Source organism: Hydrogeniiclostridium mannosilyticum (assembly GCF_003268275.1).
Lineage (GTDB): Bacteria > Bacillota > Clostridia > Oscillospirales > Acutalibacteraceae > Hydrogeniiclostridium > Hydrogeniiclostridium mannosilyticum.
The window spans coordinates 57,672-115,342 of the sequence record NZ_QLYR01000004.1; the positions used below are offsets into that span (position 1 = coordinate 57,672).

Sequence of the window (57,671 nt, forward strand, 5' to 3'; positions counted from 1 at the left end):
TTTCTGCCTGTTCCCCGCGCCGGGGCGGGCATTTTGCCCGGGTTTAGGCGGCGAAATAAAGAAGCAGGCCCGCCTTCAGGCCTGCTTCTTGCAATTAACCCCTGCCGCGCAGGATTTTTCTGCTTATTCCGCCTCGTTCTTAGCCTCTTCAATCACCTTCTGCGCAACATTGGAGGGCGCCTCCTCATAGCGGGCAAAGGTGAAGGTAAAGCTGCCCCGCCCCTGGGTCACCTGGCGGATAAACGTGGTAAAATCGTGCATTTCCGCCATGGGCACGTCGGCCTCGACCACCTGCTGGCCGTCTCCCGCCGGCTCCATGCCGAGCACGCGCCCCCGGCGCTTGTTGACCTCGCCCATTATGTCGCCCATATTCGCGTCAGGAACCGTGGCCTTCAGCGTGCCGATCGGCTCCAGCAGCACGGGGGCGGCCTGCGGCATACCGGCCTTATAGGCCAGTGAGGCCGCGGTCTTAAACGCCATTTCGGAGGAATCCACCGGGTGGTAGGAACCGTCGTAGAGGGTGGCGCGCAGGCCGACGACCGGGTACCCCGCCAGCGGGCCCCTGGCGATGCTGTCGCGCAGGCCCTTTTCAACAGCCGGGAAGAAGCCCTTGGGCACCGATCCGCCGACTACGCGCTCCCCGAACTCCAGGCCCTCGCTGTCACAGGGCTCAAATTCAATCCATACGTCGCCGAACTGGCCGTGGCCGCCGGTCTGCTTTTTATGGCGGCCCTGTACCTGGACCTTTTTGCGGATGGTCTCACGGTAGGCGACCCGCGGCTTCTCCAGCGTAACATCCACGCCGAATTTACTCTTGAGCTTGGAGACGACAACGTCCAGATGCTGCTCGCCCAGGCCGGAGATCACCATCTGATGCGTCTCGACATTATTGGTAAATTTAATGGTGGGGTCCTCCTCCGCCAGGCGCAGGATTCCCTGCGCCACCTTATCCTCATCGCCTTTATTTTTCGGCGCCACGGCCATGGAAAGCGTCGGGACAGGGTAGTCGATGCCGTCCAGGACCACCTTTCTGGCCGGCGAGCAGAGCGTGTCGCCCGTATTCACCCCGGTGAGCTTCAGCACCGCGCCGATGTCGCCCGCCGGAATACAGCCGGCATCCTCCTGCTTCTTGCCGCGCATCACCACCACCTTGCCTATGCGCTCCGTGTTGCCCGTGCGCATGTCGGCAAGCTGGGCATCCTGCGAAACCTTACCCGCAATCACCTTCAGGAAGGAAATCTTGCCTACAAAGGGGTCGGCAATGGTCTTGAACACAATGGCCGCCGCCGCGCCGTCCTCATTGACGGAGAGCTCCACCGGGTTTCCGTCCACATCCGCGCCGATCTCGGCGGATTTGTCCGCGGCGCAGGGGGCCAGCCAGGTCAGGCCGTCCAGCAGCTGCTCCATGCCGCGCATCAGCATGGCGTCGCCGCAGAACACCGGGGTAATGGTGCCCGCGCGCACGCCGCTGCTCACCCCCACAATCACCTCCTCCGGTGTAAACGCCTCGCCGGAAAATATTTTTCAAACATCTCATCGCTGGTTTCAGCCACCGCCTCATAAATTGCGGTGCGCAGGCCCTCCAGACGGTCGCCCATGTCGGGCATCTTGACCTCAACCGGCGCGCCGCCGGAGTAATCATAGGCCTTGTATTCCAGGATATTGACATAGATGTTCGCCTGTCCGTCCACGATAAAGGGCACTACCACCGGGCAGATGGAGGGGCCGAACTTCGCCTTCAGGTCCTCGAACACCCGGTAGAAGCGGGCGCTTTCATCGCAGAGGCCGTTGACGAAAAACATCTTCGCCAGCCCCCGCGCCGAAGCGGCGGCGAACGCCTTTTCTGTTCCCACCGCGGCGCCGTCCTTCCCGGAAACCGCGATCAGCACGGAGTCCGCCGCGCGGACGGCCTCCCGCAGGCCGCCCTCAAAGTCGAAGAGGCCGGGGGCATCGATTAAATTGATTTTACGGTTTTTCCACTCGAGAGGAGCTACCGCCGCCGACACGCTGGCCTGGCGCCTGATTTCTTCCGCATCGTAGTCGCACACGGTGTTTCCTTCCGCAATTTTGCCTCTCCGCTCCGAGGCGCCGGAAAGATACAGCATGGCCTCTGCAATGGAGGTTTTCCCCGCGCCGCTGTGGCCTGCGAGGGCAATGTTCAAGATATTTTTCGCGCTGAACTGTTTCATCTGATAAAGCTCCTTTCAGGGAATAATGAGTAGCATAACTTAAACAATTGTTGCAAACGAATTTTCTTAATTATATCCCATGTATACAATCTTCGCAATCCCCATTTGAAAAATAGTACCAGTTGACTCCCAATAATTTTTGAAATATTTTGGTTAATATGCTGATTGATTTTTCTGATTTTTCAAAAACACGCCCTCTCTTCTGTAACGATTGACAGTTCCCCGCCCTATTACGCTCCACGGCCAGCCGTACAGGCCGCCGGATCGCCAGGCCGGACCGGACAAAAAACACACGCTGCCCAACCGGCTAAATATATGCGGGCCGGCGGCAAAAAAGCACAGGGCGCCCACACCGGCGCGAAGCTTACCACACACCGGATTTTAAAAAAAGACGAGGATCGGCACGCAAAATTTGTCTTTACCTCGGCGGCATTGTTCGCTATAATGTAGACAGCTTGCCGCCCCCCTTTTTCACCGGCCTGCCGGGCGGGCGGGAGCGGCATCCGGCGGGTGCGCACAGCCTGCGCCTACCGCATGGATTACCAGCATGAAAAAATAAAAACAACGTTGAAACGGAGGACTGGGTATATGATTGGAATCATCGGCGCCATGCCTGTAGAGGTGGACGGCCTGACCGCTATTTTGAATGAAAAGCAGGGCGAAGCCGTCAGCGGCATTGTCTTTTACCAGGGGAAAATCAGCGGCGTTTCCTGTGTGGTGGCCTGCTGTGGGCCCGGAAAGGTAAACGCGGCGGTCTGCACGCAGGCCATGCTGATGCGCTATCCGGTTTCACTGGTCATCAATACCGGCGTGGCCGGCGGCATCGGCCCCGGCGTCCGCATCGGCGACCTGGTCGTGGCCGAGGGCGTGGTCCAGCATGACTTCGACACCTCCCCGCTCGACGGCGTCAAGGGGCTTTTGCCGGTGCTGAACGAGGTGGTTGTCCCCACGGACCAGGCGGCCTCCGACACGCTCCTGCAATGCGCCCGCCGCGTTTATGACGGCAACGTCACCCGGGGCATCGTCGCCACCGGCGATCAGTTTATCTCCGGCGGGGAGCAGGCCGCCAAAATCCGCGGCGACTTCGGCGCGGATGCCTGTGAGATGGAGGGCGGCAGCATCGGGCAGGTCTGCGCGCTGAACAAGATCCCCTTCGCGGTCATACGCGCCATCTCCGACCACGGCGACGACGAGGCCTCCGTGGACTTTCCCGCCTTTGCCAGCCAGGCGGCCCAGAAGAGCATCGAGCTGCTGAAAACCGCGCTTCCGCTGCTGTAAACGGGCAGCGGCAAGGCAATCCGCGCAGTTTTCAGCTATGCCCTCTATTACGAAAGGAGAAGCCGGCCGTTATGCAGATCATCGACATCAGCCGTGAGCTTTTTTCCACGCCCGCCTACCCGGGCGACCCCGCCCCCTACCGGGAGGCCATCCGCCGCATGGAGCTGGGCGACGGCTACAACCTCACCGCCTTTTTTTCGGGCTGCCACAGCGCAACCCACATCGATGCCCCGCGGCATTTTCTCCGCGACGGCAAAACGCTTGATCAGCTGCCGCTGGCCCCCTTCTACGGCCCCTGCACCGTCGTCCCTGCCGAGGGCCTGATTACCGGGGCGGACATTGACCGCCTCGCCATTCCCAAGGGCAGCCGCCTGCTGATTAAAGGGGAGGGCCGGGCCTTTTTCACCCAGAGCGGAGCCTTTGCGCTGGCACAGGCCGGGATCTGTCTGGTGGGCACCGACGCGCTCAGCATCGCGCCGCCCGGTGACGAAGCCGCCCCGCATGAGGAGCTGCTCAGCGCGGAAATTCCCATCTTAGAGGGGCTGGACCTTTCCCGGGTAGAACCGGGGGCCTATTTTCTCTGCGCTTTTCCGCTGTTTTTGCGGGGAACCGAGGCCGCGCCCGCGCGGGCGGTCCTGCTGACCGGTTAAAAGACGGCTATGCCGCCAATTCAGGAGGGAAACCATGAAAAAACGAATAATCGGGCTCTCCACCTGCGGAGAAAAGGATTTAAGCCTGAAGGGCTTCCAGCTCTATGCAGACAATGGCATCGGCGCTATGGAAATCTCCGTCTCCGCCGATGCCCATAAACAATTGGATTGCGCCGCGCTCCGGCATAACGCCGCAGAAACCGGCGTACAGCTCTGGTCCTATCACTTACCGTTCGAGCCCTTTGAAGCAAACGATATTTCCTCTTTAAACGAGCGGATTCGCCGCATATCGATCGACCTGCAAAAAGGGCTGCTTGAAAAAGCGGCCGCACTCGGCTGCCGCAAGGCCGTCATCCACCCCAGCGGGGAACCGTTGGACGAGGCGGAACGCGCCGCCCGTTTGGAGCAGGCGAAGAAATCGCTCTCTGTCCTCGCGGCCTTTGCCGCCGGGGCCGGGCTTCAGCTGGCAGTGGAAAATCTGCCGCGAACCTGTCTTGGCAGGAACGCCGGGGAGATTCTATCATTACTTCAGGCCGATGAGCGGCTCGGTCTCTGCTTTGACACCAATCATCTGCTGGGCGAGAGTACGGAGTTTTTTTTACATCGATGTGCCAGCCGGATCGTCACCATTCATGTCTCGGACTATGATTACCGCAATGAGCGCCACTGGCTGCCCGGCGAAGGTAAGATTGACTGGCCGCTTGTCGCCTGTATGCTGGAGACCGCCGGGTACCGGGGTCCTTGGCTCTATGAGGTCGGCTTTGAAACGCCGCCCACCATTGCCCGCGACCGAGCCTTGACCTACGCTGATTTTCTGCGCAATGCCGGGGAGATCTTCCGCGGAGAGGCGCCGGCCCCCCTAGGGACGCCGCTGCCAAATCTGCCGCACTGGTCCGGCGCGTAAACCGGCCGCACGCCGTTCCACAGCAGCCGGACAAAACAGCGCGGCCCCCTGCCGCCGGTGGATTTACCAGCCGCAGCCGCGGAACCCGCCGGGCCAATCATTTTTTATTGGGAGGAATTACAGATGAATTATGTAGAAGGATATCAGGACCATGGAATTATCATCCGCCCCGACAAGGAGGGCGAGCCCTTTTTCAGTGTTGACGGCGGCGGCATTCGCGAGGCCATCATCAACCGGGAGAACGGAAAATACTACCTTTTTTACGACGGGGCCATCCCCGGCGCACGGCCGGACAGCTACTGGATGGCCTGCCTCGCTGAAAGCGAGGACCTCGTCCACTGGAAAAAGCTGGGCCGCGTCCTGAACGTCTCGCCGGACGGCAGCGGCGCACTCGACACCCGCACCGCTACCTCCCCCTGGGTCTACTTCGACGGGGAGCGTTGGCACATGTACTACATCGGCTCTCCCGCCTGCAGCGAGGAGGGCGTCCCCGCCTGCCCCTACTACACGCTTTATGCATCCGCCGGGCAGCTCACCGGCCCCTGGAAGAAGCGGATCGACGAGCCCGGCAAGGAAAAGCACGTCTGCTTTATGACCAAGCCCAACAGCTGGATGGACTTTACCGCCTCCGCCGGCCATGTGCTGGAAAACCCCAACTGGCAGGGCCCGGGCGACCGGGAAAACGACCGCTATATCATGTATTTCAGCGGCTCCTGCCTGCCGCCCATGGAGCGCTCGCTCGGCATTGCCACCACCAATGACCTGGCGCGTACGGACGACTACGACGCACCGGACCCCAACCACTGGCATATCCAGCCGGAGCCCATCCTGCCGCCTGAAATAGACCTGGAAAATTCCTCCGTCTACTATGAGGAGGCCAACGGCACCTACTTCCTCTTTACCAACCACATCAAGGACAACAGCTACACAGACGCCGTCTATGTCTACAGCTCCAAGGACCCCTTCCACTGGGATCCGGCCTGCGGGCGCATTTTAGTCGACGCAAGCAACAGCACCTGGGCGCATGGGGCCATCGGCATGCCGACGGTCATTAAGACCGCCCCGAATACGCTCTCCATTGTCTACGACGGCGTGGAGGGCAGCGGCTGCGGCCACCTGAACCGCTGCATCGGCCTGGGGACGCTTCCCCTCCCCCTAAAGCCCTTTGAAAAAATTCCCCTTGAAAGGGATTGACCGGGCCGCGCCGGCCCGAACCACAGCTTTGAAAGGAAGCCGACATGGACACCATCGACACATTTGACAACCGTCTGAAATATTACCATTTCCTGCTCTGCCGGGATAACCTGGACAATCTTCCGGATTATCCGCTGCCTGCGGGCTATCGCTTCGTCTTTTACCGCGACGGCGATAAAAAGGATTGGATCGAAATTGAAAAATCCGCCGGGGAATTTATTGATGAGGCTGGCGGCCTAGCGGCCTGGCAGCACTATTACGGCGGCAGGGAGCATCTGCTTGGGGAGCGCATGCTCTTCATTACCGGCCCGGACGGCCGCAAGATCGCCACCGCCACCGCCTTTTTCGACGATAGCGACTCCGCAGGCTGGCTGCACTGGGTCTCTGTCCGCCGGGACTGCCAGGGCGCGGGGCTGTCAAGGCCATTGATCGCCAAGGCGCTTCGCGTTCTGCGCGGGCTCGGTTACCGCGACGCCAAGATTCCCACGCAGACCACCTCCTGGGTTGCCGTCAAGCTCTACCTGGACTTTGGTTTCCGGCCGGAGGCCGAAAATGCCTTGAAGAGCCGGGAAGGCTACCGCATCGTCCGCACACTGACGAACCACCCCGCGCTGCGCGATTTTCCGCCGCTGCCGCGCGAAGCCCTCTGGGACCCGCTGATGCGGCGGGTACACGCCGCGCTGCTCAGCCGCTGCCCGGATTTAGAGGCCTTCTGCCTGCAGGAAAAGGACGGCCTAAGGCTCGTTCGTTACCGGACCGGATCCGGCTGTTTCTCCACCCCTTGCGGGGAGCTGCTTGGCAATGAGCAGGGCTTCTGACCAGGACGGACAAGGACGGTGAATCTATTTTGAAAGGCATACTTTTTGATATTCAGCCCTTCTCCGTGCACGACGGGCCAGGCATCCGCACCACCGTATTTCTGAAGGGCTGCAACCTGCGCTGCTACTGGTGTCACAACCCGGAATCCCAGCGGATGGAGCCGGAGCTCTGCTTTAAAAGCAGCCTTTGCATCGGCTGCGGCGCCTGTGCCCAGGCCTGTCCAAAGGGCGGCGCGCGTTTTACCGAACACTGCGATGCCTGCGGGCGCTGTGCCGGCGAGTGCTACGCCGGCGCGCTGAGCGTGACCGGCTATGCGCTGGAGGCCGCCGGGCTGGTGGAACGCCTGCTGCGCGACCGGGCGCTGTTTGAACGCTCCGGCGGCGGCGTGACCTTCTCGGGCGGCGAGCCGCTTTTGCAGCCCGAGTTTTTACAAGAGGCCCTAACCCTGTGCAGGCAAAACGGCCTGCACACCGCGGTGGAGACCGCCGCCAATGTACCCTGGGCCCGGATCGAGCCCTTGCTCGGCCTGCTGGACACCGTTTTCTGCGATCTTAAGGCGCTGGACCCGGAGCTGCACCGCCGGGCAACCGGCTGCGGCAACCGTACCATTCTGGACAACATCCGCCGGCTGGGCGAGGGCCGGGCAGCCGGGCGGCAGGTAATCCTGCGCATCCCGGTCATTCCGGGCTTCAATGACAATGAACAGGAGCTTTCGCGGATGGCGGATTTCATCCGCGCGCTGCCCTACAGCCCGCAGGTGGAGCTGCTGCCCTTTCACGGCCTGTGCAGCGCAAAATATGCCATGTACGGCCGCACTTACGCGGCTGAGGGGCTGAAGAGCCCCGGCACGGAAGAGCTCCGGCGATTCAGCAGGCTCTTTTCCGGAATACAGATATCCTTCAAGGGGATGGAGGCGTTTACATGAGTATCACACAAAAAATGATTGACGACGCGTTCGCGCGCTCCGAGGACCGGCGCAACGGCCTGGAGCGGGACTACCTGCAAAAAATTGGCCACCTGCGCAGCAAAAGCGAGGATTTCCACAACCTCAAATGCGCGAGGGTTACCGCCTTTATTCTGGAAAATTATTCGGTGGAGATCGATGAAGGCGAGCTGCTTTTCGGCCGCTATACCACCGCGTTCCGCCCAACCCCGGCGATGGAGGACGAATACCGGCAGGCCTGCCTGGTGTGGGACGGCGCGGGCGCGCTGAAGGGCAGCGACGTCGGCAGCACCGGGCACCGGGCCGTCGACCTGAAAAAGCTGCTGAAAACCGGCGTGAAGGGCATCCTGCGCGAGATTGCCGAGGAAAAGCAGAAGCTCTCCGCCTACGACGGCGCAGATGTAGGCAAGCGGGTTTTCTATGAAGCCTGCGAGACGGCGCTGCAGGCCCTTTGCAGCTACGGCAGGCGGGTGCGCAGCACCCTGGCGGCCCTCGCCGCGGCTGAGCAGAACCCCGCGCGCCGGGCGAAGCTGGAGGCCATGGCACAGAATTTCAGCGCCGCCCCCTATGAGCCCTGCAAACACTTTTACGAGGCGCTGCAATGCGCCTGGTTTGCCACCTTCTGCATGGCGCTGACAGGCGATATTACCCTGATGGGGCATATTGACGATTATTTATTTGAATATTACGAAAAAGATATACGTGATGGAATTATAACAAAAGATTTTGCCTTTACCCTATTAGAACACCTTTACCTGAAGCACAATGAGGTGTTCAACTCCTGGCCGGCCTCCATCATGGTGGGCGGCGTAGACGAAAGCGGCCGCACCATCTGCAACGACCTCACCTACATGGCGGTGGAGGCCATCCGCACCACCAAGCTGGTCAACCCCTCTGTGGCGGTCTGCTACACAGACGGCCTGCCCGAGGACCTGCTGCGCAGCTGTGTGGACTGCATCAGCGAGGGCTACACCCGCCCTTCCCTGTTCAATGACAGCCTCATCCGCAAGGGCCTGCGGGATGCCGGCGTACAGGAGGCTGACGCCTGCCGCTATATCCACAGCACCTGCGTGGAAATAACGCCCGTGGCGGCATCCAATATTTTTGTCGCCACCCCTTACCTCAATTTGAACCGTATTTTCGAGCATCTCTTTGCCGGTAAGCCCTACAAGGTAGGCCGGATGAACCACATCGCCATGAGCTACGCCGACGACGGCGACGACTTCATCCTTGCCCGGGACGTGCCCGGCGGCCTCGGCGGCATCACCAGCTTCGACGCGTTTTTCAGCCTGGTGAAGGAATTTATTGCCGCCCATATTGATGCCGCGGCGCTGCGGATTCTGGAAATTGTGGAATACCGCAGGCGCTATTATGCCTCCCCGCTTGTTTCCGCCTTCATGGGCTGCTGCATTAAGAGCGGGCTCGACAGCTCCGCCGGCGGCGCGAAATACAATTTTGTCTACCCCGCCTTTCCCGGCGTCATTAATTTCATCGACTCGCTGGCAGCCGTCAAGAAGGCCTGCTTCGACGAAAAGCTGCTGACGCTGGAGGAGCTCGCGCTGGCCTGTAAGGCCAATTTCAAGGGCTACGAGCGTATCCGCCAGTATTTGGCCAACCGCTGCCCGAAATTCGGCAACGACATCGACGAGGTTGACTCAATTGCCCGCGAGGTCCACGAAACCCTCTATGCCTGCATGCAGAAATATACCACCGCCCTGGGCGGCAAATGCTACCCCAGCTATTTTGCCTGGATCATGCACGGCGTTCTGGGCAAGATGACCGAGGCCACGCCGGACGGGCGGCCGGCAGCCACCGCCCTCTCCGAGCACCTGGGGCCTGTGCGCGGCATGGATAAAAACGGGCTGGGCGCCGTGGTGCGCTCCATCGCAAAGCTCGACCAGAGCAAGGGCATCGGCGGCATTGCCACCAATGTGCGCTTCACCAAGGATTTTGTCTCCGACGGCAAGGACCGCCGCGCCGTGTGCGATTTCATCCGCTACTTTATGGCAAGCGGATGCTTTGAGGTACAGTTCAATGTTGTAGACGGCAAGGAGCTGGTTGAGGCTAAAAAGCATCCCGAGCAATACCGCACCCTGATGGTGCGCGTCGCCGGCTACAGCGATTATTTCAACAACCTGGCCGATAACGTCAAGGACGAGGTCATCGCCCGCTATGAATACGGCGCGGTATAACCCATCGTATAGAAGTGTATAAAATACGCCCTCCAACCGTAAAGCGGCTGGGGGCGTATTTATTTTAAGGGGGACACTACCGATGGAACAGCCCTTGCTCACCGCGCCTGGTTTGCGGCCGCATTTTTCAGCCTTGCGCGGCCTATTCTGCGGCAGCCGCCGCGGCTCCTCATTTTTCTCCGTTCATCTGCGCTACAAACGCCGCGCTCTTCGCCGTCAGCTCCACCCAAGCCGGACGGAAGCCGCTGCGGACGGCGTTGCGCACCGACCGCAGGTTCGACCATGCCGCACAATAAAACGGCGCCTTCCCCCGCCGCAGGATCTCAAGCGCCAGGCGGCTTGTCAGCGCCGAGGCAATGCCCTGCCTCCGGTACTCGGGCAGCACGTCGATGCCAATCTGCCACATGGCGCCGCAGTCCGCCGAGCAGCCCGCCAGGCCTACCAGCCGGCCCCGGTCCAGCGCGGCAGCCGCCAGCACATCCAGCTCCCGGCGCTTTTCGCACAGAGCGTTGCTCCACTGGGGGAGGTACAGCCCCCCAAAGCGCTCCGGCCCCCAAAGCTCCACCTCATAGGCACAGGGCCTTTCCTCCAGCGCCGTCAGGTCCGGCAGAAAATATTCCGCCATAAAGCAAAGCCGATGCCCATGCTGCTGCAGCGCATCATTGAGCACATGCAGGTTGGGCGTCTCAAAGCAGTGCTCCGCCGCAAAGCGCCTGATGTAATCCCGCACGGCGGGCTCGATCTCCGGGTTGACCGATGCGACGATGTGATTGCCGTATGAAACCAGATTGCAGTAAAACGGCAGCTCCAGATACCGCCGGGCCTGCGGGTGGGCACAGGAATGCACGACCACGCTTTCCTCCCTTAAAAAATCCTCCGGCGCGCAGTTCAAATCCAACGCGGACTGCTGCATAGCAACCGCTAAAAGCTCCTTATTTGTCATTATAATTTCCTCCATATTCCACCTAAAAGCCGCCTCCCCCTCCCGCCCGGCGGCGAAACCAGGCCGCTCAAAACAAGCTTAGCTGCCCGGCCTGATAGCCCAGCCGGTAGCCGCGGATAATCTCCGGCATGCGGTAAAGCAGGCCATGGCGCGCGCACTCCTGCTGAAAAACGCCCCATAGCTGCCGTGCGCGCGGGCTGGCGCACTGGTAGCGCTCCCCATACCTTTTTTCATAGCGTTCCCGCAGCCCAGGAAACAGCTCGTCGAGCCGGTCATAATAATAGATCCGCTGATTAGCGCGCAGGGTCATGCCGAAAGCGGGGTAAACAAAGCGCGCGCCGCAATCCGCCGCCCGGCCCACAAGCGTGCGGACATTCTCTTCCGTATCCTCTAAAAAGGGAAGCACCGGCATCAGCAGCACCCCGGCAAACAGGCCCGCGCCGGTAAGCCTGCGCAGGGCCTCGAAGCGCTGGGAGGAGGGCGGCGCGTACGGCTCCACCTTCCGGCTGAGGCGGTCGTCCGCGGCGGTAATGGTCAGCTTGCAGAGGACCGGGGCATGCGCGGCAATTTCCTGAAGCACGTCCAGGTCCCGTGTAATCAGCGTGCTTTTTGTCGTAATCCCAGCGCCGAAACCAAATGCGGAGATCAGCTCCAGCGCATGCCGGGTCAGCTCATACTCTTTTTCAAAGGGGTTATAGGGGTCGCTCATTGCGCCCATGCCCACCACGCCGGGATGACGCTTACTGCGCAGGCCGTCGCGGATGAGCCGCAGGGCATCCGCCTTCACCCGCACCCGGTCAAAATCCAGCGTTCCATAGCAGCCGCTGCGGCTGTCACAGTAAATACAGCCATGGCAACACCCCCGGTAAATGTTCATGTTGTAATCATACCCAAACCAATATTTCCCATTTTTTACACGATTCACGATGTTTTTTGCCGGAATTTCCTCTAATATCACAGTTTCATCCCCCATCGGCCCCCAGCGGCAGGGTTATTTCACCCAGTACACGGCCCCGTCTTTTGTGCGGTCCATAAAGCCGTATTCAATCAAATAACGCCGGAGCGTCACATAGTCCGTGTAAATTTCAGCGAGCGCCTCGTTGACCTGCGCCTCTGTATAACGGCGCCCGGCCTGGAACTCCTCGATAATACGCATCAGCACGGCAAGCTTGCGCTTTTCCTTAACGGGAAAATGCTCCAGCCTTAAGGGCTCTAGGCTTTTAAAGGCGTTTTTCAGGTAGCGCTCGTACTCCTCCTGCGTCATCAGGTAACGGTCGTCCACCATTTTAGCGCCGTCATGTACCGGGCGCAGCTCCGCCCCCGGCCGCTCCCCACTGCCGGACGCCGCTTCCGCCAGCTGCCCGGCACATTCATACAGCGCCAAGTAAACGCGCGCCTGCTTGGCTTTTTCGCGGAATACAAATTTTTGATGGCGGACGGTTGAGACACTGACGCCTGCTTCCTTGGCAATCGCCTGGTCCGGCCAGCCTTGCGCCAAACGGCTGAGCAGCTTTTTCTGGTTTTGTGTCAGCGTGTTATAACGGCTTTCCATGTTTAAAAAGGCCTGAAACCATCCGCCGTGATCCCGCTCCAGGTGCTCCCGCACCGCACGGCCCGCCGTAAAAAAGCGTCCCGCCAGCGCATAGATCTCCTCCTCCTCAAACTGCTTGCCGCAAAGCAGGCAGGCATAGCTTTTTCTCCCCGCATCATATAAAAATCCATCCTTGAGCGTATTGAGATCATAATCCCCTAAATTCATTTTCTGACTCCTATCCATTCTTGAGCTGCCATCCCCTCCCCTTGTGAGCGGGGAAATCCAGCCGGTTTTTTAATTATTATAAATTTAATATAAATTAATTTACTAAATAAGTCAATATCATTTATTTATATTTTCTATCACTTCAAAATACAAGCTATTTTCTTCACCCGCAGCCGCCCGCATTGCAAGCATGCGCTGCATCTATCGTTTGGCCCAAATACAGCCTATACCGGCGAACAAGCCCCGCTTTTAGGCTGGAGCCCTCCGCGCAGAATATCCAGCTGCAAAAATTCCCCGGTCCTTTTATGCATTTATAATTGCTTCTTTTAAATCCGTGGATTATAATGAAGGCAATTTCCCGGGTCAGGCCGCCTGACCCGGCCCAAAACAGGGAGGAGTGTACCATGGATAAAGCTTATAAAATTGTCTGGCGGGGCTGCGGCGACTACACCGACCGCGCTTATTTTGAGTCCTTTCTGCAAAGCGTTACCCAGGGCGGACGGGTTTTAGAGGAGCTGAATCTACCCATCTGCGAACCGGCGACACACCCTTATTTTCCCCTTGATGCGCTTCGCAGTGCCTGCGGCGGCTTCCAGGAGGCCGCCGCACTGGCCCGCCGGTACGGCATGCGCGTGGGCATCAACCAGTGGCCCGCCTTTGGCGCGGAGGAGGTCTATGCCGCCGACGACGGGCACGAGATGCCCTTCGGCCCCATGGTGGGCTACGACGGGCGCATCGCCCGCCGGCTGGCCTGCCCCACCTCGCCCGAATTTCTCGCCTATACGCGGGAGAAGTTCAAGATATATGCCGGGGCAGGCCCGGATTTCATCTGGATTGACGACGATTGCCGTTTTACCCACCTGGGTACGGTTCAGTACCCGTGCTTCTGCCCGCGCTGCGTGGCAGGCTTTGAGGGAGGCCGCTTTGCCAGCCGCGAGGCGCTGGTGGACGCGCTGAACCAACCGGAAAACAGCGCCTTGCGCCGCAAGTGGAGCGAATACGGCGCACAGCGGCTGGCTGAATACTGTAAGACGGCCCGCGAGGCTGTGGAGGAGATCAACCCCGCCATCGACGTCAACCTAATGACCGTGGGCTACTCGCACACCACCTTCTCCGGCGACTACATCGAAAAATGCATGGCGGCGGCAAAATCCCGGGCCGGGCGTCCGGGCCACGGCTTTTACTGGGATGAGGAGCCCCGTAAGATGATTGACAAGATCATGGAGGTTGCCCGCCAGGTGCAGCGCTACCCCGCCCAGGTTCTGCCGGACGTCCAGCTTGAGGAAGACAGCTGCCCCCGCACGCCTCTCAACATGGCCGCAAACATCCGCGTTGTTCTGGCGGCGCTCTCTATTTGGGCCGGGTGCAACGGCATCGCCATGAACCACCTGCCCGGGGCGGGCGGTTCCCGCCCGCTGGCCTACAGCCACTATGAATTCGACCTGTGGCGTCATCGCCGCGCCTTTATGGACCAATATCTCTCGTTCAGCGAGGGGCTGCCCGCGCTGGGCATCTGGGTGGCGGACAATGAATTTATGGCCGCCGGTATGGATACAAAGGAAAAGGGCTGGTTCCATGAGGACGACCCGGATTACAGCGTGGAAAAGGTAAACAAGGAATGGCCCTGCTTTGGCTCCGCTATTTCCGCGGACCCCGCGCATGCTTACGCCACCCTTTTACAGGGCAAGGTCGTTGACACCTATTCCGACGAACAGATTGATGAAATTTTTCAAAAGCCCGTCCTGCTGGACGGCATGGCCCTAGAGGCGCTGGAAAAACGCGGCTTTGGCGGCAGAACCGGCGTGCGGCTGGCGGGCCGCCGGCTGGGCCTGGTCGAAAAGATGGCCAATGCCGCTGTAAATGAGGATTTTTCCGGCGTTACCCGTACAGGCATCTTCCACCCCACTTACCTGCTTGAGCCTCTGAACAGCCGCGTTGAAATCCTCTGTACCAGTCCGATCCCCGGAGCGGCGGAGGAACGGCCCTGTGTAACACGCTATGGGCATGTGACCGTGCTCGGCTATTCCCCCTACCAGTTTACCGGCACCGTTGCCAAGCAGACGCAGCTGCGCAATCTGTTGCGCGCAGACGGCGCGCCGGTGCTGCTGGAGCCGGTGGACCCCTATGAGATCAGCCGGGTTTCGCCCTGGGTGCGCGGCAACGGCAACCGGGTCTCCGTCCTGCTTGTCAACACCGGCTTTGACCCGGCGCTCCCCTTTGAGGTCTGCATCCGCGGCAGCTGGACGCAGGCCAGCCTGCTTCTTCCCACAGGCGAGCGGCGGCCCGTCGCGCCGGTCTATGACGGCTCCTTTACCCGCGTGCGGGTGGAGGGCCTCGCTCCCTGGGATTTCCTCGCCGTCCTTGCTGGGGAATAGCCGGCCGCCTTCCGTCATAATCCTCATGATCCCCGATAATAAAAAATAGTCATAAAGAGCCCGCGCCTGTAACCATTCGGGCGCCGCTGCCTGCCGCGATCCGGCGAAGCGGCGCTCTTTTTCTGTCCGCGGCTTCGCCTCGGTCCGGCAGCTCCCTACACGAAACACCCGGGAGGCTTCACCACACCTTTAAAAGCCGGGCGGCACCTGCTCTGCCGGAAGCACGGCGTGCATACCTATAAAGAAAGCCTGTTGAAAACCGCTTTGGCAGGTGGAAAATGTGGTGGAAAAGTTAAATTCTCCGGTGGAAACCGGCTTAAATCCATATTCCCCGACCTTTCCTGCGCCCGGGAGTTCTTTTTGAACGCATTGACACATAAATTTTCTTAAGGAAACCCCCGGTAAAAGTAATCAATGAAAGGAAGGCGGAAAGATTATGTTTGTCCTTTCTGTCAAAGCTGAAAAAAAGCGTCTGTTAATCGGGCTGGCGGCAGCGCTGCTTGCCATTACCCTGCTGGCCGTGGCCTTTAGCTTGCAGGGCGGCGGCGTGCCCGACATTCCCGGCGAAACCAATGACCAGCGCGTTGTATTTTTGCAGCAATACGGCTGGGAGGTTGAGGAAGAGCCCATTGACGTGCAGGAGGTCATCCTGCCAGAGGAATTTAACGACGTCTATACCAATTACAATGCCGTACAAAAAACGCAAAACATGGACCTGGAGCCCTTCGCCGGAAAAACCTGCAAGCAGTGGGTCTACCATGTCACAAATTACCCCGGGGAGGAAAACGTGCGCGCTACCCTGCTGGTCTATGAGGGCAACATCATCGGCGGGGACCTGAGCAGCGCGGCGCTGGACGGCTTCCTCTGCAACTTCTACGGCGACCTGGAAAGCGGCATGCTCAGCAGCCGGGCCGGCGGGGCTGAAAGTACCGGCGCGGCAGAGTCCGGCGCACCGCAGAGCGCCGCCCCAGGCGGTGAACAGGCAAGCGCGCCCGCGGATTCATCCGGCGGTGAGGCCGGTTCCACGCTGCCGGATGAAAGCGCCGCAGCGGAGGCCGCCTCCGCTGCGCCCACGGATGCGGACGCCATTCCCGAGGATGCCTGGCCTACAGACTAAGCCGGGCGGCGTTCTGTAAACAGTTCCCCCTCTTCCGCGGCGGGATTGAAAACGGCAGCCAGTTCTGCTATAATTGTCAGCGTTGACCATTCGCCCCCGGCGGCAATGGGGCGCACCCCTGCCGATCCGCCGGGCTGGGTAAAAAATTCCTCACCCGCCGCATTTTTCCCGCGGCACCGGTCCATAATAAAAAGGAGCCTTCAAGCAATGGAACGTCTCGACAAGCTGCTTTCCCTGCACAATATTTGCAGCCGCAGACAGGCCGCGGCGCTTACCCGCGCCGGGCAAGTCCGCCTCAACGGTGTTGCCGTCCGCAGGGCGGACATCCACGTGGACACTGCCCGCGACACCCTGGAGGTAAACGGAAAACCGCTGCTTTTACAGCAGCACCTCTATATTATGATGCATAAGCCCGCGGGCGTTTTATCGGCCTCCCGGGATCCGCACGGCAAAACCGTCGTCGACCTGCTGCCCCCGGAGCTGCAGCGCCGGGGGCTGTTTCCCGCCGGAAGACTGGACAAGGACACCGAGGGCCTGCTCATCCTCACCGACGACGGCGACTTTGCCCACCGTATGCTGGCGCCGAAAAAGCACGTGGCAAAATGGTATGAGGCACGGCTGGACCTGCCCGTCACCCCGCAGGATGCGGACGCCTTCGCCCGGGGCCTTGAGCTTGAGGACCTGCATTGCCTGCCCGCCCTTTTGCAGGCGCTTCCCCCGTACGGCGACGGCACGCCCCGCGCGCGGGTCGCTGTACGGGAGGGCAAATTTCACCAGGTAAAGCGTATGTTTTTAAGCGTTGGCAAGCAGGTTCTTTACCTGAAACGCATAAAAATAGGCCTGCTTGAGCTGGACCCCGCCCTTTGCCCCGGTGAATGCCGCCTTTTGCAGGAAAGCGAGCTGGAAACTATTTTTCTGCCCGATCCGCTTGCGGAACCGCGGCGGCCCTGACGATTTTGCTATTTCCAGCCGCTCATCTCTTGTTATTTTTACTGAAAATAACGGAATTTTTTTGGATTTTATCAGATTTACCTAAACTGGGCCCCGAAAATTTGGACAGAAAACACCTTGTTATGAGCCGCACAAATCTGTTATGATAGAGAAACAAGAAAAGGCCGGACTCCATGACGGCCTTTAAACCTAATTTTTCAGGAGGATTATTATGGCAAGTGTGACACTTAAAAACGTCTATAAGGTCTATGATGGCGGCGTTACCGCTGTTACAGATTTTAACCTCGAAATTGCCGACAAGGAGTTTATTATTCTGGTTGGGCCCTCCGGCTGTGGTAAATCTACTACGCTGAGAATGATCGCCGGCCTGGAAGAAATCAGCAAGGGCGAGCTGTACATCGGCGACAAGCTCTCCAACGATGTCGCTCCGAAGGACCGCGACATCGCCATGGTGTTCCAGAGCTACGCGCTGTACCCGCACATGACGGTTTACGACAACATGGCGTTCGGCCTGAAGCTGCGCAAAACTCCGAAGGATGAGATTAAGAGACGCGTGGAAGAGGCTGCCAGAATCCTCGACATCTCCCACCTGCTTGACCGTAAGCCGAAGGCATTGTCCGGCGGCCAGCGCCAGCGTGTTGCCTTGGGCCGCGCCATTGTCCGTGACCCGAAGGTCTTCCTGCTGGACGAACCGCTCTCCAACCTGGACGCAAAGCTGCGTGCACAGATGAGAACCGAGATTGCAAAACTACATAAGAACCTGGGTACCACCTTCATTTACGTTACCCATGACCAGACGGAAGCTATGACCATGGGCGACCGTATCGTCGTTATGAAGGATGGCTTTATTCAGCAGGTCGACACCCCGCAAAACCTGTATGAATTCCCCTGCAACGAGTTTGTTGCCGGATTTATGGGTTCACCGCAGATGAACTTCATCGACGCGGTAATTGAGAAGAAGGGCGACGGCTATGCGCTGAAATTCGGTCAGTATTCCATCAATATCCCGAAGGAGAAGAACGCGAACGACGTGCTGAAGGATTATGTCGGCAAAGACGTGGTCTTTGGCATTCGTCCTGAGGACGTTCATGACGAGCCCGACTTCATCGCCAAGGCTTCGGAAGACAGCATCGTAGAGGCCGACGTTGAGGTTACCGAGCTGATGGGCGCCGAGACCTACCTGTACCTGAACTGCGAAGGCAATGCCATCACCGCTAGAGTTGAGCCGACCTCTACTGCTAAGGGCGGCGACCGCTCTAAGATTGCCTTTGACCTGAAGAAGATGCACCTGTTCGACAAGGAGACAGAGAAGACCATCCTCAACTAATAGGTCAAAATTTTTAGCGATATAAAATTAACCGGCAGAGGAAGATTTATATAAATCTTCCTCTGTTTTTTATTGTGCTGGGGCAAATACCGGCCCCGTGGGCACATGGGCACAATCCAGGCATTATAGACGTATAGACGGAACCGCCCTGTAAGATATTTTATATTGTCTTATATCTTTAAAACAAGAAATTTTATGTCTCAATTGAGCTTAAAACATCATTTTAGAATATTATTCTATTTCTATGATTATTTTATAAAATTTATTTTTAAATATTGCTTGTATCTTCCCCCTGCTGTGTTATATAATGGTTTGCGGAAATTTGAACAGCCGGTTTGCGTCTTAACCATTTTCCGGCTTTATAACCAGGTGGGAGGAGTCAAAACGTGTCCTATTTTCTAATTTTACTGTCAGTTGCCGGCATCGCCGCTCAATTTTGCATCACCAAGGTTTACCAGCGCAGAACGCTGGCCCCCGGTGAGCGGGCTCTAGCCGCCCTGGAAAAATCAGTTTTTTTCTCCATGGGCTCCGGCCTGGCCGCCGGGGTATTCTTTTTCTGCATGGCTGGCTTTCAGGTGGAATTTTCCAGCTTTTCACTGCTAATGGCGGTCTGCCTCAATGTAATTAGCATCACAAACCTGCTGCTGGGCATGCTGGTCATGTCCATGGGGGAGGTTTCCGTCTACACCCTGTTCATGATGCTGGGCGGCATGGTGCTCCCCTTTCTCTTCGGCGCCTTTTTCTGGCAGGAGCAAATCTCCGCGGCACGAATCATCGGGCTGGTTCTGCTCATCGGCTCCCTGCTGCTGCCGGTATTCGGCGGGGCAAAAAAGGAAGGAAAACAAGCAAGCAAGGGCTTTTTCATCCTGTGCGCGCTGGTGTTCTGCCTCAACGGCGCCACCAGCATCCTCTCAAAGCTGCACCAGATTACGCCCGGCGCAGCGCCAACCAACAGCTTCCTTGTCCTCAACAACGGAATTGGGTTTGTCATGGCAGCACTGCTCTTTCTCGTGCTGAAGTGCATCGGGAAAAGACGGGCCCAGGCTGCCCCGGCGGTTCCGCAGGCGCGGAAGGCCTTTATCATAAACTGCGGCCTGGTTGTGCTTTACGCTGTCGTCAGCGGCTGCGCCTACATGTTTCAGCTTTTGGGCGCTGTCACGCTGGACGCATCGCTGCTGTACCCCATGGTGACGGGCGGCACCATTGTGCTGGGCACTATTTTTGGCTGGCTGTTCTTTAAGGAAAAGCCCGGCCTGAGCACCTGGCTGAGTACAGGAATTACGTTGTTTGCCACCTTCCTGTTTTTGTTTTAAACAGCTGCAATTAAAAAGGCGCCATCCTGCCGCACGCTGCCCAAGGGAGGGCTTTTCCCAAAGCGCAGGCCGCCTGGATGGCTAACCGTGAATCTGACTAAATCAAGGGGGAAAACCATGACGGCTGTTATTTTTGATTTCAATGGGACGATGTTCTTTGATTCCGATAAGCACGAGCAGGCCTGGCGCCGCTATTTGGAGCAGGAGCTGGGCAAACGGATCAGCCGGCAGACATACCAGCGCGAGGTACACGGCAAGGATAACGCCGATATTGTGCGTTATTTCTGGGGCGCGCAGGTCTCCGCGGAGGAAATCAGCCGCCGCTCAGAAGAAAAGGAAAGCCTTTACCGGGAGCTTTGCCTGGCGGACAAGGCCGCCTTTCACCTGGCCGGCGGGTTACCGGAATTTCTGGATGCCCTTCAGGAGCAGCAAACGCCCGTTGCCATTGCCACCACGGCGGAGCTTGCCAATGTTCGTTTTTATTTTGAGCATTTCGGGTTGGGGCGCTGGTTCCAGCCCGGCCGCGTCGTCTACCAGGACGGTTCCTTTCCCGGCAAGCCCAACCCGGCCATCTACCGGCGGGCAGCCGCCGCGTTGGACAAACGCCCTGAGGAATGCCTGGTGTTTGAGGACTCCGGCGCCGGCATAACAGCAGCCCGGCAAGCCGGCTGCGGTGCGATTGCCTGCGTCGCACCGGCGGACAGCAGCCGCTGTTTAGCCGCTTTCCCGTTTTTGAAGGCGTCGATTCCAGACTTTCGCCAAAGGGATTTTTTACTGTCGCTGCTGCAAGCTCCGGCGCTAACAGCCGCTGATTAAGCCCGTCTGTTCTCCTCCAGCAGCCGCAGCAGCTCCGCTGCCGCCTCGCTCAGCGGCACACTCCGCAACCAACAGGCGCCAATGGCGCGGGGCGGAATCGCCGGAGACAGATCCACAGGGAAAACCGTCTCCTCTTTCAGTGCCTTCTGGCAAAATTCCTGTACCACACAGGCCAGGCCAAAGCCAATGGCGGCGAAGCTGGAAAGCAGCTCATGAGCGCCGAGCTCAATCTCGGGCGCCAACGCCACCCCTTGCCCGGCAAAAAAGCGGTCAACATAGCGCCGGCTGTTGGCGGCATTCTCCAGCATAATCAGCGGGTAGCCTGCCAGCTCCCCGGGGGTAACCGTTTTTTGTTTCAGCTGCGGAAATGCATGGCCCGCCACAAAAATATCGTGTACTGTCCGAATAGGGCGGGTGGAAAGCGCCTCGTCCTCAATAGGCAGGTTGACAATGGCAAGGTCCAGCTGCCCGGCCTTCAGGCATTCGACCAGCTGCAAGGAGGTGCGGTTGGTCACCATGAGCTGTACGCCGGGGTGCAGCTGGTGAAAGGCACTGATATAGGGAAGCAGCAGCTCCTTGGTCGTGGTATCGGCCGCGCCGAGCTTTAGCTGGCCCGCCTCTAGGTTCTGCACACGCCGCAGCTTCTGCTCGCCCGAAGCCAGCAGCCGCATCGCGGCAGAGGCATGCTGATAAAGCAGCTCCCCCTCCGCGGTCAGCACGGCCCCCCGGCGTCCCCGGACAAACAGCCGCGCTCCCAGCTGCGCCTCCAGCCGCCGAACGGCCTGAGAAACAGCCGGCTGCGTAATGAACAGCCGCGCGGCCCCCTGGCTGAAGCTGCCTGCTTCTGCCACGGCGGAAAAAATACGATAAAGCTCTAAATCGGTTGCCATAAGCCCTCCTATCATTATTTATTATATTACTTATAAAAAATAATAATTTTACTTATAGGTTTGTTTTCATTATAATAGGGTTGGCCCCTTTACGCAAGGGCCGTCCAATGATAAAACGAAAAATTAGAATAGGAGTTTTGATATGAGAACTGTTGGAACGGTATCGCGCGGCGTGCGCTGCCCAGTCATCCGCGAGGGGGACGATCTGGTCCAGATTGTAACCCAATCCATCCTGGAATGCGCGGAAGAACAGGGCATCGCTTTTCAGGACCGGGACATCGTCGCGGTAACGGAAGCCGTGGTGGCCCGCGCGCAGGGCAATTATGCCACGACGGATGAAATTGCACAGGATTGCCGGGAAAAATTCGGCGCAGATGAAATTGCCATTACCTTCCCGATCATGAGCCGGAATCGCATTGCCATTTGCCTGAAGGGGATCGCCAAGGCCTTCAAAAAGGTCTATATCCTGATGAGCTACCCCTCCGACGAGGTCGGCAACCACCTGTTTGAAGAAGATCTGTTGGACGAAAAGGGCGTTAACCCCTGGAGCGACGTTCTGGATGAAAAGCAATACCGCGATTTGTTTGGCTATGAAAAGCACCCCTTCACCGGCGTGGACTATGTGGAGTATTTTGGCGGCCTCTTCCGTTCCGAGGGCTGCGAGCCGGTTTTTATTTTCGGCAACGACGTGCGCGCCGTGCTGCGGCACACAAAAAATGTACTCTGCTGCGACATTCACACCCGTGAGCGCTCCCGCCGCCGGCTGCTGGCTGCCGGCGCGGAAAAGGTCCTGCTGCTCAGCGACCTGATGAACCGCCCGGTAACCGGCTCCGGCTACAATGAGCAGTTTGGCCTGCTGGGTTCCAACAAGGCAACCGAGGACCGCGTAAAGCTGTTCCCGCGCGACTGCCGCCAGTTTGTCGAGTCCTTACAGCAGAGCCTGCAGCAGGCTACCGGAAAACGCATGGAAGCGCTGATTTACGGCGACGGCGCCTTTAAGGACCCGGTGGGGAAAATCTGGGAGCTTGCAGACCCGGTGGTCAGCCCCGCTTACACAGCGGGATTGGAAGGCCAGCCAAACGAGCTAAAGCTCAAATACCTGGCGGACAACGACTTTGCAAACCTCTCCGGCGATGAGCTGACCGCGGCTATTAAGGACAGCATCTCCCACAAGGAGGCCGACCTCAAGGGCGCCATGGCCAGCCAGGGGACCACTCCGCGGCGGCTGACCGACCTCATCGGCAGCCTCTGCGACCTCACCTCCGGCTCAGGAGATAAGGGGACGCCCATCATCTGGATTCAGGGCTACTTTGATAATTTCGCGAAATAAGCCCACGATACAATTCAAACAAAAAGCAGAGGCGTGGCCTACGGCCGTGCCTCTGCTTTTTCTGTTTTTATCCGTATGGCTTCGCCCTTTTGTGAGAGCGGAGCGCCCGCTAGAGTCCTTGCGGGCTGCTTTTGCCCGCATAGCTCCGAGCAGGCTTCATCCTGCATTCTGACCTTGATGGGTGCGTAATCATTCATTTGCTCATAGCCAAGCGTCTCCCTCATCCTTGGCGAGGTTAAAATATTCCCCATCTTAGGGCGCTTTCATCACGCATAAAACCGCTTTTTCCATAAAAGCATTCACTCTATCCATGGCCGCGACATCCGTCTGCCGGTCAATACCGGCATCAAGGCTCCAGGCCCCTCTTCACCTGCCCCGGCGTTTTATATCCGGGTCCTATGGCCCGGTTAACGTCAGCCGGCCCTGCGCAGCAGGTAGCAGCCGCTCCCTGCCGGGCAGCTGGAAGAGCCGTCCTCAAAGACCCAGCCGTCTGAAAGGATGAAGTCGCCCTGCATCTCCTGCGGCGCCTTCAGGTCAAAGCGAATATGCCTGCCATCCTCCGTCTTTTCCCAGCGGACCTCAATTTTACCCAGCGGGCCCTCATGGTAGCCCTCGGCAAAGCTGAGCGCCTGCGGGAAATGCGGCTGAATCGCAAACGTATCCACGCCCTTAAACGCCGGGTTGAGCCGGATGCCGCACAGCGCCTTGATAAACCAGGCGCTGATGTCGCCGAAGAAGTGATGGTTGCGCGAATTGACGCCCTGCTCCTCGGTATAGAAGTCCTCCGCCAGCGCGGTCTCGCCGCGGGCAACCCAGTTGCCGTACGAGGGCGCGTCCGGCTGAGTCATCACCCGGTAGGCCAGGTCAACCTCGCCAAAGTCTGACAGCACATGGAACAGCACGCGCGCGCCGAGCACGCCGCAGTCAATATGCTCCCGATGCTCCTCGATCTTCTCCAGCAGCACCTGGAAAGCCTGCGGTTTCTCCTCCTCGTCGAGGACATCGTAATAGATCCCCATCGCCTGGGAGGTCTGGCAGCCGCCAATGAACGTCATGGTTTCACGGTCCAGCAGATGGGTGCGCACCGCCTCACGCAGTGACGCGGCGATATTTTCGCAAAATTCCTTTTGCGGCTGCATATCCATGGCGTCGAACAAAACCGCCATCTTGCGGCAGATGTCCATAGCCGTCACACTGTCGGTAAAGACCAGCGGGGAATGCGGCGGGTCGCTCGGCGCGCACCAATCCCCCAGGCCAAAGGCGATCAGTCCCTTTTCGTCACGCCGGGTGGTCAGGTAATGTGCATAGCGCAGGAAAGCCGCCGCCGACTCCCGCGCCACGCTCAGGTCACCGCGCAGCTGGTAAAGGAAATACGGCAGCACCACCAGCACGCAGTCCCAGGCCGGGCCGTTGCCCCAAAGCGTGCCCCATCCGCCCGTGGGCACAATGCCGGGCACTGACCCGTTGTCGCCCATGGCCTTGCGGATATTGCGCATCCATTCCGCGTAATTGACATCGGGGTCCAGGTTCAGCAGGGCATGCTCTGCCGACAGTGCCGCGTCGGCCGTCCAGCCGTTTTTTTCGCGGTGCGGGCAGTCGGTTGGGAAGTGGTAAAAGTTCGCCAGTGTCGCCACGCGCGTCATGGATTGCAGCTGATTGAGCACCTCGTCGGAGCAGCGGAAGCTGCCGCGCTCATGCAGCTCCGTGTTCATTACCACATAGGTCAGCAGCTCCGGCTTGGCCTGCGCCTCCGTAATACCCGTCACCTTGACGTAACGGAACCCGTGGTAGGTAAAGCGCGGCAGGTAGGTCTCTTTCCCGCCGCCCTTGCAGGTATATTGATCCATTTGGATATAGAGCGGCATGTTCTCATATTCCGGGCGCACAAAGCGGATATTATCAAAGTAGAATTTTCCGTCCTTGATATACTCGCCGAACACCATTTGAACCGTCTGGCCCGCCTCGCCGTTAATGTCCAGGCGGCAAAGGCCCGCGGCATTCTCGCCAAAATCATAAATGTAGGCATCGTCCTCCTGCCAAACGGCAATGGGCTTCAGCTCCTTCCAGGCCTTGATGGGGCGGGCCTCACAGAGTCGGGCCTCCCCGCGGGGCGCCTCAGAGAAGAAGGCGCGTTCCCAGCCGCTGTCGTCAAAGCCGGGCAGGTTCCAGCCCGGAATTTCCGCCCGGGCGTCATAGCGCTCGCCCATGCGCAGGTCGTCATAATAGATCGGCGAGGGCGCGCAGCGGAAGGATTCGTCCGCCTCAAACTCCGCCTCTGTACCGTCCACACCCGTAATCTCCATGCAGAGCGCGACCTTGGGCGCGGAGCGCCAGGCCGCCTTTTCAAAGTCCCACACATAGCCGCCGAAAGCGTTCTGCATACCGTTGCCCAGCTGCAGGCCAATGACGTTCTCCCCCACCTGAAGATATGGCGCCAGGTCGTAGGAGTCGTAGTAGAGGAGATCGTCGGGGTTGCTGATATAGGGCGATAAAAGCCCCTTGGTAACCTGCTCCCCGTTGATGTACAGCTCATAGAAGCCCAGCCCGCAGATGGTCAGCTCCGCCTTTTTGGGCAGCTGGGCCAGCGCAAAGGACCGGCGCAGGTACGGCGCGGCTACAAAATGGTACAGCCCGCACATCTCCTTGGTCGCGGAAATAAATTGTTTAGAAAATTTCATAAATAACTGTCCTCTCCTTTACTTACAAATTGGTCACAGGGCGCAGCGTCAGGGTGTAATGAAATTCCGCCGGCTGAAAGCGGTACTGCTCCAGCAGCTGGGGACCGCAGCTATTGGAGCCGATTCCGCTGACTGCCCAGTCCAGGCATAAAACCGTATCGGGGCATTCCTCCAGCTCATAATTATGGGCCTTGGCGCTCAGCTCCTCCTGGGTATAGGGCGAGATGTTGAAGCTGAAGGGCTGCCCGGCCTCTGCCAGCCAACCGCCGTCAGGCCCCTCTACACGCACGTAATTGCAGCCGTAGTGCGATCCGTTTTCCTGCGGCTTGATGTAATCCTCGTGATTGCCGCGGGCAGTGGTTTCAAATTTCCCCTTATAAGAGGCGCGGCGCTTATCGATATAGCTTTCATAGGGGCCGTAGCCAAAGTAAGAGGCACGGTCCATCTGCTTGGGCAGGAACAGCCGCAGGCCCAGGCGCGGCAGGTAGGGCAGCGCCGTGTCCCGAGTCCCGCTGAGCTCTACCGCCACCGCGCCGTCCCCGCCAATTTCATAGCGGACAGTCGCCGTCAGCGCCCGCTGTACAACCACCGCGGCAAGCGACAGCTCACAGGCCACGACGGCGCGTCCGTCCTCCAGCACGGCCTCGGTACGGTATACCCGCGGCTGGACGCGGTCATAACCGGCGGCCTCCCATTGGGCGCGGACATTGCGGTCGTTATCCGTCGGCGCACGCCAGATGTTCAGCTCTACCGGGCGGCGAATCAACGCCCGGTTACCGGCACAGAGCTCGCTGAACATGCCCGTTCGTTTGTCAAGCACATAGCGGAAGCGCGCGCCCGCCACGACAACAGCGGTTGCGGTCTCCGTCAGATGCAGGGAGGCATCGGCGGCCGGGCGGGCCGGTACCTTTGCCTCCGCCCGCAGCAGCAGCTGGTCACGGCCCACCGGCATCCCCGCCGGTGTCAGCGGGCTTTCCTTCTTTCGGTAATAGGTAATGTTCAAATAGCATTCGCCCGCAGCCGGACGCATATAGCCAATGCGTGCCGCCGCGCTGCCGTGGGGCGGCAGCACAGGCAGTTCAAAGGAGCCCTGCTCCACCACGTCGCCGTCGCAGGTGACCTCATAACAGGCCGCGAGCTCTTCGTTGGCGTGCAGGAAATCATAACGGCTGGTAAAGCGGACGGAGCCGTCCGCCTCCAGGGCGGCATAGACCGGCCGGATTACATTCTTATATTCTGCAAAGCCGGTGTGCGGGGTGCGGTCCGGATAAACCAGGCCATCCATACAGAAGTTTCCGTCGTGCGGATATTCGCCGAAATCGCCGCCATAGCCGTACTTCTTTTTCCCCTCCGGCGTCGTGCCGGTATACACGGCATGGTCGCAAAACTCCCAGACAAAGCCGCCCGTCAGGCCGGGGTAGCGGTCGATCAGCTCCTGGTAATCCTGCGCGTCGCCGGGGCCGTTGCCCATGGCGTGGATATACTCGCACAGAATATAAGGCTTGGGGCTTTTTTCCGCGGCGAAATATTCATGGATCTCATGAACCGGCGGATACATGCGGCTGTATACGTCCAGCACCTCCGTCGTCGTGCCCTCATCCGGCTCCTGATAGATGGAGCTCTCATAGTGTACCAGGCGAGAGGGGTCATAGGTACGGGCCCAGCGGGCAGCCTCCTCAAAGCCCTTGCCGTAGCCGGACTCGTTGCCCAGGCTCCACAGCAAAATGGCGGGCACGTTTTTGTTTTGCAGCACATTGCGCTGCACACGGTCGAGCACCGGGGCATCATAGCGCCGGTCGCGTGAGCCGGCGCTGAAGGGCGGCCCCGCGTTAAAAACCGTCGTTGTCCCGTGGCTTTCGATGTCGGACTCATTGATCAGATAAAAGCCGTATTCGGCGCACAGGCGCGGGAACCAGGGCGCGTTGGGGTAGTGGCTGGTGCGGATGGCGTTGACGTTGTGCTCCTTCATTACGCGCAGGTCGCGCACCGCCTGCTCCGGGCTGATAGCCGCGCCGGTGACCGGGTCGCTGTCGTGCCGGTTGACCCCGCGGAATTTAACCGGCATCCCATTGAGCAGAAGAACGCCGTCCGCCACCCGCACCTCGCGCAAGCCGACGCGTTCAGCCACCGCCTCGCCGCCCGCCTCCAGCAGCAGCGTATAGAGCCGCGGGGCCTCGGCATTCCAGAGCTCCGGCGCATCGACATGCAAGCAGAGCCTTTCCGCCCCGGCGGCAGCCTCGGTACAGCAGAGCTTCTGACCGTCCGGGCTGAACAGGGCTGCCTTTACCGGCAGGGCCTCCCCGGAGAAGGAAAGCTCCACCTCTATATCCGCCGAACGGTAATCCGCGGAAAGCGGCGTGTGTACAAAATAATCGCGCAGATGGCTTGGCGCGCGGTACAGCAGGTATACGTCGCGGAAGATGCCCGACATGCGCAGCTTATCCTGGTCCTCCAGGTACGTGCCGTCACACCACTTCAACACCGCAACCGTGATGTAATTTTCCCCCGCTACAAGAAAATCCGTTACCTCGAACTCGCTGGTGGAGTGGGAAACCTGGCTGTAGCCCACCAATCTGCCGTTCAGCCACACATAGAAGCAGGAATCCACCCCTTCAAAATTCAGATATACGCGGCGGCCGTCCGGCTGCGCCGTGAAGCTGCGGCGGTAGACCCCGCACGGGTTCTGCGCGGGCACATAGGGCGGGTCATAGGGAATGGGGTACTGCACATTGGTATATTGATGGCGGTCGTAGCCATGGTTTTGCCACACCGACGGCACCGGGATGGACGCGCCCGCCGCTGGGCACTCTGCGGCGAGGACATCCTCCGGCACCTCGTCCAGGCTCTGGTAGTAGTCAAACCGCCAGGTTCCGTTCAAGCTTTGGAACAGCGCGGAGTTCTGCCACCCGCCGCAAAATTCCCCGGCAGAGGCAAGCGCCGCCGCGGCGCTTTCAAAGGGTACAAAATAAGCGCGCGGCTCCTCCGTACCCACATGCAGGGTGCCGAAGTCTTCATAATACTTGGGTAATTGCATCTGATTCTCCTCCTTGATAAAATCTCAGCCGCACGCGGCCCTCTTCATTCCCGGCGGCCCGGGCTCAGGTCAAATAGACGGCCACGCCGTCAAAATCCTTCAGGCCGCTGACCGTCAGGCTGCCGTTTTCAACCTTTGCGGCAATCCCCTCACGGGCGTACAGCTCCTCAATTTTCATATTACCCTGCAGGGGCACGCTCACGGTCTCCGGCGCGCCTGCAAAGCTGTGCAGAACCACAAGTGCCGCCTCCCCCTCAAAGCCTGTGCGCGCCACATACTGCCAGCCCTTAAGGTGGCGGTAGCTCCTCGGCTCATCGCCGCCGCGGCGGCTGAAGCCCTTGTCAATGACCGGCGCGGCCCGGTGGTAAAGCGCAATGCCCTGTTCCACCGCCGCCCATTGCTCCTCTGAGAGCCGGTCCACGCCGCCGGACAGGCAGCAGCGCCCCAGGAAGGTGGAGGCCATCTGGTAATGAACACGCTGCAGCGTCTGCTCCGGATGCAGCACCGCCCAGATCTGGCTTTGACGCGGCAGTACGGCGCGGTGCAGGTTTGCGGCGATGACGGGGATTTCCGGGCATTCGTGCGCGTCGGAGAAGGAGCTCATGCTGGTGATCTCCAGGAAACTGGGCACCAGCCGGTGCCCGCCCGAGGCGCAGTTTTCAATGACGATGTCGGGAATCTGGCGCCGGATTTCGCGGAAGAAGCGCTGCGTGCCCTCAATCTGGCGGCGCAGGCCCTCGCCGAGCGAATCCGGGTTTTCGCAGCCGATGCCGATGGTCTCGTTGTAATCAATTTTGATATAGCCAAAGCCATTTTCCTTCAGCAGGCCGATGACACGCTTTTCCAGGTAGGACACGACCTCCGGGTTATTCATGTCCCAGAAGCGGCGGCAGCCGTTGGTAACCGGCAGCCCGTCGCGCTGCAGGAGCTGGTCCAGCCAGCCGAAGGTCACCGCCGATTCGCCGCACATTTCCAGCTCAAACCACAGGCCAGGGATCATCCCCTGCGCGCGGATGGCATCCGCCGCGGCCTTGATGCCCCGGGGAAACTGCCCCTCGTTGGGAATCCACTCCCCCAGGTTGCTGCCCCAGCCCTTGACCGGGTCCGCATACCAGCCCGCGTCAATGACGAAGTACCGCGCCCCATGGCGCGCCAGCCCCGCCGCAAGCTGCTCTACACGTTCCTGGCAGGGGTTCCCCCAGGTGGTGCAAAATTCATTAAAAATAACCGGCATATCCCGCTCGCTGGGCGGGAGCTGCGCCTCCACCGCCGGGCGCATATTCTCCACCAAGCGCTGCATGGCCTCGTTCGCGCCGCCGGCACACGCCGTCAGCACCGCGCGCGGCGCGGTGAAGGACTCGCCCGCATAGAGCCTTTTCATCCAGTGCCCGCATTCGCGGTCCGCCAAGCCGCCGGAAAGGGAGAGGCCGCTGTCCCTGCGGTAGGCCTCCAGCTGCCAGGAGGATCCATGCGTCAGCTCCACAGCCCAGGTCACCCCCGCCGCGGTATCCTCAAGCGCCGCGATGGGGAAGTACTCCCGCACCGGCATGCTGCCGGTCTGATGCCAGCGGATGCTGTTGGCGCTGGAGCAGGCCCAGGAGGGCTCCAGCCCCAGCTCCTCCAGCGTCTGTGTCTTCATGCGCCCCTCCGCCGACCAGGAGCTGACCAGGCGGTGGAGCAGCAGCGTCTCCTCCGCGTCGCCCGGGGCAAACGGCGTAAGCCCGCCCAGTGTAAAGCTGCTGAGCATTTCCAATGTAATTGTCTCTTGGCTGCCGTTGACGACCTCGGTAACTACCTCTACACAGGGGGAGCCCGCGCGCCGCGATACCCGGTGGATATAGCGCACCCCGCGGCCATTCCTCAGCTCGGTAATAATGACGCCGTCCTCCTCGCGCTGGCCGACATAGCGCATCTGGTCCACGGTCTCGCTGTTCCGCATCGTCCGGCCCTGTGAAAAACCGGTAGGGTAAATGTCGCCCACCAGCTTAGCCTGCACCAGCGGCTCCAGCTGGCAGCGCTCTTTCTCCACCACGTCCTTTTTCCGCGCCGCCGGCGCCAGTTCCATCCCCACGCAGTCCGTCTTTGGGTCACGGTAATACGTCAGGCACAAATCCCCCATCAGATGGGAGGACAGCATTTCTCTTTGTTGTTCCAATACGCCCACTCCTTTTTCTGCAATCAGCCGGATCAAGCGCGATGCCACCGCTTTACCGGCTTCCGGCTGATCCAATTGTGACCATTATAGCCGATTTCAACGTAAATTCCTATAGAAAAATAAGCTTTTATTATGAAAATAATTACCCTTTTTTCCACTTCGCTCCGTCTTGTAAAAAAGCTTCAAGTGTATTATACTGCTAAGGAACACAGAGGCCGCTCCTCCGGGGCGGGCGGACGGGGGACTGAGACATCCATGCTCATGACAAGGGACAAACATTTTTACGGCTGGTTTTTTCGCCTGACGCTGACTATTGCGCTGCAAAACCTGATTGTATTCAGCGTAAGCTTTGCCGACAATATCATGCTGGGCGCGTACTCTCAGGATGCGCTTTCGGGCGTTGCGCTGGTTAACCAGATCCAGTTCATCTTGCAGATGCTCACCATGGGCGTCGGGGAAGGCATTGTGGTACTGGGCGCACAGTTTTGGGGCAAACGCGACACCGAGCCCATTAAGCGCATCACCAACTGCGGCCTGCGCATTGGCCTTGTCATCAGCCTGCTGCTATGGGCGGCGGTCTTTTTCTTCCCTCATTTCTGCCTCTCGCTTTTCACCAATGAGGAGCGCGTCATCGCAGAGGGCATGCAGTACCTGCGCATTATCTGCTTTTCCTACCCGCTGTTTGCCTTTACCAATATCCTGCTGTGCAGCCTGCGCAGTGTGGAGACGGTGCGAATCGGCTTTTTCGTCTCCCTGTCCACCCTGATGATCAACGTCGGCCTCAACTATGTGCTGATCTTCGGCAACTTCGGCGCGCCGCGTATGGGCTCCGCCGGCGCCGCGGCTGCTACGCTTACGGCCCGGGCAGTGGAGGCCGTCATTGTCACCGCCTATCTGCTGCTGGCCGACAAAAAGCTGCGGCTGCGGCCGCGCGACTTCCTCCGCCTGGACCACAGCCTGTTCAAGCGCTACCTGAAGGTAGGGCTGCCGGTTATCATCTCCAACGGCTTGTGGGGCATTGGTACCGCGGTGCAGACCGCCATACTCGGGCATATGGGCGACGACGCCATCGCGGCCAACAGCGTAGCCTCGGTGGTATTCCAAATTCTCACCGTGGTCGTCTACGGCGCGGCCAACGCCTCCTCCATCATTATCGGCAAAACCATCGGCCAGGGTGCGGAAAAGCTGGTGCGCCTTTACGCAAAAACGCTGCAGGTTCTCTACCTATTGCTGGGTGTCGCCACCGGGCTGTGCCTATTTCTCGTCCGCGACTGGGTGCTGGGCTTTTATGTCATTTCGCCGGAGAGCAAACAACTGGCCAGCGAATTTATGATGGTGCTCAGTGTCACCTGCATCGGCACCGCCTACCAGATGTCTGCCCTAACCGGGATTGTGCGCGGCGGCGGCGACACCAAATTTGTGCTGTTCAACGACATGATTTTCGTATGGCTGGTCGTCATTCCGCTCTCTTCGCTGGCTGCCTTTGTCTGGGGCCTTCCGCCCATGGCTGTCTTTATTTTCCTCAAATGCGACCAGGTCCTCAAATGCTTCGTCGCCGCCGTCAAGGTCAACCGCTTCCGCTGGATTCGCCGCCTGACGGACTGAGCCTACCGGGCCGCATAGCGCCGGCGAGGCCCATTATCCGCGCTGAAAGGAGAAAGCCCATGAATATGAATTTCCGGCACTGCGTCTTGTGCGCCCTGACCGAAAAGGCAGCCGCCGAAATCAGCCTTTGGGAATGGCCGCCGCCCTACGATGTCTACAGCTTTAAAGGAAGGCCCAACGGCTACCTAATGGACCGCTCCACCTGGGGGAACGAGCAATTCTGTCTGCTGTCTGGGGATTCCCTTGAAACCGTGATCGGCCAGGTTGCCTGCCAGCCTGACCAAGGGGCCCTCTGGGTGGGCTGGGCGCTGGCGCCACGGCTCTGCGGGCAGGGTTTAGGCGCATTGTTTGTGCAAAAGGCCGTATTGGAGCTGCGACGGCTGAAGGGCCATGAGGGGAGAATCTTCCTGAAGGTTGCCGCCTCCAATCAAAGGGCCATCCGGGCCTATCAAAAAGCCGGTTTCCACTACCGGGCCGCCGAGATCGACGAGGTGCCCTATACCGGCCAGCCGGAAAGCTTTTGGATCATGCAGGCCGGCCGGTAACAAAGCGGCGGGAACAAGAGGAATTTTCTTCTTGTTCCCGCCGCTTTGTTATGCTATAAGACAATTATCGCCCTATTCCGGCAATAATAATATAAAGTACAAATAGAGTTTTACCGATTCAGCCGTTTTGTTTCCGCTCCTCCAGGCAACGGATATTCAAAAACGCCGCGTAGCGCTCACCGAAAACTTTTCGGTAAAAGTCCACATACTCCTCGAAGGAAACCGGCGGCCCGCTGCTCAGAATCTCCATATTAACACCGAACACCTGAACGCTCAGCCCACAGTCCGAGAGCCCGCCCCGCAGGTAAAACTGTTTGCGCCGTACCCGCTGCGCATAGTTGCCCGCCTCCGGCTCCAGAGCCTCGATTTCTAAAAATACACATCTTCCCCGGTAACGCTCCAGCAGCGCAGCCAGCGCCAGGCTGCCGGCGCCTTGACCGCGGGCCTCGGGGGCGACGGCAAAATACGCCATCAGCACGCGGTCACCATCCAAAAGCGGCGCGGCCAGCCCCAAAAAGCCGCCCCGCTCATCCGCTATGCAGAGCAGCTCCGCCAGCCCGGCGCGCACTTTCCGGCGCAGCATCCAAAAAGGCATGCGCTCCGCACTGGGAAACGCCTGCTTGTAAAGTGCCCGTATGCGGGGCATATCGGCGGCATCCGCCGCAGTCAATTTGATTTGCGCCATACAAATCCTTTCTCCGTTTTCAATCAGCAATCGTCCAGGAAAACAGCTGTTCCGCCAGCAGACCGCAGCGGCAGGCCCGCAATCAGCCCCGCGAGGGCCCCAGCTTATCCAGCGTCTCCCAAATCCCGTTTAGGTACGCGGCGCCGAGGGCGCGGTCATACAGCCCATAGCCGGGACGCCCGCTCTCGCCCCAGATCATCCGGCCGTGGTCGGGGCGCATATAGCCGTCAAAGCCGTTCCGGTGCAGGATGGAGAGAATCCGTACCATATCCAGCGACCCATAGGCAGAATAATGCGCGGTCTCCTCAAAGCTCCCGTCCGGATAACGGCGGACATTGCGCACGTGCATGAAAGGAATGCGCCCCATAGCGCTGTATTTGTCCACCATGTGGTAAAGATCGTTGAACGCGCCTGCGCCCAGCGAGCCGGTGCAGAACGCCAGGCCGTTGCTGGGGCTGTCATACAGACGCAGCAAGCGGTCCAGGTTCTCCTCCGTTGTGATAATGCGCGGCAGCCCGAAAATTTCCCACGGCGGGTCGTCAGGGTGAATAGCCATCCGCACCCCGGCCGCCTCAGCCGCGGGAATGACCCCGTGCAGGAAATAGCCGAGGTTTTCCCACAGCCTTTCGGCATCCACACCGGCATACGCCTCAAAAAGCGCGCGGAGCTCCTCTTTTTTGTAGCTGCTGTCCCAGCCCGGCAGGCTGAGCTCCCCCGAAAGCGGGTCCAGCCCCTCCAGCCGGCTTGCATCGTAGGCCAGAGCCGTAGCGCCGTCCGCCTGGCGCTTAGCCAGCTCCGTGCGGGTCCAGTCGAACACTGGCATAAAATTATAGCAGATGCAGCGCACGCCAGCCTCCCCCAAACGGCGGATATTCTCGCAGTAATTTGCAATATAGCGGCCGCGCGTAGGCCTGCCCAGCTTGATATCCTCATGAACCGGGACGCTTTCAATCACCTCAAAGGCCAGGCCTGCCGCTTCCACCTGTGCCTTGAGCGCGGCAATGCTCTCCCGGCTCCACACCTCGCCCGGCGGTACGTCGTAAACAGCAGTGACAATGCTGTGCATGTTTGGAATCTGCCGGATTTTCTCCAGCGCAACCGGGTCGTCAGGACCATACCAGCGAAAAGACAGCTTCATATTAGCTCCACCTTTCAAGGGAAATATAGATTTTATCCGCGGCGCAGCAGGGGCCCCGGCGGAAGCATCGGCCCGCGTTTTCCGCGCCGAAGCCCGACTTTTTACACAGGGTATTCCTGCCTTTAAGAATACATATACCATTGAACTGGCCGCCCTGTCAAGTCATCCCCTTGTTTCCGCACCGCGCATGTGCTATAATGGCTACTAAACAGCAGATACACCGTCCCGCGGCAAGCCTTGGCGCTTTGCCCCCAGGGCCGGTGGGAAACAAGCTGTTTCATGATAAAACGCCAAAAATAAAAGCCAAAATACCAGGCCAAGGACGCCGTTCGGTTGAGGCCGCTTCTATTTCGCGGCATATCCTTAAAAAACGCACCCCTGCGGCAAACCAACCCACGGGCATTCCGCCGGAACGGCGGCCTGGCGCGCTGCGGATGCCAAACGACAAGACAGGAGAGATCAACGTGAATGTACTGGTAGTCGGCTGCGGCCGGCTGGGAAGAAGACTGGCCGAGATGCTCGACCAAAACGGGGACGATGTAGCGGTTATTGACTCTGACCCGCTGAACTTTTTGCAGCTCAGCGATGCGTTCAGCGGCCTTACGGTCACCGGGGTGCCGATGGACATGAAGGTTCTGCAGAGCGCGGGGATTGAGTCCTGCGATGCGGTTGCCGTCGTGACGCCTGACGACAACCTGAACATTACCGTCTCACAAATTGCCCGGGAATTTTTCCATGTGGAAAATGTCGTGGCGAGAATATCCGACCCCGCGCGTGAAAATGTGTTTAAAAGCTTTGGCCTGCGCTCCGTCTGCCACACAAAGATGGCGGGCGACGCCATCTTCGCCTCGCTGACCCAGCCGTGGGAGGCGAAATACCTGACCTTCGACACCTCCTCCATGGCCTTTCACAGCCGCCGGGTGGAACCGGAGCAGGTCGGCCTGGATGCCAAACACCTGCCCTGCGAGGAAAACGAAGTGGTGCTGGGCGCGGTTCACACCAACGGCACGGTAGACCTGTGCCGCCCGGGCCAGGCACTGCCGCTGCAGGAAAAGGACCAGGTCCTGTTTGCGCGTGTGGTCGACTGATTTTCAAAAATATTGAAGCTGATTATTTTCCCTGCGAAAAGAACACGGGGAGCAGTCTGAGGAAAGGACGCTAAAAATGAAGATCGTAATCGTGGGCGGAGGCAAGCTCGGCTACAGCCTTGCGGAAAACCTGCTGGAGGAAAAGCACGAGGTTCATCTGATTGAAAAGAACCGCGAAAAATGCATCCACCTGGCAAACGAGCTGGACGCAGAGGTCATTTACGGGGACGGCACCGAGATTGAGCCGCTGGAGCGTGCCAACACCCAGGAGGCCGGCTGCCTGATCGCGGTGACCGGCAGCGACCAGGATAATCTGGTTGCCGCACAGCTGGCAAAAAAACAGTTTAAAGTAGAAAAGGTCATTGCGCGCGCAAACAACCCGCGCAACACCAACGCGCTGCGCATGCTGGGCGCAGATATTGCCGTCAGCAGCACGGAAATCATTACCAATATGATTGAGCAGGAGGTTGACTCTGCGGAAATGCATCTGCTCACCACGCTGAACCGCGGGCGGGCGGGCATCTGTGCCATGACGCTTTCGCACGGCGCGGCGGTGGAGGGAAAAACGCTCAATGACATCTCCCTGCCGCGCGAAACCCTGATTATCTCCATTGTCCGCAATGAGACGCTGATTATCCCGAACGGCGGAACCGTGCTCACCGCGGGCGACGAGATTGTCGCTGTCTGCGAGGGCAACAGCCGGAAAAAGCTGATGAAGGTACTCATGGAAAAAGGTTAAGCCGGAGAGGCAAGCCAGCCGGGCAGACGATCCAGCCGGGCCGCAGATACCCTTATGAAAACTGCCGTTGGAGCCATCCGCAAATGGGGCTGTGTTCCAACGGTTCTAACAACAATAAACAGGCCGGTAGGCGCTTATCGTCAGCGCTCCACCGGCTTTTTCATATCGCCTTCCGCTTATATTTTTCAGGGCGCCGCGCAACCCGTCAGCTGCGCCCGCTTCGCGGCAATCCGGTCGAAAGCCAGACGGCGGCCTGGCGCAGCCGGGACGCCGCATAGCCGAAGAAGCGCTCAAAGGCCGGGCAGAAATAGTTGCGTTGCAGGACGCCGTCCACGGCGGGCTCGCGGTCCCGGCGGCAGCCGCCCCGGCAGAGCGCGCCCCAGCGGCAGCTTCGGCACTTTTCATCCACCAGCCGTGAGGGCTCCACAAAGGCCCGGGCCGCCTCCCCCGCGGCCATCCCGGCAAAGCTCTGCTCCCCAATATGCCCCAACAGGTAGGGATCCAGCACATAGAAATCACAGGGATAGACACTGCCGTCCGCCTCCACCGTAAAGCCGCAGGCGCACTGCCCGCTCATGCCGCAGCTCTCTGGCGGACGGCCCAGCAGCATAGCGGCAAGGTTTTCAAAATAGCGGATGTAGACATAATCACCATGCGACAGATCCGCATACCACAGGTCAAAGAGGCGGCAGAGGAACTCCCCATAAGCTTCGGGCGTCAGCGCATATTCCGTTTGCCCCCGCTCCTCCCCGAGGGGATCGAGGCAGGGAATATACTGCTGGTAGCGCAGCCCGCTGCGTTTGAAATAGCCGTAGATCTTGCCGATGCTCCGCACGGTTTGATTGGTCACGACAGTCAGGACGTTGAAATCCACGCCGGCCTGCTGTAGCAGCTGTGCCGCGCGCTGCACCCGCTGAAAGCTGCCCTCCCCCGCGGCATCGCGGCGGTAGGCGTCGTGCACCTCGCGCGTTCCGTCCAGAGAAAGGCCCACCAGAAACCGATTTCTGGCAAAAAAGGCCGCCCAGTCGCGGTCAAGGGAGCAGCCGTTTGTCTGGATGGCATACTGCACGGGAATGTGCCTGCGGTTATAGCGCTTTTCCAGCTCCAGCAGTTTTTCATAAAAGTCAAGGCCTGCCAGTGTCGGTTCCCCGCCCTGAAAGGCAAAGGTACAGCCGCCCGCCGCCTGGCTCAACGCCTCACGCACCAGCAGCTCCAGCGTCTCCGCGCTCATTCTCCCATAAGAGGCACGGCCGCGCTTCTGCGCCTCGTCAGCGTAAAAGCAATAGCGGCAGCGCAGGTCGCAGCTGCCAGAAACTGGCTTGACCAAAAGCATCAGGGGCCCTGTATTCTGTCTCATAATACCGCCTTTTCACGGGAATTTCTTCCCCTGTGTAAAAATATCTGCTCTGTACGCCGCAGCAGCTCCAAGCCCTGTACCGTGCCGCACGCCCCGTCCTCCGCGGCCTGGCCCGGGTAGAGAACAGCGGGCGCGCCCACACGCGCCTGCAACAGCGCAAGGGCCTGGTCCACGGTTGCACCCGCGCCGCGCACATCCAGGCGCGCGAGGCCGCCCAGGCGCTCGTCGCTGCTTACAGTAATATTCAGGCGACCGGCGGTATCCATTCCAGCGGCCTCCCGGGCCAGCGCCTCGATGCCCTCCTCCGGGCCAATCGCCGTCAGCACCAGCACCTCCCCGTGGCTGCGCTCCGGCAGCGGCACAAAGACGAAATTCTTGTAGGGGGTCCCCCGTTCCGCTTCATAATAGGCCTGGCCCGCGGGCGCAAGCTCCTCGCCGCAGTACACATGCAGCATGTGGCTTGTCACCGTATAGGCAAAGCAGGGGCCCCTGCCGGGCAAACAGTGCCAGCAGCCGGGGGACTTCATCCCGCGGCAATGTTTCCAGCACCTCGTAGCGGTTTTCGGCCACCCGGTAGAGCGCGCTGCCCCCCAGCACCACCACGGGCATCTCCGGCTTCACCCCGCCGAGGGCGCGCATCAGATAAGCAGGCGAACGCTGGGTAAAGAACGCTACCCGTGCGCCGCGCTCCAGCAAGCGCTTCAAATGCACACGCACATAGGGCTGCTTGCCGGCCTCCACCTGAAATAGGCGGCCCAGGTCGAGCGCCAGCAGGTTCTCGCGGTCCTCCCGCCAAAACAGGCGGATGTTGTTCACCGCCAAGGATACAAAGATGCCGATGAGCGTATCCAGCGTACGGTTAAAGGCGAAGAGGTAGGGGTTGATATCCGCGCCGTGGGAGACGGTGATGCTCATGAACACCACGCAGGTGATGTAAGAGGCCGTCGGTTTTTTCACCAAAAGCGTCGCATAGATCAGCGGAATAATCGCGGCGGCCGTAACCAGGTAGGGGAGCGCCGGGTACTGCGGCGGCAGCCAATAGCGCTCCACCAGCAGCACCAGCATGCCGCAAAAGCCGCCGATGAGCGTCCCCACCGTGCGGTTCCAGCCCACCTTCAGGCTGTTGGAGGTGTCGGGCTGCATGCACAGCACCGCCGCAATTGCCGAGTAAAACGGCGTGCCCTGCTGCCCGCGCAAAAAATACACGAGAAAGCACAGCGCCACCGCAACGGAAGATTTGATGATACGCAACCCAATTTTCGGCATTGCCACCGGCTCCCTTCCCGATGCTTTTCCGCTGCCGGGCCTGCCGGCAGCGGCGTCAGCTCTTTTCACACTGCTCCGCCGTAGCGGTCTGCACCGGCCCCTCCTCCGGCTTTCCAGCGCTTTCCCGCGGCGGCAGCAGAACGCCGCGGGCGCGCGGCTTTGTCAGCGCGCTCATCCGGCCGGAGAGCTTCTGCTGTACGATGCTCTCCCCCAGCCTTTTCCAGGGCGCCGGCCCCTGCGCGGGGTCGTTTTCAAACAGGCCCAGCAGCATTTGACAGGCCACGCTTACGCTGGGCACCTCGTCCAGGCGCATCATAACGCGGTCGCAAACGCCGGTTTCCTCGCGCAGGGCGCCGGTGGCGCTGCGGTAAAAGATAAACTTGAAAATCCTTGTCGAGGGCGACTCAATAAAGCTGACGAACACCTTAACAACCAGGCGGCCGTCCTCATCGCGGGTCAGGCGGGCCGTGGCCCCCACATTATACTGCTCGCCGTTGACGGAGACCATGCCCCGGCGGGGCACGCCATCCAGCCCGGCAAGCAGCACATTTCTGCCGCCCTTCTCCTCTTCCCATACGGTCAGGGCCAGCGTGCCCGGCTCCCGGAAGGAAAACCCCACCTGTGCCACGCAGCCGCTGAAATTATTGGTTACCGCCGCGCAGATCAGCGGCATCAGGGAGCCGAAGCTCTTCTCCAGGCGATAGACGCGCCCTTCCAGCTCCAGGGCCTCCGCGGAAAGCTCCGCCGCGGCCGGCAGCTCCGGCGGATTCCGTTTTTCGGCCCTTTTGCCAAACACGCGCTGCAAAAGCCCCTGCGCCGGCTCCGCCGGCTTTTCAGGGAGCGGGGCCGTCTCGCGAACGGCATAAAGGTTCTCTGTCACCCGGCGCAGCCGGGCAAGCTCCTTTACATTGCGCGGCAGCGCGGACGCGGAAAACGCCGGCGCGGCATCCCCGAAAAAGCGTTCCACCAGGTCGCTGGAGCCGTCGGAAAATAAATTCTGGTTGCCGCTTGTAATCGCCAGCACCATATCCTGCTTGGGCAGCACAATGACGTACTGCCCGAAAATACCGTTGTACTGGTAGGCCTCTTCCGCGTTGAAGCTCCAAATCTGGTAGCCGTAGTGCGACGTATGCCCTCCGCGATGCGTGGGGACGGCGGTATCTGTCGCCGCCTCCACCCATTTTTCAGGAATGAGCGTGCGCAGACGGCCATCGGCCTCCCATTTTCCCTTCTGCAAAAAAAGCTGCCCCAGCTTTGCCATATCAATGGGCCGCAGGTACAGGCCCCAGCCGCCCTTTTCAATGCCCGCCGGGCAGGTGTCCCAGTGAACCGGAGGGATGCCCAAGGGTTCAAACAAGCGCGGCGTGAGGTATTCCGTAAGCGTCTGCCCGCTCTTCCGGCACACGATGGCGCTGAGAATATAGGAATTCATGCTGTTATAATCAAAGCCGGATCCGGGCTCCACTGCGCAATCCGCGGCAAAAAAGGCCCGCAGCCAATCGCGCTCCACCTCAGAGCCAAACTCATTGAGGTTGGCCCCGCTGGTCATATTAAGCAGGTGCAGCACGGTGACCGACTCGATCTTCCGGTTGTGCGGGCGGCCCGCCTTTTCCGGGAAAAAGGAGACGATTTTATCCTCCAGAGAAAACAGCCCTTCGTCCACCGCCAGCCCCACCGCCATGCATGTCACACTTTTGGACAGGGAGAACATCATATGCGGAACGCTGTTGGTGAACGGTTTCCAGCTTCCTGCGGCGATGAGCTTTCCATGCCTCAGCACCATGACGCTGTGCGGGTGAATGCCGCGGCAGGCGTCCATCTCTTCAAAAAACTGCCGCAGGTATTCAGAGGACACGCCCTCCTCCTCCGGCGTGCTTGTCGGCAGGCCAAAAGCCGCATTCGGCTCAAACGCCGGTTTCATGGGCACAAACGGATAGGGCGTGATGCGCTGCATATCTCCCCGTAAAAATTTGAGCATGAGGTCCACTGCCTTTACCTGCCCAATCAAGTCCATGCGTCTGCCTCCTTTTTGTTCTGTAAGCCCTTAAAAAGCCCTTAACGCCCCACCGGCGCATCCGCGGAACCGAGCGACTCCTCCACCGCCTGCTCCAGCAACCGGGCCGAAAGCCCCGCCGCCGGTCCGGCGTCCTCTTCCGCAAAACCGGCGCCGAACTTCTGCGCCAGGCGTTTCCGGCCGGCGGCCAGAAGCGCGGCGAGCGGCCCCGGCTCATCCGGCAGGACAAAGACTGCGCTTCCGGCGCTTTCCAGCAGGTCCGCGCAGCCCGCATCCACGCGCAGGCGCAGAACCCCCTGCGGACCGCCGGGCCCCGTCTCCACGCCAAGCCTGCCAAACAGCTGCGCGGAGGCCAGCGGCTCGTTCTCCCCGTACAGCCCGCCAGCTGCGGCGCTGACTACCAGCACCAGGTCGCAGGTATGCAGCAGCGTGCTGAGCGCGCCAAAAAGGCCCCGGCTGTCCGGCACGGCACGCGTATCGGCAAGCGGGCATCCGGCGCTGCTCAGAAAGCGCTCTGCCGTTATCTTATTTTCAAACGTCCGATGTGCCTGGTAAAAAATCAATCCGGCCTGCATGCCGCCCCTCTTTTCCTTAATCTTCCGTCCAAGTAACCAGGCCCTGCGCCTTGGCCTCGGCATAGGTAGCCGGCCAGGCGGGCTTACTGCCGCCGCGGCTGGTGTACCAGATGTCCGGGTACAGGGTGCGGGGGTTCCAGTTAACCTGGGAGACATCCACCTCGGCGCTCTCGCCGGGACGCACCTTGCGCGCCACCACAACCTCGCGCCAGTTGTCGTACTCATAGGAGCAGGTGGAGAGCATGACAATTTGGTCGTTGGCGTTAAAGCTCACCCCCGTATTATAGAGGGAACGAATCCGCGTCTGGTAAACAAAGTTGAGATAATCCTCATCGCTGGAGAAGTTCACCCGCAAATAATCAAACACCTCGCCGTGGCTTTCCAGGGTATTGGTAATAAAGACGCTGATAATTTTCCATTGCGACTCCTCATAGACTGTGTCGAAGGTAAACACCGGGGCATTTTTATAAAAGTCCAGCTGCTTATATTTGAGCAGGTCGGTGAACATCCGCCCCGAATTGAGCGAATGGCCGTAAAGAATCAGGTTTTTGGAGGCCGGCTCCTCCAGGCTGTCCCGGGAATCCAGGAAGATGCTTCCCGATTTGGTCACATTGTGCTCATAGTCCCGGTTCAGGTAATATTCCGGGTCGTCTTCGGAGGACTGCAATACCGGCAGGTCGATGATGGTATTGGGGATATTGATCCAGCCAACCACATCGGGGTTGATTTTCCGTACATCCTCAAACTTGAGCAGGATGCCGTTTTCATCCTTTTCCGGCTCGGACGAGACTGCCGGCTCGCCCTCCTCCGTCTCCCGGCTGGAGGCCTCGTGGTAGTAAAGGCCCTGAAGCTTTTCGTTGCTCTGGTCCGTCTGCATAGGCTGAAGTACAAATTCATACAGCAAAATTCCGCCGCACACCAGAAATACCAGCAGGGCGATGATGGTCAGAATCTTATTGATCACCAGCTTTTTGCTGTCTCCCTTTTTTGGGAAAAAGCCCACTTTTTTCCGCTTACCGGTCACAGCCTCCCCGCCCGCCGGGGCCTCCGGATTCTGTCCGCCCCGCGGGCTGTCCTTTAAGGGTTTTCCGGCGTAATATTTTCCTTTTTTCATACGTCACGCTCCTCTCATACCAGCGCGAAGGCCTCGGCCTCCGGCTGTGTCAGGCCCCCCAGGCGGCGGCGCGCCATGTCCAGCGCCACGCTTGCCGCACGGTCCCGCAGCGCGGCCCGGCTGCGGATACGCCCGGCCGGATTCATGCGGCGCACCCACACCGCCTTGCCGTCGCTCAATGCGACATAGACCAGCCCCACGGGTTTTTCTGCACTTCCGCCGCCAGGCCCGGCAATGCCGGTGATGCCTATTCCCAGGCCGGCGCCGGCTGCCTGCCGTACCCCCTCCGCCATTGCGCGGGCGACCTCGGGGCTCACGGCGCCCACGGTATCGAACAGCTCCGCCGGTACCCCCAGCAGCCTGGTCTTAACCTCGTTTGCATAAGTCACCGCGCCCATATGAAACACCTCGGAGGAACCCGGTACGTCCGTAATCCGTTTTGCCAGCAACCCGCCGGTACAGGATTCCGCCGTCGCCAGGGTCATGCCCCGGGCGGCGAGCGCCTGCACCACCACCTGCTCCAGGCAGCTGTCCGATGTGCCGTCCTCATTGACAATATAGACCGCCTCGTCCAGCCTGCGGCAGATTTCCGCTACCATCGGCTCACACAGAGCCGACGCCGCCGCCGGGGTCTCAGCCTTGGCTGTCACACGGATAAACATCTCGTTTTCCTTGGCATAGGTTGCCGCCGTGGGATTGGAGCTCTCCAGCAGGTCTGCCAACCGTTCGGCAGCACTGCCCTCCCCGATGCCGAATACCCGCACCATGCGGGAGGCAATCACCCCGCCCGTGCGGGCAGCCAGGAACGGTGCCGCATAATGGTGGAGCATCGGCAGCAGCTCTGAGGGCGGGCCGGGCAGCATCAGCACCAGCACCCCCTGCCTGGACTCAAACACGCAGCCAGGGGCCGTGCCGGCATCATTTTGCAGGACGGTGCAGCCGCGGGGAAGATCGGCCTGCTTATATTGGCTGGGGCCGCACTCACGCCCCCGAAAATATTCCTCAATCCGCGCCGCGCTGGCGGGGTCGCGCACCAGCTCCACACCGGCGGCCTGCGCCACGGTTTCCTTGGTCAGGTCGTCGCCTGTAGGGCCAAGCCCCCCGGTGGTAATAACCAGGTCACTGCGGGCAAACGCCGTTTGCAGGGCCTCCCGCAGACGGGCGGGGTTGTCGCCGACCGTGCAGGAGAACAGCAGGTCTATCCCCAGTGCGGAGAGCTCCCGCGCCACATAGGCGGCGTCCGTGTTTACCGTGTGGCCCAGCAGCAGCTCCGTGCCCACGGAAATAATTTCAGCCTTCATTCTCAATCCCTCCCGATTCTGTAGCCTGTAGGCTCATGCTTCATGTTTTAAAACCCGCGCATAGATTCCGGCGCCCCGGCAAAGCGGCCGCGGCCAAAAAACAGCGGCGCGGCGCCCGGGCCTGTCATGCAAAGTCAAATTCCGTCTGGCCCGGGACAATTTTACGCGTGTAGATGCCCTGCAAGCTCTCTTCAACCAGCGCGTCAATATCCAGCACGCTTTCGGCCTCCTCCACCTTGGCAAGCTCCGGCCGGGTGGTCGGGTGGCGCGGCGTAAATACCGTACAGCAATCCTCATAGGGCTCAATGGAGATGTCAAAGGCATCGATCTTGCGCGAAGCGAGCACAATTTCGCTCTTGTCCATCCCGATAAGAGGCCGGAAAACCGGCATTTCCGCTACCGCGTCCGTACAGGCGATGGCCTGGATGGTCTGGCTGGCCACCTGGCCCAGGCTCTCGCCGGTAACCAGCGCGCTGCAATTTTGCCGGCGGGCAATCCGCTGGGCGATGCGCATCATAAAGCGCCGCATAATCAGCGTAAAGTACTCCTCCGGGCAGCGTTCGCGGATTTCCTCCTGAATGTGGCTGAAGGGGGCCGTTACCATATACAGGCGGCCCGCATAGGCGCTTACACGCTCCAGCAGGCGGCAGACCTTTTCCTCGGCCCTCAGGCTGGTATAGGGCGGGCTGGCAAAATGAACGGCCGTGAGCTCCACCCCGCGCTTAGCCATCATCCAGGCTGCCACCGGGCTGTCGATGCCGCCGCTGATGAGCACAGCCGCGCGTCCGCCGGTACCCACCGGGATGCCGCCCGCACCGGGCAGGGCATCGCTGTGGATGTAAGCGGCAACCTCGCGCACCTCCACGCGCACCGTCACATCCGGCTGGCGGACATCCACCGCCAGGTGGGGGTACTGGTTCAAAATAGCCTCGCCCACCTCCGCGGAAATTTGCGGCGAAGTCTTGGGAAAGCGCTTGTCGGAGCGCTTTGATTCCACCTTAAACGTCCTGGCGCGCCGCAGTGTGCCGCCCAGGTAAGCGCCGGCCTCGCGGAGGATGCTCTCCATCGACTTTTCGGTAACGCGCGCCCTGGTATAGGCGATGACGCCGAAGATGCGCGACACCTGATCCACTGCCGCCTCAAAATCGGCCGCAGCGTCCAGCGGCTCAATATAAACCGTGGACTGCGCCGATCGGATGCTGAAATTCCCCAGCGGCTCCAGCCGGCGGCTGATATTTTTCATTAAAATATTTTCAAACCGGCTGCGGTTCAGCCCTTTGAGGACAATCTCGCCCAATTTAACCAGAATGACCTCCTCGGGCTGAAAATCCGCCTGTCCGTCCTGTTGTTTCGTCATTTGCTCCATCCTCAATTCTCTGTTATTGATTGCTCAGCGGCTGTGTGCGAGCGTATCGAGGCCTTCTCGCAGCGCCCGCGCAAAAAGCTCCACATCATCCACCGTATTATTCCGGGAAAAGCTGACCCGCAAGGCCGACTCAATCTCTCTTTTCTCCAGCCCCATCGCCGTGAGCACGTGGCTTTGCCGGCCCTTGGCGCAGGCCGATCCGGAGGAAACGTAAATCCCCCGCTCCGCCAAAAAATGAAGCATGGTTTCGGCCCGCACGCCCCGGGCCGACAAATTCAAAATATAGGGCGCCGCGGCATCCGCAGCCCGCGGCGTATGCACAACGACCTCCGGCATGGGCTCCAGCAGGGCCGCCAGCCGGTCCCGCAGCAGGGTCGCATGCCTGCGGGCTTCCTCCAGCGGGGGCAGGGCCTCCACCGCCGCGCCCATGCCCGCAATGGCAGGCACGGGCTCCGTGCCCGGACGGATGTCCCGCTCCTGGCCGCCGCCGTAAAACGGCGCCGCCAGGCGGGCGCCGCCGGCAATATACAATGCGCCGGCTCCCTTGGGGCCGTGGATCTTATGCGCGCTGACCGTCATCAGGTCAATGCCCTGGCGGGCCGGGTTCAGCGGCAGCCTGCCGTAGGCCTGCACAGCGTCCACATGCAGCAGCGCGGGGGCCTGGACGGCGGCAATGGCCCCGGCGGCGGCATCAACCGGCAGAATCGTTCCCACCTCGTTGTTGACCGCCATCATGCTGACCAGAATGGTCTGCGCCGTTACCGCCTCCCGGACCTGGCCCTCCCGGATGCAGCCAGCATGGTCCGGCTGCAAATAAACCACCTCAAAGCCCTCCTTTTCCAGGGCCTTCATGGTATTCAGCACCGAGGGATGCTCCATAGCCGTGGTCACAATACGCTTGCCGCGCCGGGCTCTGCTGTGCGCCGCCCCCAGCAGGGCGATATTGTTTGCCTCTGTCCCGCCGGAAGTAAAGTAGATTTCCGCGGGCCTGCAGCCCAGTGAGCGGGCCACCGCGCTCCGGGCATGGGCCAGCAGCTTCTCCGCCGCAAAGCCGAGCGTGTGCAGGGAGGACGGGTTGCCCCAGCAGGCCGTCAGGGCCTCGGCGGTTTTTTCCACCGCCTCGGGGCAGGGTTTGGTTGTCGACGAATTATCCAAGTAAATCTCGCGCATAGGCGTCATACTCCGTTGCTCATTTTCTCATATTTTTATGAATAGTATATTTCCGTTTTTTGAATAGACCCGAACAGCCGGGAAGCCGCGGCAGCAAAAAACGGCTGCATTACTGTTATTATACCGCAAACCGCGCCGCGCCGCAAGGCAGCCCGGGACGCCAATAATTGGAATCCGCGCCTCTCACCGGAAACCGTTGAGAAAGTCTTCGGGCACCACAATATTTTCAACCGGGATCTTCGACCAATCAAACAGCCGCGCCAGCTCATATGCGCTGATCGCCTCTTCCGACGGCAGCAGGCCGCCCAGCTGCGCCAGGCGGCCGAGGATTTCCTCCGGATGCCAGCCCCGCTGCCGCAAATATCCCAAGTCCATGCCCCGGTCCCGTTTGGACAGGCGCCGGCCCTCCGCTGTCACCAGCAGCGGAATGTGGTAAAACCGCGGCGCCGGTTTGCCCAGCAGCCGGTACAGGTAGAGCTGGCGCGGTGTAGAGCTCAGCAGGTCCCTGCCGCGGACCACCTCGGTAATACCCATGGCGGCATCGTCCGCCACCACCGCAAACTGATAGGCATACACCCCGTCCGAACGCCGGATGATGAAATCCCCGCAGTCCCGGGCCAGGTTTTCGGCATAGGGGCCTAGATGCCCGTCTGTAAAGGCCACCCTGTCCTGACCTGGCTCCGGCACCCGCAGGCGCAGGGACGGCGCCCGTCTCTGCGCCTGCTCTGCACGCTCCCGCGGCGAAAGCGCCCGGCAGCGGCCGCTGTAAACCGGCGTCCCATCCGAGGCGTGCGGCGCCTGCGCGGCGTGGAGCTCCGACCGTTTGCAATAGCACGCATAAACCTGCGTGCGCTTTGAAAGCGCCTCCAGACAGTCCGCATAAACCGGTGTGCGCAGGCTCTGACGGTAAGGGCCGTCCGGGCCGCCCACACCGTCGCCCTCGTCCCAGTCCAGCCCCAGCCACCGTAGGTCGTCCTCCAGCTGAGCGGTATAGGCCGGCTTACAGCGGCCGGGGTCCAGATCCTCGATGCGCAGCACCAGCGTTCCGCCCTGCGCACGCACCGACAGCCAGGCCAGCAGGGCGCAGAACACATTGCCAAGGTGCATACGCCCGCTGGGGCTGGGCGCAAACCGCCCCCGCACCGCAGGCCTTTGCCCGCCCTGCCCCGGCGCCCCAGACGCCGTGCCTTTTTGTACCTTACAACCGGCTTCCTCTGCCACAGGCCTCTCTCTCCTTTATGTAAAATCCACTGCTCATAGTATAAAGGATTTTACACCGTTTTCCATTTAAATTTTCACCCGGAAAGCGGGTACAAGCCGCCCCGGCATTAATATTGGCACATTTTGAAAGCAGCCTTTTGTAAAATAATGTTGAAGATTCTCATACAAAATGTTGTAAACCGTCTATTTCTCTTTTATGATGTTGTAATAGCTATATTTCTTTAATGGAAATATATACCAATGTTCATCGTGGCCGGCGGCAAACGGCAATGCCCGTTATTTTATAAAAAGGGAACTCGTCCCCTTTTTTGTTTTACTTTCGCCGCTGCCACAAGGCCCATCCCCAACCCCTAAAGGAGGCGTAGCTTTGAGTTTATACGGGTATATCAGGGTATCCTCCCGCGATCAAAACGAGGACCGCCAGATTATGGCGCTTTCGCAATTCCCAATTCCGGAAAAAAACATCTATATTGATAAGAAATCCGGCAAGGACTTCAACCGCCCCGCCTACCGGCGGCTGCTCCGGCGGCTGAAGCCCGGAGACCTTCTCTATGTAAAGTCCATTGACCGGCTTGGCAGAAATTACACGGAGATCATCGAGCAATGGCGGATTATTACCCGGGAAAAAAACGCGGATATCAAGATTATTGACATGCCCCTGCTGGACACCACCTATGGCAAGGATCTGCTGGGCACCTTCATCAGCGACCTGGTGCTTTCGGTGCTCTCCTATGCGGCCGAGCTGGAGCGCGACCATATCCGCAGCCGCCAGGCCGAGGGCATCGCGGCTGCAAAGGCGCGCGGCGTCCGCTTTGGGCGGCCGGTTAAAAACCTGCCGGATAATTTTGACGAGCTTTACACCGCCTGGCGCCGGGGGGAGCTCTCCTCCGCCGACCTGGAGAAGGAGTGCGACATGGCGTTGGGGGTAATCTACCGCAAAATCCGCGAGCGCCAGCAGAGCAGCGGAATGAACGCCGCCCTGCCGCCCGTGCGCAAATACCGCCGGGGCCGCTTTATCAAGGCCGCTCCGCGCCCGCCGGTTGTACCGCCGGTTATACCTCCGGAAAGCGGCGTCACAAAACCGGAGGCGCTGGAATAGGATGTAAAAGAATGATTCCGGAAAGCGGTGGTTAACATTGAACGACTTGCTTCCTTCCCTGGCAGAATCCCTGCTTTTGGTGCTGGCGCTCTCGATGGACTCTTTCGTCGCCAGCTTCGCCTATGGAACAAACCACATCCGTATTCCTCTTTCCTCCACCATCGTCATCAGCACGGTGTGCAGTGCAATTCTGGGCCTCTCCCTGCTTGCGGGTGTGCTTATCCGGCCCTTTGTGCCCGGTGAGCTGGTAAAGGCTGTCTGCTTTTTCATTCTTTTGGCGCTCGGCCTGGTCAAGGTTTTCGACAGCTCCCTCAAAGCCGCAATTCGCCGGAGAAAACACATACACAGGGATTTTACCTTTTCCGCGTTACATCTCAACTTTATTCTTACCGTTTACGCAGACCCCGAGCAGGCGGACCAGGACCGTTCCCGCCTGCTTTCCCCCGCCGAGGCGTTCTCGCTGGCTGTGGCGCTTTCGCTGGACGGCCTGGCCGTTGGCTTTGGCGCGGCGCTGGGCAGCGTAGGCGTTTGGCAAAGCCTGCTTTTTTCCCTGTTCATCGGCGCGGGCGCCGTGCGGCTGGGGGCATTTCTCGGCAACCGGCTGGCGTCCCGCACCTCTTTGGACCTTTCCTGGATCGGCGGCGTGCTGCTGCTGGCCCTCGCCCTTTTAAAGCTGTAAAACCAGCGGGCCGCGCGGCTTCTCGCAAGCGCTTCTTCTGCTTATCCTCCGGTTGAACCGGGGGATTTTCTTACTGTAAGCGCAAAAAGCCCGGCGCGTGGCACTGTGGCCGCCGCGCCGGGCTGCAAGCTTTTTATAGCCGCCTTCCGCTGCAAAAGGGCGGCCCTTCCCCGGGTGGTATTTTTCACCTTTTAGCGCTGCTTGGCTTGGGCCGGGCTCATGCCGGAAAGCAGCCGCGCCGGCGGCTCCCCGGCACACCGTACTGTTTTTTGCGGACTAGCTGCCACACCGGGTACCCCAGGGTGCACAGCGTTCGCTTTCTGTAAAAACCCAGCGACTCGTAGAGCCCGGGCTGCTCACCGTCGCCGTCCCCCGCGGGCAGCACCGCCGCCACCACGTCCCGTTCCGGGTCCAGGCAGGCCAGCATGGCGTTCAGCAGCTGCGTTGCAATCCCCCTGCGCCGGTAGCCGGGCGCCACGGCCAGAAAGCGCAGCATATTTCTACCGGCCGAAAACAAAACCACACCGGCCAGCTTGCCCCTATACCAAGCACAGAAGGCGTTCTTATTCAAAATACCCTGGTAAATCATTCTGCGGCAGTGCGTCAGGCCCTCTTCGGTGTCCAGGCTTGGGAAGCTCCAGCGCACCTGATCCACCAGTTCCATCCATGCGTCAAGATCCTGCGGCGCAGCCGGTCTAATTTCAACCTGTCGGTCCATACCCATCCTCCGTTTATTCCGTTATCTCACGCACCGCATAGACGTATTGTTCCCCTGTGGCCTCATTCGTGCGCAGCACATAGTCCATGCGCTTGTGCGCCTGCTGGGCGGAATCCGCCGAGGAACCGTCGTGATCCACCGATCCGGGCGTGACATATGCAACCCGCAGCACCGTGTCGCCATTTTCACTGCGTGCGCTCTCCGTGTAAGGCTCATAAGCGCTCTCCGAGCTGAATAAGGCCACATGGTACTGCGCCGTTTCCTCATCATAGGAGTAGAAGGTGTCCTCAGGGGTCCGTGGGCTCAGGCGGCAATCCGGGCCGAAAAGCATGCTGCACGCCGCGGACACATCGCCGACCGGAATCAGGGCGCGGCCCGCATCGTCGTACTCGGTGTAGGATGCCCCGTTGTCCGCCAGAATCGTCTGCCAGAGGGCGGCGTTCTGCACAAACTCGGGATCTGCCTTTTCCGGGCTCTCAAAGGGCTCGGGGTCCTGCATAACCACCGGGGCCAAAAAGCTGTCGTACGCCCTCAGGGCGCTGTCGTCCGTAGCCGCCTGGTAGATCTGCCTACCTGCCAATGTGGCAATTGCGCACACGCCCACCAGGGCCAGCGCCAGCACGAAAGCGCCAAGCGCGACGCCATACCGCCGCGTACCACGGCGGCGCTGGGCGCGCGGCTGCACAAGCGCCGCCCGCGGGGAATCCTCCGGTACGCCGTCGCGCAGCGATTCCCCCACCGGGAGAAAATCGTCCAGCTCCTCGTCCTGCGCCGCCTCCATGACCTCCTCTGGAGCCTCCTCCGGCGCGGCCTTCCCCTGCCCGCCATCCTCCGGCCGGGGCTTTACGGGGCTGGGGGCGTTCCGCTGCCCATCCTCCCGGTAATCCGCCGTAAAAACGTCAACCTCCGTCTTCGTCTTTTTCTCCATAGTCCGCTCCGTCCTTCCGCTTCCGGTTTGTTTTCAGCCGCCCTCTCACGCCGTCTTTTCCCGCGGCGCACGTTTACGCGTTAAACGCGAACCTGGCCGTCGCCTTCAATAATAAATTTGGATGAGGTAAGCTCGCAGACGCCCATTGGCCCGCGCGCATGCAGCTTTTGGGTGGAAATGCCGATCTCTGCGCCCAACCCGAGCTCGCCGCCGTCTGTAAAGCGCGTCGAACAGTTGACATAAACCGCGGCGGCGTCCACGCCGGCGGTAAAGGCGTTGGCATGCGCATAGCTGCCCGTAACAATGCACTCGCTGTGCCCGCTGGAATAAGCGGCGATATGGCTCATTGCCTCGTCTATATCCCGCACTACACGGACGCCCAGGATATAGTCGAGAAATTCGCGGGGCCAATCCTCCTCAGAGGCCGGTACTACGGCAAAACCGTGCCGGGTGAGGATTTCTTCCGAGCGGGGGCAGCAGCGCAGCTCTACCTGCTTTTGTGCGAGCTGTTCCGCCATCACCGGCAGAAACGCTTCCGCCACCGCCTCGTGCACCAGCACCTTTTCCAGCGCATTGCACACCGAGGGGCGCGAGGTCTTGCCGTTGTATAAAATACTGGCGGCCATCTGCAGGTCCGCGGAGTCGTCCACGTACAGGTGGCAGTTGCCCACCCCGGTTTCAATCACCGGCACATGGGCGTTCTCAACCACCGAGCGGATCAGCCCGGCGCCGCCGCGGGGGATCAGCACATCGAGGTACCCCGTCAGGTTCATCATCTCCAGCGAGGAAGCCCGGCTGGTGTCGCGCACAAGCTGCATCGCGCCAGACGGCAGCCCCGCCGCACAGGCGGCCTCCGCCATACAGTCCAGAATAGCGGTATTGCTGTGAATGGCCTCCTTGCCGCCGCGCAGGATCACGGCGTTGCCCGCCTTCAGGCACAGGGCGGCGGCATCCGCGGTGACGTTCGGGCGCGCCTCATAGATGATGCCAATAACCCCCAACGGCACCCGCACCCGGCGGATGCGCATGCCGTTGGGCCGCACACTGCCGCTGATAATGCTGCCGATGGGATCCTCCTGCGCGGCAACCTGGCGGATGCCGTCCGCCATTCCCTGAATCCGGGCAGGTGAAAGCGCCAGACGGTCCAGCAGGGATTCCGTCATCCCCGCCTCGCGCGCCGCCGCCAAGTCCAGCTCATTCTGCGCCAGCAGCTCATCCTCATGCTGCTCCAGCGCGTCCGCCATTGCATAAAGCGCCTTGTCCTTCAGCGCGCCCGCTACCGCCAGCGACTTTGCCGCCTCCCGGGCGCGGCTGCCCATTTCCTCCAAAACTGTCATATCCGGGTCCCTCCAATCATCAACATTCCATTCTGCCGTAAAGGCAGAGATTATCCGCACACAGCCCGCTGCAAGGCCATAGAGCCGCGGGCGCTTTTTCCGCTTAAGGACGGACAAGGCCGCCCTACTGCTATTGTAAACCGGGCGCGCTTTATTTTGTGCCGAAAATTGTCCCGATCTGCTCGCCGTCAAACAAACGGTAAAGATTTGCGGGCGTGGCGCCGCTCATTACACAGCAGGGGATCCCCTTTTCGTTGGCCATCGCCGCCGCCGAGACCTTGGTAAACATGCCGCCCGTGCCGCGCGAGGTACCGGCCCCGCCCGCCAGGGCCCGTACCTCCGGGGTAATTTCAGCCACATAGGGGATGCGCCTGGCATCGGCGCTGGCCTTCGGGTTTGCATCGTAAAGGCCGTCGATATCCGTCAAAATAACCAGCAAATCGGCAGACGTCAAAATGGCGACCACCGCGGAGAGCGTATCGTTATCACCGATTTTCGCGCCGACAAGCTCGTCAACCGCCACCGTGTCGTTTTCATTGACCACGGGGATGATTCCCATCTCAAGCAGCTCACGGAAGGTATTTTCCACGTTTTTGCGCGTCGCCTGGTTGTTGAGCACATCGCTGGAAAGCAGCACCTGCGCCACGTTTTGGTTGTACTCGTCGAAAAATTTATCATAAATAAACATCAGCTCGCACTGGCCCACGGCGGCAACCGCCTGCTTGCGCTCTGTCTCCGCCGGGCGCTCGCGCAGGCCCAGCTTGCCCATGCCGACGCCGATGGCCCCCGAGGTCACCAGCACCACCTCCCTGCCGGAGTTTTGCAGGTCGCTGAGCACCTTGCAAAGCGCCTCGATCCGCCGCAGGTTCGGTTTGCCGTTTTCATAAGTCAGGGTCGAGGTTCCCACCTTGACCACAATTCTTTTTGCCTGTGTAATGTGTGACATCTTGTCGTTCTCCCATCCTCCGTATTGCGGGCCCCTCCCGCTTATCAGCGAAAAAAATTTCCGCTTCGGGGCCGCCCGCCAGGGGCATGCCCGGAAAGGAAATTCCAACTGCTCCAAAGCAGGGCTTTTCTTTATCATAATTATACTGTGTATTCGGAAAAAAAGCCAGATGTTTACGGTTAAAAATTGGACAGGTGGCAAAAACACGCCTTTCCGCCCGCGTGGGGCCCAGCCGTTTAACGCCCCGCCGGAAGCGGCGGCCCCTAAAAACAAACAGGAGGGCCGCTGCCCCCGGGGCGGCGCGTCCTCCTGTTTATATTTATAAATTTTATAAAGCCGCTCAGCCGAACTCCGTCTCGCTGGAGCGGTCCGGGTCCCCGCAGAGCACGGTGGGATGCAGCAGGTAATCAAACAGCTCGGGGCTGATGATCTCGCGGGCGAAGAGGATGGCGATTTCCTCCGCGGGCGTATCCATGGCCTTGACGGCGGCGGCAATCGGCTTTGCTTCCCCGCGGTGGTTGGGCGCATCGGGGTCATAGCGGAAGATGCCCAGGTTTAGCCCAAATTCATGCAGGTTGTCCAGATAGGAGTGGTTCGCCATCATATCCACGGTCTTCATATTGCGGGCCTTCAGGTATTCCAGCACATAACCGGCGGCCGCCTGTTTTTCTTGCAGATCGCGCAGCGGGCCGTTTTCAGCGTTAAAGCCCTGCTCGCTGAATACGATGCGGCGCGGGGTCCCCCGGTACAGCAGCTGCGGCTGCGCCAGGTAAGCCTCCAGCACCTCCATGTTCTTATAGGTGATTTTCGGCGTGGCAAAATCAAAGGTCGCCCGGCGGTCGTTCCAAAAATCCGGCAGCCAGCTTTCCGGGTAGGGGTGGTGCGCTACATGCCAGGGAAAATCGCCGTCGCGCGCTGAAATCACGCCCAGGTGGTCGATAATGTCGCGCCCGTGGTAGAGCCGCAGCGGGTTTTCATGCAGCTCGTTCCAGTTGTTTGCCAGCGAGACATAGACCCTAAAGCCGCTGTAATGCCGTTTGCCGCAGATCCAGGCCAGGCGCATAGCCACACTGTACTCCTCGACATAATCCTTCACCGGCATCTCGCCCACATTGCCCCAGTTGGTTTGCAGGTTGATTTCATTGGAGATGATGACGCCGCCGATGCGTCCATACTTTTTGTCCGCGCGGGTGTAGCGCTCTGCCAGGAAGGACACAAACGCGCCGTACACCCGCTGGCCCGCCTCAGTGGTCATGTTAAACGCGCTGATAAACGCGCCCGGGTCGCCCCACTCATATTTTGGGTGGATGCAAACATCCAGCAGCGCCTGCTCCTCATGGGAGAAAAACTTGGACGGCGCGTTGAGCAGAATCAGGGTGTTGACCTCGTACCCGGCCATATTTTTTTCCAGCTTTTCCAGGCTGTCGCGGTAGAAATAATAGGTTTGGCCCTCAAATTCATAGGGGATGGTGTCCGGCTGCTCCTCCAGGGCGACCATAGCCGGCAGGTTGACGTCAAAACGAGACTGCTTAATGCCAAACTCCCGGCCCTCCTCGTGGGGGCAGACCAGGGTTTTGATGGTATCCGGCTGCGGATAGGGGTAGACATTTTCCGGCACATCCGGCGCGAAGTCGGTGACATAATGCGCCCCCTCCAGCTCCGTGCCGCCCTGGCGGCAGAAAAAGCGGCTGAGGGCCCGGTCATGGCCGTCGGCAAAGCGCGCGCAGGCGGCGGCGCCGCCGGTAAAGGCCAGCTCCTCCTGCGCAACCAGGCGCGGCGTTCCGTGCACGACGGGGGTCTCCTCCCGCAGTGTCACCGGGCCGCTGAACGCTTCATCCAGACAAAACCGCAGCATATTTTTCTCAACGGTAATGGTTTCTAATTTCATTGGTAAACAGCATCCTTTCTGCGTATATATTCAAAGGCCGGGACTCCCCAAGCTTTTCCGGCCCTTGCAGCGAACGACAGGGGGCGTTTACTTCCCGGTTTTCTGCCGGATGAACGCACGGAAATCCGCCCAAGTTCCCCTGGAAAAGCCCTCCTTATCCACTAAAACAGCCAGGTTTTTCGGCAGCAGCAGTATGCATAGGCGTTTGGTCTCCTTCACCTTTTGCACCTGGCTGTACTGGCAGGAGACCTTCCCGCCGCTCTGCCTGTTGTACAGAGTAAACTCCCCGTCGGAAAAAGAGACCTCGGTCTCCACCTCCGCATGGTACCGCTCCTGGTGGCTCTGGTAGAGCGCGCGGGCCTGCTTGGCCGGGAGCCTGTAGTAAACAACCCCCAACGCGGCGGCCGCAAAAAAGAAAAGGAGCGAAAAAAACGAAAAGCCCTCCAGAACCCAGTTTGCTACCCCCGCGCCGGCAAACAGAACCAAAAACACCACCGAATACACCTTTGATGAGGTTTTCTGGGTCGCCCGGACCATTTCCTCCAGGCACACCCGCGTATAGCGGCAGCGGTTTTCATATAGATTTTTCATTGCCCAATCCCCTATCCTCTCAGCCGGTTCCGCTTTTTCCATGCGGAAAAGGGCGGCGCCGGCCATTCGTCACGTTTATTAAGCCACTTTCAGCGCCTATTGTCAAGCCCCTTGCCGAAATTCAGGGCGTACAAAAGCAGGCTGCGCGGCAGATTTACGGCGCAGCCTGCTTACAGGCACTATTTTTCTGAACGCAGAGCTTTATTCCTTCGGCTGGTTGGTGTTGGCAATAAAGCCGTTGCTGGCGCGGGGGCGGTCGTCCCTGCGGTCCGAGCGGCGGTCATAACGGCGATCGTCCCTGCGGTCGCGGCTGTCGCGGCTGTCGCGGCGGGGGCCGCGCGGCGCGTCGGAAATTTCGTTTTCCGGCGTAAGGCCGTCGATCTCAATCAGTGCATCCCGGCGTGAAAGGTTTAGGCGGCCCTTGTCGTCAATCTCCAGTACCTTGACCACAATTTCGTCGCCCACATTGACCACGTCCGTGACCTTTTCCGTGCGCTTGACATCCAGGCGGGAGATGTGGACCAGGCCCTCTTTACCGGGCGCAATCTCCACAAAGGCACCGAAATCCATAAGCCGGGTGACCTTGCCGTTATAGAACGAGCCGGGCTCCGGATCGTTGACAATGGTGTCGATAATTGTGATGGCACGCTGGCAGTTGTCGAGATCCAGGCCGGAAACATACACATGCCCATCCTCCTCGACATCCATTTTGACGTCGCACTCGGCGCAGATTTTCTGGATAACCTTGCCGCCCGTGCCAATGACCTCGCGGATTTTATCCACCGGAATGACGATGGTGAGCATTTTCGGCGCATATTTGGAGAGCTCCTTGCGCGGCTCTGCAATCGCCTTGCTCATGACCGCGTCGATGATATAATTTCTCGCCGCATGGGTCTTCTCCAGAGCTTCCTTGACCATCTCGGGCGTGAGGCCGTCGATCTTCAGGTCCATCTGAATGGCTGTGATGCCTTCCTTTGTACCCGCGACCTTAAAGTCCATGTCGCCGAAGAAATCCTCCAGGCCCTGGATGTCCACCATCGTCATCCAGCGGGAGCCCTCGGTGATCAGGCCGCAGGAGATGCCCGCGACCGGCGCCTTAATCGGTACGCCCGCAGCCATCAGCGCCAGCGTGCTGCCGCAGATGGACGCCTGTGAGGTGGATCCGTTGGAGCTGAGCACCTCTGAAACAAGGCGCAGCGCATAGGGGAACTCCTCCACCGGCGGGATAACCGGCAGCAGCGCGCGCTCAGCCAGCGCGCCGTGCCCAATCTCGCGGCGGCCGGGGCCGCGGCTGGGCCGGGTTTCGCCCACGGAGTAGGAGGGGAAATTATATTGATGCATGTAGCGCTTGAACTCTTCATCATCGATGCCGTCGAGCATCTGCTGGTCGCTCACCGGGCCCAGCGTCGCCACCGTGAGCACCTGCGTCTGTCCGCGGGTAAAC

46 protein-coding genes and 2 pseudogenes (1 of these 48 only partly in view) are annotated in these 57,671 nt (G+C 59.9%); 20 read left to right on the forward strand and 28 right to left on the reverse strand.

Annotated elements, in window-relative coordinates:
• Nucleotides 1–123: 123 nt before the first annotated feature.
• Nucleotides 124–2,189 (reverse strand): annotated as a pseudogene (locus DPQ25_RS07920) (elongation factor G).
• A gap of 588 nt (nt 2,190–2,777) precedes the next feature.
• Here DPQ25_RS07920 and DPQ25_RS07930 point away from each other — a divergent pair.
• The 7 genes from DPQ25_RS07930 (at nt 2,778) to DPQ25_RS07960 (ending at nt 10,169) form a co-directional block, all read left to right on the forward strand.
• Complete coding sequence (locus DPQ25_RS07930; RefSeq protein ID WP_112332636.1) at nt 2,778–3,467, forward strand: 5'-methylthioadenosine/adenosylhomocysteine nucleosidase; 690 nt, start codon at nt 2,778–2,780, stop codon at nt 3,465–3,467.
• Nucleotides 3,468–3,538: 71 nt separating this feature from the next.
• A complete protein-coding gene (locus DPQ25_RS07935) occupies nt 3,539–4,117 on the forward strand; it encodes a cyclase family protein (RefSeq protein ID WP_112332637.1) in 579 nt (192 codons plus the stop codon).
• A 34-nt stretch (nt 4,118–4,151) separates the two neighbouring features.
• Nucleotides 4,152–5,021 carry a sugar phosphate isomerase/epimerase family protein gene (locus DPQ25_RS07940; protein WP_112332638.1) on the forward strand — a complete coding sequence of 290 codons (870 nt, stop codon included), beginning with the start codon at nt 4,152–4,154 and terminating at the stop codon, nt 5,019–5,021.
• A gap of 123 nt (nt 5,022–5,144) precedes the next feature.
• Nucleotides 5,145–6,215, forward strand: coding sequence for a glycoside hydrolase family protein (locus tag DPQ25_RS07945; protein ID WP_112332639.1), 1,071 nt, complete (start codon nt 5,145–5,147; stop codon nt 6,213–6,215).
• A 44-nt stretch (nt 6,216–6,259) separates the two neighbouring features.
• Nucleotides 6,260–7,033 carry a GNAT family N-acetyltransferase gene (locus DPQ25_RS07950; RefSeq protein ID WP_112332640.1) on the forward strand — a complete coding sequence of 258 codons (774 nt, stop codon included), beginning with the start codon at nt 6,260–6,262 and terminating at the stop codon, nt 7,031–7,033.
• 29 nt (nt 7,034–7,062) lie between these two features.
• Nucleotides 7,063–7,959 carry a glycyl-radical enzyme activating protein gene (locus tag DPQ25_RS07955; RefSeq protein ID WP_177576944.1) on the forward strand — a complete coding sequence of 299 codons (897 nt, stop codon included), beginning with the start codon at nt 7,063–7,065 and terminating at the stop codon, nt 7,957–7,959.
• Complete coding sequence (locus DPQ25_RS07960) at nt 7,956–10,169, forward strand: pyruvate formate lyase family protein (protein WP_112332642.1); 2,214 nt, start codon at nt 7,956–7,958, stop codon at nt 10,167–10,169. The genes DPQ25_RS07955 and DPQ25_RS07960 overlap by 4 nt, the downstream gene beginning before the upstream one ends.
• A gap of 169 nt (nt 10,170–10,338) precedes the next feature.
• On the opposite strand, the gene DPQ25_RS07965 is transcribed toward DPQ25_RS07960, so the two are convergent.
• The 3 genes from DPQ25_RS07965 to DPQ25_RS07975 form a co-directional block, all read right to left on the reverse strand.
• Nucleotides 10,339–11,112, reverse strand: a complete 774-nt coding sequence (locus DPQ25_RS07965; RefSeq protein ID WP_112332643.1) for a GNAT family N-acetyltransferase — start codon at nt 11,110–11,112, stop codon at nt 10,339–10,341.
• 67 nt (nt 11,113–11,179) lie between these two features.
• Nucleotides 11,180–12,085: an SPL family radical SAM protein gene (locus DPQ25_RS07970; protein ID WP_177576945.1), complete on the reverse strand. Its 906-nt coding sequence runs from the start codon at nt 12,083–12,085 to the stop codon at nt 11,180–11,182.
• A gap of 18 nt (nt 12,086–12,103) precedes the next feature.
• Nucleotides 12,104–12,871 carry a DUF2087 domain-containing protein gene (locus DPQ25_RS07975; protein ID WP_112332644.1) on the reverse strand — a complete coding sequence of 256 codons (768 nt, stop codon included), beginning with the start codon at nt 12,869–12,871 and terminating at the stop codon, nt 12,104–12,106.
• A gap of 404 nt (nt 12,872–13,275) precedes the next feature.
• Here DPQ25_RS07975 and DPQ25_RS07985 point away from each other — a divergent pair, with 404 nt between their 5' ends.
• Nucleotides 13,276–15,246 carry a hypothetical protein gene (locus DPQ25_RS07985; protein WP_112332646.1) on the forward strand — a complete coding sequence of 657 codons (1,971 nt, stop codon included), beginning with the start codon at nt 13,276–13,278 and terminating at the stop codon, nt 15,244–15,246.
• A gap of 436 nt (nt 15,247–15,682) precedes the next feature.
• Nucleotides 15,683–16,363, forward strand: a complete 681-nt coding sequence (locus DPQ25_RS07995; protein ID WP_112332648.1) for a DUF4830 domain-containing protein — start codon at nt 15,683–15,685, stop codon at nt 16,361–16,363.
• On the opposite strand, the gene DPQ25_RS08000 is transcribed toward DPQ25_RS07995, so the two are convergent.
• A complete protein-coding gene (locus DPQ25_RS08000; protein WP_112332649.1) occupies nt 16,360–16,548 on the reverse strand; it encodes a hypothetical protein in 189 nt (62 codons plus the stop codon). The two genes, DPQ25_RS07995 and DPQ25_RS08000, sit on opposite strands and share 4 nt — an antisense overlap.
• 22 nt (nt 16,549–16,570) lie before the next feature.
• Here DPQ25_RS08000 and DPQ25_RS08005 point away from each other — a divergent pair, with 22 nt between their 5' ends.
• From DPQ25_RS08005 to DPQ25_RS08020, 4 genes are all read left to right on the forward strand, one after another.
• The gene (locus tag DPQ25_RS08005; protein ID WP_112332650.1) at nt 16,571–17,314 is read left to right on the forward strand and encodes a pseudouridine synthase; all 744 of its coding nucleotides are present in this window, start codon (nt 16,571–16,573) and stop codon (nt 17,312–17,314) included.
• Nucleotides 17,315–17,525: 211 nt separating this feature from the next.
• Nucleotides 17,526–18,641, forward strand: coding sequence for an ABC transporter ATP-binding protein (locus tag DPQ25_RS08010; RefSeq protein WP_112332651.1), 1,116 nt, complete (start codon nt 17,526–17,528; stop codon nt 18,639–18,641).
• Between the two features lie 386 nt (nt 18,642–19,027).
• Nucleotides 19,028–19,954 carry a hypothetical protein gene (locus tag DPQ25_RS08015; RefSeq protein WP_112332652.1) on the forward strand — a complete coding sequence of 309 codons (927 nt, stop codon included), beginning with the start codon at nt 19,028–19,030 and terminating at the stop codon, nt 19,952–19,954.
• Nucleotides 19,955–20,071: 117 nt separating this feature from the next.
• Complete coding sequence (locus DPQ25_RS08020; protein ID WP_112332653.1) at nt 20,072–20,770, forward strand: HAD family hydrolase; 699 nt, start codon at nt 20,072–20,074, stop codon at nt 20,768–20,770.
• On the opposite strand, the gene DPQ25_RS08025 is transcribed toward DPQ25_RS08020, so the two are convergent.
• On the reverse strand, nt 20,767–21,660 hold the full coding sequence (locus DPQ25_RS08025) for a LysR family transcriptional regulator (protein WP_177576946.1): 894 nt from the start codon (nt 21,658–21,660) through the stop codon (nt 20,767–20,769). The genes DPQ25_RS08020 and DPQ25_RS08025 overlap by 4 nt on opposite strands.
• Nucleotides 21,661–21,802: 142 nt before the next feature.
• Here DPQ25_RS08025 and DPQ25_RS08030 point away from each other — a divergent pair, with 142 nt between their 5' ends.
• Nucleotides 21,803–22,990 (forward strand): coenzyme F420-0:L-glutamate ligase, encoded by a 1,188-nt coding sequence (locus DPQ25_RS08030; protein WP_112332655.1) that lies wholly within the window; start codon nt 21,803–21,805, stop codon nt 22,988–22,990.
• 413 nt (nt 22,991–23,403) lie between these two features.
• Here DPQ25_RS08030 and DPQ25_RS08040 read toward each other — a convergent pair whose 3' ends face one another.
• The 3 genes from DPQ25_RS08040 to DPQ25_RS08050 all read right to left on the reverse strand — a co-directional run bounded on the left by DPQ25_RS08040 (nt 23,404) and on the right by DPQ25_RS08050 (nt 30,857).
• Nucleotides 23,404–25,668, reverse strand: coding sequence for an alpha-L-rhamnosidase (locus tag DPQ25_RS08040; RefSeq protein WP_112332657.1), 2,265 nt, complete (start codon nt 25,666–25,668; stop codon nt 23,404–23,406).
• A gap of 22 nt (nt 25,669–25,690) precedes the next feature.
• On the reverse strand, nt 25,691–28,702 hold the full coding sequence (locus DPQ25_RS08045) for a glycoside hydrolase family 2 TIM barrel-domain containing protein (RefSeq protein ID WP_112332658.1): 3,012 nt from the start codon (nt 28,700–28,702) through the stop codon (nt 25,691–25,693).
• Between the two features lie 64 nt (nt 28,703–28,766).
• Nucleotides 28,767–30,857, reverse strand: a complete 2,091-nt coding sequence (locus DPQ25_RS08050; RefSeq protein ID WP_146740537.1) for a glycoside hydrolase family 36 protein — start codon at nt 30,855–30,857, stop codon at nt 28,767–28,769.
• Nucleotides 30,858–31,118: 261 nt separating this feature from the next.
• Here DPQ25_RS08050 and DPQ25_RS08055 point away from each other — a divergent pair, with 261 nt between their 5' ends.
• Nucleotides 31,119–32,462, forward strand: coding sequence for an MATE family efflux transporter (locus DPQ25_RS08055; protein ID WP_242978263.1), 1,344 nt, complete (start codon nt 31,119–31,121; stop codon nt 32,460–32,462).
• A gap of 59 nt (nt 32,463–32,521) precedes the next feature.
• On the forward strand, nt 32,522–33,007 hold the full coding sequence (locus tag DPQ25_RS08060; protein ID WP_112332660.1) for a GNAT family N-acetyltransferase: 486 nt from the start codon (nt 32,522–32,524) through the stop codon (nt 33,005–33,007).
• A gap of 118 nt (nt 33,008–33,125) precedes the next feature.
• Here DPQ25_RS08060 and DPQ25_RS08065 read toward each other — a convergent pair whose 3' ends face one another.
• Both DPQ25_RS08065 and uxuA read right to left on the reverse strand, forming a co-directional pair.
• The gene (locus tag DPQ25_RS08065; RefSeq protein WP_112332661.1) at nt 33,126–33,692 is read right to left on the reverse strand and encodes a GNAT family N-acetyltransferase; all 567 of its coding nucleotides are present in this window, start codon (nt 33,690–33,692) and stop codon (nt 33,126–33,128) included.
• An 82-nt stretch (nt 33,693–33,774) separates the two neighbouring features.
• Nucleotides 33,775–34,830, reverse strand: coding sequence for a mannonate dehydratase (gene uxuA / locus DPQ25_RS08070; RefSeq protein WP_112332753.1), 1,056 nt, complete (start codon nt 34,828–34,830; stop codon nt 33,775–33,777).
• A 434-nt stretch (nt 34,831–35,264) separates the two neighbouring features.
• Here uxuA and DPQ25_RS08075 point away from each other — a divergent pair, with 434 nt between their 5' ends.
• A complete protein-coding gene (locus DPQ25_RS08075; protein ID WP_177576947.1) occupies nt 35,265–35,918 on the forward strand; it encodes a potassium channel family protein in 654 nt (217 codons plus the stop codon).
• 76 nt (nt 35,919–35,994) lie between these two features.
• Nucleotides 35,995–36,657: a potassium channel family protein gene (locus tag DPQ25_RS08080; RefSeq protein ID WP_112332663.1), complete on the forward strand. Its 663-nt coding sequence runs from the start codon at nt 35,995–35,997 to the stop codon at nt 36,655–36,657.
• A 205-nt stretch (nt 36,658–36,862) separates the two neighbouring features.
• Here the strand turns inward: DPQ25_RS08080 and DPQ25_RS08085 are convergent, their stop codons facing one another.
• The 10 genes from DPQ25_RS08085 to gluQRS all read right to left on the reverse strand — a co-directional run bounded on the left by DPQ25_RS08085 (nt 36,863) and on the right by gluQRS (nt 47,963).
• A complete protein-coding gene (locus tag DPQ25_RS08085; RefSeq protein ID WP_112332664.1) occupies nt 36,863–38,014 on the reverse strand; it encodes an anaerobic sulfatase maturase in 1,152 nt (383 codons plus the stop codon).
• Nucleotides 38,011–38,469, reverse strand: a complete 459-nt coding sequence (locus DPQ25_RS08090) for a hypothetical protein (RefSeq protein ID WP_112332665.1) — start codon at nt 38,467–38,469, stop codon at nt 38,011–38,013. The genes DPQ25_RS08085 and DPQ25_RS08090 overlap by 4 nt, the downstream gene beginning before the upstream one ends.
• Nucleotides 38,414–39,280 (reverse strand): FUSC family protein, encoded by an 867-nt coding sequence (locus tag DPQ25_RS08095; protein WP_146740539.1) that lies wholly within the window; start codon nt 39,278–39,280, stop codon nt 38,414–38,416. The genes DPQ25_RS08090 and DPQ25_RS08095 overlap by 56 nt, the downstream gene beginning before the upstream one ends.
• Nucleotides 39,281–39,335: 55 nt before the next feature.
• Nucleotides 39,336–41,294 (reverse strand): serine hydrolase domain-containing protein, encoded by a 1,959-nt coding sequence (locus DPQ25_RS08100; protein WP_112332667.1) that lies wholly within the window; start codon nt 41,292–41,294, stop codon nt 39,336–39,338.
• 41 nt (nt 41,295–41,335) lie between these two features.
• Nucleotides 41,336–41,869 carry a hypothetical protein gene (locus DPQ25_RS08105; RefSeq protein WP_112332668.1) on the reverse strand — a complete coding sequence of 178 codons (534 nt, stop codon included), beginning with the start codon at nt 41,867–41,869 and terminating at the stop codon, nt 41,336–41,338.
• Nucleotides 41,870–41,885: 16 nt separating this feature from the next.
• A complete protein-coding gene (srtB, locus tag DPQ25_RS08110; RefSeq protein WP_112332669.1) occupies nt 41,886–42,983 on the reverse strand; it encodes a class B sortase in 1,098 nt (365 codons plus the stop codon).
• 14 nt (nt 42,984–42,997) lie between these two features.
• Nucleotides 42,998–44,284, reverse strand: a complete 1,287-nt coding sequence (locus tag DPQ25_RS08115; protein WP_112332670.1) for a competence/damage-inducible protein A — start codon at nt 44,282–44,284, stop codon at nt 42,998–43,000.
• Between the two features lie 124 nt (nt 44,285–44,408).
• Nucleotides 44,409–45,641, reverse strand: a complete 1,233-nt coding sequence (thiI, locus tag DPQ25_RS08120; protein WP_112332671.1) for a tRNA uracil 4-sulfurtransferase ThiI — start codon at nt 45,639–45,641, stop codon at nt 44,409–44,411.
• 33 nt (nt 45,642–45,674) lie between these two features.
• Nucleotides 45,675–46,820, reverse strand: a complete 1,146-nt coding sequence (locus DPQ25_RS08125) for a cysteine desulfurase family protein (RefSeq protein ID WP_112332672.1) — start codon at nt 46,818–46,820, stop codon at nt 45,675–45,677.
• Between the two features lie 183 nt (nt 46,821–47,003).
• Nucleotides 47,004–47,963 carry a tRNA glutamyl-Q(34) synthetase GluQRS gene (gene gluQRS, locus DPQ25_RS08130; RefSeq protein WP_262510513.1) on the reverse strand — a complete coding sequence of 320 codons (960 nt, stop codon included), beginning with the start codon at nt 47,961–47,963 and terminating at the stop codon, nt 47,004–47,006.
• A 445-nt stretch (nt 47,964–48,408) separates the two neighbouring features.
• Here gluQRS and DPQ25_RS08135 point away from each other — a divergent pair.
• Nucleotides 48,409–48,981: pseudogene (locus tag DPQ25_RS08135) on the forward strand (recombinase family protein); the annotation flags it as partial.
• A 196-nt stretch (nt 48,982–49,177) separates the two neighbouring features.
• Nucleotides 49,178–49,819 carry a manganese efflux pump gene (locus tag DPQ25_RS08140; RefSeq protein WP_112332674.1) on the forward strand — a complete coding sequence of 214 codons (642 nt, stop codon included), beginning with the start codon at nt 49,178–49,180 and terminating at the stop codon, nt 49,817–49,819.
• Between the two features lie 217 nt (nt 49,820–50,036).
• Here the strand turns inward: DPQ25_RS08140 and DPQ25_RS08150 are convergent, their stop codons facing one another.
• From DPQ25_RS08150 to DPQ25_RS08185, 7 genes are all read right to left on the reverse strand, one after another.
• On the reverse strand, nt 50,037–50,537 hold the full coding sequence (locus DPQ25_RS08150) for a GNAT family N-acetyltransferase (RefSeq protein WP_177576948.1): 501 nt from the start codon (nt 50,535–50,537) through the stop codon (nt 50,037–50,039).
• 13 nt (nt 50,538–50,550) lie between these two features.
• Nucleotides 50,551–51,465, reverse strand: a complete 915-nt coding sequence (locus tag DPQ25_RS08155) for a hypothetical protein (RefSeq protein ID WP_112332677.1) — start codon at nt 51,463–51,465, stop codon at nt 50,551–50,553.
• Nucleotides 51,466–51,545: 80 nt separating this feature from the next.
• Complete coding sequence (locus DPQ25_RS08160) at nt 51,546–52,802, reverse strand: glutamate-5-semialdehyde dehydrogenase (protein ID WP_112332755.1); 1,257 nt, start codon at nt 52,800–52,802, stop codon at nt 51,546–51,548.
• A 151-nt stretch (nt 52,803–52,953) separates the two neighbouring features.
• Complete coding sequence (proB, locus tag DPQ25_RS08165; RefSeq protein WP_112332678.1) at nt 52,954–53,748, reverse strand: glutamate 5-kinase; 795 nt, start codon at nt 53,746–53,748, stop codon at nt 52,954–52,956.
• A gap of 340 nt (nt 53,749–54,088) precedes the next feature.
• Nucleotides 54,089–55,636 (reverse strand): DUF5722 domain-containing protein, encoded by a 1,548-nt coding sequence (locus DPQ25_RS08175; protein WP_112332680.1) that lies wholly within the window; start codon nt 55,634–55,636, stop codon nt 54,089–54,091.
• Between the two features lie 87 nt (nt 55,637–55,723).
• On the reverse strand, nt 55,724–56,227 hold the full coding sequence (locus DPQ25_RS08180) for a YcxB family protein (protein WP_177576949.1): 504 nt from the start codon (nt 56,225–56,227) through the stop codon (nt 55,724–55,726).
• A gap of 201 nt (nt 56,228–56,428) precedes the next feature.
• On the reverse strand, nt 56,429–57,671 hold the 3' portion of the coding sequence (locus DPQ25_RS08185) for a polyribonucleotide nucleotidyltransferase (protein WP_112332682.1). It continues 1,025 nt past the right edge of the window; the window shows 1,243 of its 2,268 coding nt (coding positions 1,026–2,268); its start codon lies beyond the right edge, outside the window — the gene reads right to left on this strand; its stop codon occupies nt 56,429–56,431.

Coding starts and splice junctions, on each gene's coding strand:
- DPQ25_RS07930 (WP_112332636.1), top strand. CDS start 2,778: ATGATTGGAATCATCGGCGCCATGCCTGTAGAGGTGGACGGCCTGACC.
- DPQ25_RS07935 (WP_112332637.1), top strand. CDS start 3,539: ATGCAGATCATCGACATCAGCCGTGAGCTTTTTTCCACGCCCGCCTAC.
- DPQ25_RS07940 (WP_112332638.1), top strand. CDS start 4,152: ATGAAAAAACGAATAATCGGGCTCTCCACCTGCGGAGAAAAGGATTTA.
- DPQ25_RS07945 (WP_112332639.1), top strand. CDS start 5,145: ATGAATTATGTAGAAGGATATCAGGACCATGGAATTATCATCCGCCCC.
- DPQ25_RS07950 (WP_112332640.1), top strand. CDS start 6,260: ATGGACACCATCGACACATTTGACAACCGTCTGAAATATTACCATTTC.
- DPQ25_RS07960 (WP_112332642.1), top strand. CDS start 7,956: ATGAGTATCACACAAAAAATGATTGACGACGCGTTCGCGCGCTCCGAG.
- DPQ25_RS07965 (WP_112332643.1), bottom strand. CDS start 11,112: ATGACAAATAAGGAGCTTTTAGCGGTTGCTATGCAGCAGTCCGCGTTG.
- DPQ25_RS07970 (WP_177576945.1), bottom strand. CDS start 12,085: ATGGGGGATGAAACTGTGATATTAGAGGAAATTCCGGCAAAAAACATC.
- DPQ25_RS07975 (WP_112332644.1), bottom strand. CDS start 12,871: ATGAATTTAGGGGATTATGATCTCAATACGCTCAAGGATGGATTTTTA.
- DPQ25_RS07985 (WP_112332646.1), top strand. CDS start 13,276: ATGGATAAAGCTTATAAAATTGTCTGGCGGGGCTGCGGCGACTACACC.
- DPQ25_RS07995 (WP_112332648.1), top strand. CDS start 15,683: ATGTTTGTCCTTTCTGTCAAAGCTGAAAAAAAGCGTCTGTTAATCGGG.
- DPQ25_RS08000 (WP_112332649.1), bottom strand. CDS start 16,548: ATGGACCGGTGCCGCGGGAAAAATGCGGCGGGTGAGGAATTTTTTACC.
- DPQ25_RS08005 (WP_112332650.1), top strand. CDS start 16,571: ATGGAACGTCTCGACAAGCTGCTTTCCCTGCACAATATTTGCAGCCGC.
- DPQ25_RS08010 (WP_112332651.1), top strand. CDS start 17,526: ATGGCAAGTGTGACACTTAAAAACGTCTATAAGGTCTATGATGGCGGC.
- DPQ25_RS08020 (WP_112332653.1), top strand. CDS start 20,072: ATGACGGCTGTTATTTTTGATTTCAATGGGACGATGTTCTTTGATTCC.
- DPQ25_RS08025 (WP_177576946.1), bottom strand. CDS start 21,660: ATGGCAACCGATTTAGAGCTTTATCGTATTTTTTCCGCCGTGGCAGAA.
- DPQ25_RS08030 (WP_112332655.1), top strand. CDS start 21,803: ATGAGAACTGTTGGAACGGTATCGCGCGGCGTGCGCTGCCCAGTCATC.
- DPQ25_RS08040 (WP_112332657.1), bottom strand. CDS start 25,668: ATGAAATTTTCTAAACAATTTATTTCCGCGACCAAGGAGATGTGCGGG.
- DPQ25_RS08045 (WP_112332658.1), bottom strand. CDS start 28,702: ATGCAATTACCCAAGTATTATGAAGACTTCGGCACCCTGCATGTGGGT.
- DPQ25_RS08055 (WP_242978263.1), top strand. CDS start 31,119: ATGACAAGGGACAAACATTTTTACGGCTGGTTTTTTCGCCTGACGCTG.
- DPQ25_RS08060 (WP_112332660.1), top strand. CDS start 32,522: ATGAATATGAATTTCCGGCACTGCGTCTTGTGCGCCCTGACCGAAAAG.
- DPQ25_RS08065 (WP_112332661.1), bottom strand. CDS start 33,692: ATGGCGCAAATCAAATTGACTGCGGCGGATGCCGCCGATATGCCCCGC.
- uxuA (WP_112332753.1), bottom strand. CDS start 34,830: ATGAAGCTGTCTTTTCGCTGGTATGGTCCTGACGACCCGGTTGCGCTG.
- DPQ25_RS08075 (WP_177576947.1), top strand. CDS start 35,265: ATGCCAAACGACAAGACAGGAGAGATCAACGTGAATGTACTGGTAGTC.
- DPQ25_RS08080 (WP_112332663.1), top strand. CDS start 35,995: ATGAAGATCGTAATCGTGGGCGGAGGCAAGCTCGGCTACAGCCTTGCG.
- DPQ25_RS08085 (WP_112332664.1), bottom strand. CDS start 38,014: ATGAGACAGAATACAGGGCCCCTGATGCTTTTGGTCAAGCCAGTTTCT.
- DPQ25_RS08090 (WP_112332665.1), bottom strand. CDS start 38,469: ATGCTGCATGTGTACTGCGGCGAGGAGCTTGCGCCCGCGGGCCAGGCC.
- DPQ25_RS08095 (WP_146740539.1), bottom strand. CDS start 39,280: ATGCCGAAAATTGGGTTGCGTATCATCAAATCTTCCGTTGCGGTGGCG.
- DPQ25_RS08100 (WP_112332667.1), bottom strand. CDS start 41,294: ATGGACTTGATTGGGCAGGTAAAGGCAGTGGACCTCATGCTCAAATTT.
- DPQ25_RS08105 (WP_112332668.1), bottom strand. CDS start 41,869: ATGCAGGCCGGATTGATTTTTTACCAGGCACATCGGACGTTTGAAAAT.
- srtB (WP_112332669.1), bottom strand. CDS start 42,983: ATGAAAAAAGGAAAATATTACGCCGGAAAACCCTTAAAGGACAGCCCG.
- DPQ25_RS08115 (WP_112332670.1), bottom strand. CDS start 44,284: ATGAAGGCTGAAATTATTTCCGTGGGCACGGAGCTGCTGCTGGGCCAC.
- thiI (WP_112332671.1), bottom strand. CDS start 45,641: ATGACGAAACAACAGGACGGACAGGCGGATTTTCAGCCCGAGGAGGTC.
- DPQ25_RS08125 (WP_112332672.1), bottom strand. CDS start 46,820: ATGCGCGAGATTTACTTGGATAATTCGTCGACAACCAAACCCTGCCCC.
- DPQ25_RS08150 (WP_177576948.1), bottom strand. CDS start 50,537: ATGGACCGACAGGTTGAAATTAGACCGGCTGCGCCGCAGGATCTTGAC.
- DPQ25_RS08155 (WP_112332677.1), bottom strand. CDS start 51,465: ATGGAGAAAAAGACGAAGACGGAGGTTGACGTTTTTACGGCGGATTAC.
- DPQ25_RS08160 (WP_112332755.1), bottom strand. CDS start 52,802: ATGACAGTTTTGGAGGAAATGGGCAGCCGCGCCCGGGAGGCGGCAAAG.
- proB (WP_112332678.1), bottom strand. CDS start 53,748: ATGTCACACATTACACAGGCAAAAAGAATTGTGGTCAAGGTGGGAACC.
- DPQ25_RS08175 (WP_112332680.1), bottom strand. CDS start 55,636: ATGAAATTAGAAACCATTACCGTTGAGAAAAATATGCTGCGGTTTTGT.
- DPQ25_RS08180 (WP_177576949.1), bottom strand. CDS start 56,227: ATGAAAAATCTATATGAAAACCGCTGCCGCTATACGCGGGTGTGCCTG.